This is a genomic window from Arthrobacter sp. lap29 (genome assembly GCF_032458965.1).
Taxonomy (GTDB): Bacteria; Actinomycetota; Actinomycetes; order Actinomycetales; family Micrococcaceae; genus Specibacter; species Specibacter psychrochitiniphilus.
Window position 1 is genome coordinate 460,715 of sequence record NZ_JAUCEK010000003.1, and the last position, 40,663, is coordinate 501,377.

The 40,663-nt window shown below is 60.2% G+C and carries 28 protein-coding genes and 1 tRNA gene (1 of these 29 only partly in view); 20 read left to right on the forward strand and 9 right to left on the reverse strand.

Translation table 11 applies throughout. The annotated features are described in order from the left end of the window. The 5 genes from RY113_RS07610 to RY113_RS07630 all read left to right on the forward strand — a co-directional run. A protein-coding gene (locus tag RY113_RS07610; RefSeq protein ID WP_110104988.1) for a bacterial proteasome activator family protein crosses the window boundary here: on the forward strand, positions 1-388 show its 3' portion. 281 nt of this gene lie to the left of the window's left edge; only the last 388 of its 669 coding nucleotides appear in the window; the start codon falls outside the window, past its left edge; its stop codon occupies positions 386-388. 1 nt (position 389) lies between these two features. After that, complete coding sequence (locus RY113_RS07615; RefSeq protein ID WP_110104987.1) at positions 390-935, forward strand: hypothetical protein; 546 nt, start codon at positions 390-392, stop codon at positions 933-935. Between the two features lie 155 nt (positions 936-1,090). Continuing rightward, positions 1,091-2,155, forward strand: coding sequence for an iron ABC transporter substrate-binding protein (locus tag RY113_RS07620; protein ID WP_315914091.1), 1,065 nt, complete (start codon positions 1,091-1,093; stop codon positions 2,153-2,155). Between the two features lie 5 nt (positions 2,156-2,160). Then, positions 2,161-3,759, forward strand: coding sequence for an ABC transporter permease (locus RY113_RS07625; protein WP_396334220.1), 1,599 nt, complete (start codon positions 2,161-2,163; stop codon positions 3,757-3,759). Continuing rightward, complete coding sequence (locus RY113_RS07630) at positions 3,756-4,961, forward strand: ABC transporter ATP-binding protein (protein WP_315914092.1); 1,206 nt, start codon at positions 3,756-3,758, stop codon at positions 4,959-4,961. The genes RY113_RS07625 and RY113_RS07630 overlap by 4 nt, the downstream gene beginning before the upstream one ends. Before the next feature lie 2 nt (positions 4,962-4,963). On the opposite strand, the gene RY113_RS07635 is transcribed toward RY113_RS07630, so the two are convergent. The 5 genes from RY113_RS07635 to tmk form a co-directional block, all read right to left on the reverse strand. Continuing rightward, positions 4,964-6,136, reverse strand: a complete 1,173-nt coding sequence (locus RY113_RS07635; protein ID WP_110104985.1) for a low temperature requirement protein A — start codon at positions 6,134-6,136, stop codon at positions 4,964-4,966. A 257-nt stretch (positions 6,137-6,393) separates the two neighbouring features. After that, positions 6,394-6,469 (reverse strand) — tRNA-Thr (locus tag RY113_RS07640). Between the two features lie 154 nt (positions 6,470-6,623). Next, positions 6,624-7,889: an alpha/beta hydrolase gene (locus RY113_RS07645; protein ID WP_315914093.1), complete on the reverse strand. Its 1,266-nt coding sequence runs from the start codon at positions 7,887-7,889 to the stop codon at positions 6,624-6,626. A 300-nt stretch (positions 7,890-8,189) separates the two neighbouring features. Then, a complete protein-coding gene (locus RY113_RS07650; RefSeq protein ID WP_315914094.1) occupies positions 8,190-9,359 on the reverse strand; it encodes a DNA polymerase III subunit delta' in 1,170 nt (389 codons plus the stop codon). Further along, positions 9,356-9,994 (reverse strand): dTMP kinase, encoded by a 639-nt coding sequence (tmk, locus tag RY113_RS07655; RefSeq protein WP_110105317.1) that lies wholly within the window; start codon positions 9,992-9,994, stop codon positions 9,356-9,358. Before tmk ends, RY113_RS07650 begins: the two co-directional genes overlap by 4 nt. A gap of 227 nt (positions 9,995-10,221) precedes the next feature. On the opposite strand from tmk, the gene RY113_RS07660 reads away from it, so the two are divergent. Both RY113_RS07660 and RY113_RS07665 read left to right on the forward strand, forming a co-directional pair. Continuing rightward, the gene (locus RY113_RS07660; protein ID WP_315914095.1) at positions 10,222-11,415 is read left to right on the forward strand and encodes a PLP-dependent transferase; all 1,194 of its coding nucleotides are present in this window, start codon (positions 10,222-10,224) and stop codon (positions 11,413-11,415) included. A 9-nt stretch (positions 11,416-11,424) separates the two neighbouring features. Then, on the forward strand, positions 11,425-11,784 hold the full coding sequence (locus tag RY113_RS07665) for a DUF2516 family protein (protein WP_245932051.1): 360 nt from the start codon (positions 11,425-11,427) through the stop codon (positions 11,782-11,784). A 132-nt stretch (positions 11,785-11,916) separates the two neighbouring features. Here RY113_RS07665 and RY113_RS07670 read toward each other — a convergent pair whose 3' ends face one another. After that, complete coding sequence (locus tag RY113_RS07670) at positions 11,917-12,762, reverse strand: class I SAM-dependent methyltransferase (protein ID WP_315914096.1); 846 nt, start codon at positions 12,760-12,762, stop codon at positions 11,917-11,919. Positions 12,763-13,002: 240 nt separating this feature from the next. Here RY113_RS07670 and RY113_RS07675 point away from each other — a divergent pair, with 240 nt between their 5' ends. After that, positions 13,003-13,749 carry a phosphoglyceromutase gene (locus tag RY113_RS07675; RefSeq protein WP_110104979.1) on the forward strand — a complete coding sequence of 249 codons (747 nt, stop codon included), beginning with the start codon at positions 13,003-13,005 and terminating at the stop codon, positions 13,747-13,749. A gap of 212 nt (positions 13,750-13,961) precedes the next feature. Here RY113_RS07675 and phoU read toward each other — a convergent pair whose 3' ends face one another. Continuing rightward, on the reverse strand, positions 13,962-14,624 hold the full coding sequence (gene phoU, locus RY113_RS07680; RefSeq protein ID WP_315914097.1) for a phosphate signaling complex protein PhoU: 663 nt from the start codon (positions 14,622-14,624) through the stop codon (positions 13,962-13,964). A 162-nt stretch (positions 14,625-14,786) separates the two neighbouring features. Here phoU and RY113_RS07685 point away from each other — a divergent pair, with 162 nt between their 5' ends. From RY113_RS07685 to RY113_RS07695, 3 genes are all read left to right on the forward strand, one after another. Next, entirely contained in the window at positions 14,787-16,109 is a 1,323-nt protein-coding gene (locus tag RY113_RS07685) for an ATP-binding protein (RefSeq protein ID WP_315914098.1), read from the forward strand. Between the two features lie 15 nt (positions 16,110-16,124). Further along, positions 16,125-16,805, forward strand: a complete 681-nt coding sequence (locus tag RY113_RS07690; protein ID WP_315914099.1) for a response regulator transcription factor — start codon at positions 16,125-16,127, stop codon at positions 16,803-16,805. A 166-nt stretch (positions 16,806-16,971) separates the two neighbouring features. Continuing rightward, positions 16,972-21,960 (forward strand): beta-galactosidase, encoded by a 4,989-nt coding sequence (locus tag RY113_RS07695; protein WP_315914100.1) that lies wholly within the window; start codon positions 16,972-16,974, stop codon positions 21,958-21,960. Positions 21,961-22,158: 198 nt separating this feature from the next. Here RY113_RS07695 and RY113_RS07700 read toward each other — a convergent pair whose 3' ends face one another. Continuing rightward, positions 22,159-22,737 (reverse strand): hypothetical protein, encoded by a 579-nt coding sequence (locus RY113_RS07700; RefSeq protein ID WP_315914101.1) that lies wholly within the window; start codon positions 22,735-22,737, stop codon positions 22,159-22,161. 276 nt (positions 22,738-23,013) lie between these two features. Here RY113_RS07700 and RY113_RS07705 point away from each other — a divergent pair, with 276 nt between their 5' ends. From RY113_RS07705 to glgX, 6 genes are all read left to right on the forward strand, one after another. Continuing rightward, positions 23,014-23,496 carry a CarD family transcriptional regulator gene (locus tag RY113_RS07705; RefSeq protein WP_062285384.1) on the forward strand — a complete coding sequence of 161 codons (483 nt, stop codon included), beginning with the start codon at positions 23,014-23,016 and terminating at the stop codon, positions 23,494-23,496. A gap of 123 nt (positions 23,497-23,619) precedes the next feature. Further along, positions 23,620-24,399, forward strand: a complete 780-nt coding sequence (gene ispD / locus RY113_RS07710; protein ID WP_315914102.1) for a 2-C-methyl-D-erythritol 4-phosphate cytidylyltransferase — start codon at positions 23,620-23,622, stop codon at positions 24,397-24,399. 4 nt (positions 24,400-24,403) lie between these two features. Beyond that, entirely contained in the window at positions 24,404-24,925 is a 522-nt protein-coding gene (gene ispF / locus RY113_RS07715) for a 2-C-methyl-D-erythritol 2,4-cyclodiphosphate synthase (protein WP_110104972.1), read from the forward strand. Beyond that, the gene (gene cysS, locus RY113_RS07720; protein ID WP_110104971.1) at positions 24,922-26,340 is read left to right on the forward strand and encodes a cysteine--tRNA ligase; all 1,419 of its coding nucleotides are present in this window, start codon (positions 24,922-24,924) and stop codon (positions 26,338-26,340) included. Before ispF ends, cysS begins: the two co-directional genes overlap by 4 nt. Positions 26,341-26,656: 316 nt before the next feature. Beyond that, on the forward strand, positions 26,657-27,652 hold the full coding sequence (gene rlmB, locus RY113_RS07725) for a 23S rRNA (guanosine(2251)-2'-O)-methyltransferase RlmB (RefSeq protein WP_315914103.1): 996 nt from the start codon (positions 26,657-26,659) through the stop codon (positions 27,650-27,652). Between the two features lie 2 nt (positions 27,653-27,654). Further along, positions 27,655-29,949 carry a glycogen debranching protein GlgX gene (glgX, locus tag RY113_RS07730; RefSeq protein WP_315914104.1) on the forward strand — a complete coding sequence of 765 codons (2,295 nt, stop codon included), beginning with the start codon at positions 27,655-27,657 and terminating at the stop codon, positions 29,947-29,949. 83 nt (positions 29,950-30,032) lie between these two features. Here glgX and glgP read toward each other — a convergent pair whose 3' ends face one another. Continuing rightward, the gene (gene glgP / locus RY113_RS07735) at positions 30,033-32,648 is read right to left on the reverse strand and encodes an alpha-glucan family phosphorylase (RefSeq protein WP_315914105.1); all 2,616 of its coding nucleotides are present in this window, start codon (positions 32,646-32,648) and stop codon (positions 30,033-30,035) included. Positions 32,649-32,907: 259 nt separating this feature from the next. On the opposite strand from glgP, the gene RY113_RS07740 reads away from it, so the two are divergent. Genes RY113_RS07740 through glgB form a run of 3 tightly spaced genes read left to right on the forward strand, consistent with a single transcriptional unit; the run spans position 32,908 to position 40,455 of the window. Then, on the forward strand, positions 32,908-34,962 hold the full coding sequence (locus RY113_RS07740) for an alpha-1,4-glucan--maltose-1-phosphate maltosyltransferase (protein ID WP_315914125.1): 2,055 nt from the start codon (positions 32,908-32,910) through the stop codon (positions 34,960-34,962). A gap of 4 nt (positions 34,963-34,966) precedes the next feature. Continuing rightward, a complete protein-coding gene (gene treS / locus RY113_RS07745; RefSeq protein WP_315914106.1) occupies positions 34,967-36,754 on the forward strand; it encodes a maltose alpha-D-glucosyltransferase in 1,788 nt (595 codons plus the stop codon). Beyond that, positions 36,754-40,455 carry a 1,4-alpha-glucan branching protein GlgB gene (glgB, locus tag RY113_RS07750; protein WP_315914107.1) on the forward strand — a complete coding sequence of 1,234 codons (3,702 nt, stop codon included), beginning with the start codon at positions 36,754-36,756 and terminating at the stop codon, positions 40,453-40,455. The genes treS and glgB overlap by 1 nt, the downstream gene beginning before the upstream one ends. Positions 40,456-40,663 lie beyond the last annotated feature (208 nt).

Sequence of the window (40,663 nt, forward strand, 5' to 3'; positions counted from 1 at the left end):
CCAAGCGTCCATTGCCGAGCTGGAAGATGGCATGGCCCCGGAACTCATCGCGGAACTGCACCGGCTGAGCCTGCCTTTTACGGACAACGTCACGCCATCTGACGCTGAGCTGCGCATTGCCCAAGCACAGCTGGTTGGCTGGCTGGAAGGGGTGTTCCACGGCATTCAGACCGCGCTGGCAGCCCAAGCCATGGCGAACCAGCAAACGGCTGCCCGCCTTGCCATGCACCAGCTGCCGCCGGGTACCATGATCGCCCCCGGTGTCATTGTGGGCGAGAACGGTGAGCCCCAGCGTGCACCAGCGGGCCGTGGCATGCCGGCCAGTGCCCGGCCGGAAGGCGCCGCTTTGGGAGGCCCCGACGCAGGCGGGCCGGGGCAGTACCTCTAGCATGCTCAAAGGACTCTTTGGTGCCTCCCGCCAGGCCAAGCGCGACGACGCCGAGCTCGGCAAAGGCGTCTGGCGCCGCGACCACGACCGCTTCCGGCGCGGGCTGGACCGTTTTCACCAAATGCTTGAAGGCTTAGAAGCCGCTGGTGCTGCCGGTGCCGCTGGTGCTGAAGGAGCTGCCAAAGCCAGTGGTCCGGCCAGCGGCCCTGCGCCATCCCCGGTGTGCTCCGAGGGCACGTATCAGGCCATGGTTATGGTGGCCAACAATCTTGCGGATTTGCTGCCCATAGTCCATGGGATCGTCATGGAAGCCCAGCGCACGGCTCCCAGTGATGGCATGGAAGTCCCGCTCGGCACTGGCGGCTACCTCAATGATGTGCACCGCGAGCTCTCCCGCTCCGGAAATGCCCTAGCGGCCGCTGCCGAGGCTCTTGCTCTGGTGCGGCTGGGTGTGGGGGAGGCGTCCGGCGTGGAACTTAAGGCGGCAATTGTGGCCCGTCACGTGGAGCGGGCCGGGGAGCTGTTGCACAAGCAGGCAACGTCCTAGCCATAGCTTCGGGAATCCTACGCGCTGTCCCTGAAGAAGTTATAAAAAATGTATGAGCTGCGTCATAATTGGGGTGAAGTGAGGATAGCCTGCCCTCTGGTGGATTACGATCGAGTTATCTAAGCTATTTATTTCAACCGCCGAAAGGCTGCCCTATGAAGACTTGGCCCACCCTGACCATGCTGCGCAAATCCGCCCTCACGGCCGTTGCGGGAGCATCCATCCTCGCCCTTGCCGCCTGCGGCGGCACCACGTCTCCGGCGCAAAGCAGCGGAGCAGCCGGTGGCGCGGATGATGCCATCACCGTGTACAACGCCCAGCACGAATCATTGACGCAGGCTTGGGTTGATCAGTTCACCCAGGAAACCGGTATCAAGGTCACGTTGCGTCAGGGCAGCGATCTTGAGCTCAGCAACCAGATCATCGCCGAGGGGGCCAAGTCCCCGGCTGATGTTTTCCTGACGGAGAACTCGCCCGCCATGACGCAGGTGGAAAACGCAGGGTTGTTCACTGACATCAGCAAGACCGTACAGGGTCAGGTTCCGGAGCAGTTCCGTCCCTCCACCAACAAGTGGACAGGAATTGCTGCCCGCAGCACCGTCTTTGCGTACGATAAAACAAAGCTCAGCGAGGCGCAGCTGCCCAAATCCATCATGGACTTAGCCGATCCTGCGTGGAAGGGTCGGTGGGCGGCATCGCCGTCTGGCGCTGACTTCCAGGCCATTGTCTCCGCCATGCTGGAGCTCAAGGGTGAGGACGCAACACTGTCCTGGTTGAAGTCCATGAAGGAAAACTTCAAGGCTTACAAGGGCAATAGCACCGCCATGAAGGCCGTCAACGCAGGAGAGGTTGAAGGCGCCGTCATCTACCACTACTACTGGTTTGGCGATCAGGCCAAGACCGGCGAGAACTCCAAGAACGTGGCTCTGCACTACTTCAAGAACGAAGATCCGGGCGCGTTTGTCTCCATCTCCGGTGGTGGCGTCCTCGCGTCCAGCAAGCACCAGGACAGTGCTCAGAAATTCTTGGAGTTCGTCACGGGCAAGGCCGGCCAAACGGTATTACAGACTGGCACCAGCTTCGAGTACCCGGTTGGCAGCGATGTCCCGGCCAACCCCAAGCTGATCCCGCTAGCAGATCTGCAGGCACCCAAGATCGACCCGGCGAAACTGAATTCTGCGAAGGTTAGCGATCTGATGACCCAGGCGGGTCTACTGTAGTTTCAATGGATTCTGCGCAAAGTACGACGCCGTCACCCACCTTGGGTGCCACGATCTCACCGAAGATGGCCAGGGGCCGGGGTTCACACCTGGGTCCCTGGCCCGTTGTTGTACTTTGTTTTGTGATCGCAGCATTTTCGTTACTACCGCTGGGCTTTGTTGTGGTTGCCACCGCCAACACTGGGTGGGATTCCATTGTTGCCCTAGTGTTCCGCCCACGGGTGGGCGAATTGGTAATAAACACCCTGTTGTTGGTGCTCATCACTGTGCCGCTGTGCGTTGTCATTGGTGTGGGCGGGGCCTGGTTGGTGGAACGTACCAGCCTGGCCGGACATAAGGCGTGGGCGGTGCTTCTGGCAGCGCCTTTGGCCATCCCCGCATTCGTCAATAGTTATGCCTGGGTCAGTGCCATTCCCTCGCTGGGAGGGATCTTTGGGGGTGTGCTGATCTCAGTACTGTCCTATTTCCCGTTGGTTTATATTCCTGTGGCAGCAGTGCTGAGCCGGCTTGATCCAGCGTTGGAACAGTCCGCAGCGTCTCTGGGACTTAGCCCCTGGAAAGTATTTTTCCGTGTGATCCTCCCACAGCTTCGGTTAGCCGCGGCGGGTGGGGCACTGTTGGTGTCCCTGCACTTGCTGGCCGAGTACGGCGCTTTCGCGATGATCGCCTTCGATACCTTCACCACCGCCATCTATGACCAGTTCCAATCAACCTTCAACGGTGCAGCTGCAAACATGCTTGCCAGCGTACTGGTCATATTTTGCCTCCTGCTGCTACTAGGAGAATCCAAGACGCGCGGCCGTGCCCGCTACGCGCGGGTGGGCGCAGGCGCGCAATCCACTCCGCACCGTGTGCCACTAGGGCGTTACCAAGGGCTGGGGCAATTGCTGCTGGCGGGTGTGACAGCGTTGGCTCTGGGCGTCCCCTTGTGGCATGTGGGACGGTGGCTGGTGGCTGGCGGAGCCGTTATTTGGCAGCGCCCCGATCTCCTACCAACATTGCTGCACACCCTGGGGTACGGTGCGATGGGCGCCTTGGTAACCATTGTGTTGGCCTTTCCGCTGGCATATTTGGTGGTCCGTCATCCCGGACCAATGAGTAAGATCTTGGAGGGTGCAAACTACATTTCCAGTTCCATGCCAGGGATTGTGGTGGCGCTGGCGCTGGTGACCATCACCGTCCACAACGTGCCTGCCATTTACCAAAGTTCTCTGGTGCTTGTGGGCGCCTACGCGCTGCTGTTCATGCCGCGGGCGTTGGTGAACCTGCGGGCAGGGCTGGCCCAGGCACCGTATGAACTCGATGAAGCCGCGCAAGCGTTGGGGAAACCGCCGCTGATCGCCTTCTTGCGGGTGACGCTACGCCTGGCAGCCCCGGCTGCCGCCGGCGGGGCCGCCCTGGTATTTCTTGGAATCGTCAATGAGCTGACAGCAACGCTGCTGTTGGCGCCCAACGGTACCCGCACATTGGCCACCCAATTCTGGTCATTGAGTAGCGAGATCGATTACGTGGGTGCTGCCCCGTATGCGTTATTGATGATCTTGCTTTCAGCACCCATGACGTATTTACTGTTCGTGCAATCCAAGAAGGCGGCCGGTCAATGACCACCCACCCCCACGGTTTCAACACTCCGCGCCCCAATGAATCCTCCGGTGCCCGTCTTGTGCGCGGCGGTCCTCCTCCGGGGACACCTGAAAGCTTGACTTTTGTTGATGCTGCCAGTGACGCTCCAGACCACTTGCAGATCACTAATCTGCGCAAGAACTTTGGCGGTGCGGAAGTCCTCAAAGGGGTCAATCTGGATGTTGCCCAGGGGCGCAGCACGGCCATTGTGGGACCTTCGGGCTCTGGCAAAACCACACTTCTTCGGCTCATTGCCGGCTTTGCCTCTCCCAGTGCGGGCCGGATAGCCTTGGGCGGGGAAGAAGTAGCCGGGCCATCCACCTGGCTTCCGGCCCATAAGCGAAGTGTTGGCTATGTGGCTCAGGATGGCGCGTTGTTCCCGCACTTGAGCGTGGGGGCAAATATAGCCTTCGGCCTGCCTTTGCGCGGCAAAGCGGCGGCGCTTCGGGTGGGGGAGTTGCTGGAGATGGTTTCCATGGACACCTCCTATGCAAAACGCCGGCCCCACCAGCTTTCCGGTGGGCAGCAACAGCGTGTCGCCTTGGCGCGTGCACTGGCCCGGCAGCCCCAGCTGATGCTCTTGGATGAGCCATTTAGTGCACTCGACGCGGGATTGCGCGTTGCTACCAGGCGCGCTGTCTCACAAACACTCAAACAGGCCGGGGTGACCACCATCCTCGTCACCCATGACCAATCAGAGGCCCTCAGTTTCGCCGATCAGGTGGCCGTGATGCGTGATGGCAAGTTGGCTCAAATTGGGAGCCCTTTTGTGGTGTACACCCGCCCCTCGGACAGGGCCACCGCAGAGTTTCTTGGCGACGCCGTCATCATTGAGGCATGGATGGAAGGTTCCTTGGCCTTGTGCTCGCTGGGAGGAATCCCAGTGCGCCGCCCACCGGTACAGGGCAAGGTTTATTTGATGTTGCGGCCCGAACAAATCCGCATTTCCAGCAATGGGCCCATCCGTGGACGCGTGGTGGACACCGATTACTTTGGCCCCGAAACCACTGTCCGAATACAGCTGGAACCTATTTTGGTGGACGCCGAACACCCTGCGGACCCCCACCAGCCTGTTGGTGGGGAGATTATCAACATCAGGCACTGGAACGCCATGCTGGCCCGTCCTGGTACCGAACTATCACTGAAAGTGGTGGGTGAGGGCGTGGTCTTTCCCTGGGACTAACGTCAGGTGTGCCGCAGCCGTGCGGTGATTTCAACATAGCCGGTGAGCGCCACCAGAAGGCCCGCCACCAGAGCAAGCACCACGGCGGCTGGCTGGGTTGCGCTAGCCGGAATTAGGCAAAGCGCAATCACCACGGTGGGGATGCTCCAGATCAGGACCGTGCGCGGAGGTTGTCCGTAGCGCAGCGAGGCGGCCGCGTTAGTGGCGTAAAAGAGAGCGATCCCGCCGCCCAAGGCGATGGTTGCGCCTAGCGGCAGCGGCTTGAACGGTTCCGGGATGGCGGTGGCAATGCCTGCGGCGAGTGAGGTCACCCCCAGAACCAGCACGAACGGCATGAACAGTGTGGTTTGCAGGATCCCGGTGAGATCGCCCCGTTCGCGCAGGTGTTCCAAGCCGCTGGACAGCGTGCCCATGCCGTATTGGAAGAAAGCCCAGCCAAGCAAGGCCACGATGATGAACCCCAAGGATGCCACGAGGCCGGTACTGGGGCTCCAATCGGTGGCTGCCTCGTTGACAATGCTAAACACCGATTCCCCCAGAACTATGATCACAAACAGGCCCAACCGTTCCCCTGCGTGCTCAATGTTGATGGCGGCCATGCTCCGGTTGGCCCCGATTCGGTTGCTGTTGGCCACCATGAGAATTTCAAGGGCTATCGAAACCGCCCAGAGGCTCACGGTGGCGGCCAGTGGCAAGAACGCTGCAATGAGCCACAGGGCCGCGGTTCCGCCGTTATAGACCCAGATCCGCCACGGCGAATCGGTGGAGAATGTGCGGTGCTGGTACAGCCACAGAATGAGTAGGACTATGCGCATGGCGGCGTTTGCCAGCGAGAAGGCCCATGCCCGCTCGCCAAAGGCTTCCGGGGCGGCTGCCGCCATAAGTGCTGCTGCGGCCATGGCAGCCAGCATGGCCACCCCAAGCACCCGGGCTGTCAGGCCGGGGAGCAGATTCACTACCGAGACAATGTTGGCCCACGCCCACCAGGCGGGGAAGAACAGCAGCACGTAGGTGCCAAATTCCGCCCAGCCGGGATCGCCGTGGATGCCGTGGGCCAGCTGTCCCACGAAGGCCACGAACACTAAATCGAAGAACAATTCCATCCAGTGAACCCGCCCGGGTTCACGCGCCGGCTGCCGGGGTGCGGTTGGGTGAGGTTGAGGTTTTCTGCTCATGGGCACATTTTATGCCCGGGGTTCCGGCCTGCTGGGTACGGGACTTTTCCCGGGCGTATCCTCATCCATCCGGGAGAAATGGTGGTTTAGGTATGTCCTTAGCGACCATTTCTCACGGATCGATTCTTACCGGCAGGCACTCGGACTCGGAGCGAAGGAATAGCGGTTGGCTCAAGCCATGGTTTACAGTCCAAACCCGGGATTTGTGGGGACACAACCAGAAAACCCCCGGATTCCTTAGAATCCGGGGGTTTTAGTGGAGCCTCCAAACAGAATCGAACTGTTGACCTTTTCATTACGAGTGAAACGCTCTACCAACTGAGCTATGGAGGCCTGTGCTGGTTTGGGCCCTTGCGGGATCAAGTACCGAACACAAGAAACTACTCTAATCGGTGCGGGCCGGATGTACAAAATCGGCGCTGCCGCCCGTCCCGCCGCCCGCCCCGCCGCCCGCTCTTCAGCCCGCGCCGGTGCCGGGCGGCAAAAGTTAGCAGCGCGTTCCCGCGTTCGGTACCTTGCCGTCCACAAAGTAGTCATCTACTACGGACGTCAGGCAGGCGTTGGCACGGCCGTAGGCGGTGTGGCCTTGGCCTTTCCACGTCACCAAGACCCCGGAATCCAGCTGCTTGGCCAACGCTTCTGCCCAGGTATAGGGAGTAGCAGGATCGCCCGTTGTGCCGACCACCAAGATGGGTCCGGCGCCTGCTGCGGTGATCGGGGCGGGCTTGCCCGTTGCGGGGTACGGCCAGGCCTTGCAGTTCAATCCGGAGTAGGCCAGCAGTTCGCCGAACGTGGGGGCAGCCTTCTTCAAAAGCTCTGCCTGTTCACGCATGTGTGTCAGATCCGAGTTCATGGGGTAGTCAAGACAGTTGACGGCGGCAAAGGCGGCGGCTGTGTTGGAATTGTACTTACCATCGGAGTCCCTATCCGCAGAGAAATCCGCCAGCATGAGCATGCCCGAGGCGTCACCGGCAAAGGCTTGTTTCAAGGCGCCCGTCAAAGGGGCCCACAAATCGGTGGAGTACATGCCAAAAGCAATGGCCCCGGTGAATTCGGTTCCCGTCACAACACGGCCCTCCGGGGTCTGTTGGGGCGTGGCGGTATAGACGTCGTTGAGCTCCCGAATTTGGGCCATTGCCTCATCCACAGTCCCGGATACGGGGCACTCGGTGCTGCTCAGACAATCCGCAACCCAGGCCCGCAGGGCGTTTTCAAAGCCAACAGCCTGTCCCATCGAGACCTGATCAATGTTTAGTGAGGGGTCCATGGCGCCGTCCAGGGAGAAGCGTCCCACTCGAGAAGGAAACAACCCGGCATAAGTAGCGCCCAATTTGGTGCCGTAGGAGAACCCCATGTAGTTCAGCTTTGTATCTCCCACCACGGCACGGAGGATATCCATGTCACGGGCTGCGCTGACGGTGTCCATGAGTTCCAGCACGGGCCCGGAGTTCTTGATGCACAGCTCTGCCTGCCGTTTTCCCTCAGCTTCTGCGTTGGCGAACCCGGCATCTGTGCTCAAGTCCCAGTCCAACTGCCGTGCCGCATCCATCTGTGCATCGTCCAGGCACCTGATCCCGGCAGACCGTTGCACACCTCGCGGGTCAAAACCCACCACGTCATAGGCTCCGCGCAGTTTGGCGGAAAAATAGGAACTGGCGCCGTTCTTGACCATGTCCACACCGGAGCCCCCAGGCCCGCCAGGGTTGATCAGCATGGCGCCTTGGCGCTTCCCGGAGGCGGGCAGACGGATCACAGATAATTTTATGGAGTCCTTCTTAGGGGCCCCATAATTCATTGGAACGTTTACCTCGGTGCATTGGAACCCCCCACTACATGAGGTCCAGGTCACCGTTTGGCCGTAAAAGGTCAACAGGTCCGCAGGCACTTCGCCCACGATTGACGAATCCGCGGAGCTGACCGAGGGTTGTTCTGGCGCCAGTACGGAGCAGGAGCTCAAGAGCAGCCCCAGAAGAGCCGCAGCGGCGGTGAGGGGCAGGCGGAGGCGGGGTCGCCGTCGTTGGTTTCCGGCAGGCATATGGGAGTCCTTCACGTTTTAGAGCAGGCTTACTGCCATGGCTTCAAGAGCCAGCAGCGGGGCAACATTGGTGGTGGTGAGCCGGTGGCGCACGGCATTGATGGCATCCATACGGGCAAGGGTGGCTTCCGCACGGGAGTTTTGGGCAAAGGCGAACAGGTCTCCCCTGAGACCTTCATTGACGAGTTCAACGCCTTGGGCCAGCGCGCCGTTCCCGCCGCGGGCGGCTAGCTGCAGAACCAGCACATCCCGGTAGAAAGAGAGCAGATCTGTCAGCGCCCGGTCCAAATGATCCGTCACCGAGCGCTTGGCGCGCCGCTTCTGGTCCTCTTCCAAGGCACGCACCTGGGCGCGCAAAGGAGGTGGCAGCGTCCCAGTCTCGGGGGCGCCGAGGTTGCGCAACAGCGTGGCTTTTTCGACGGCGTCGCGCTCTTCATTGGAGGAAGAGGCTTCTTCCTGGGCCAGCGCCAGCAGAGAAGCGGCCGCCATGACAGCCGTGGTGACGTCACGCAGATTCAGCGGCAGCCGGACCGTGGCATCGCGACGTTCACGGGCACCGGGATCTCTGGCGAGGCGCCGAGCAATCCCAATGTGGCTTTGCGCGGCGCGGGCGGAGATCAACGCAAGCGCAGGATCAATACCGTCGCGGCGCACCAGCAGCGCGGCCACATCCTCAACGGGGGGCAGGCGCAAGGTCAGGGTGCGGCAGCGGGACCGGATCGTCACAAGGACATCGGCCGGGCTCGGAGCGCACAGGATCCAGATGGTCCGCGGAGGCGGTTCCTCGATGGCCTTGAGCAAGACGTTCGTGGTGCGTTCGGCCATGCGGTCGGCGTCACCAACAATCATGACCCGCCACCGTGCGGAGGAGGGGCTGTCATAGGCCTTGCGGACCAGCGAGCGGGCTTCCTCAATGGTGATCGTGGTTTTCTCGGTGGCGATGAAGGTGACGTCGGCGTTGGTTCCGGCCATGGTGGTGTGGCAGGCCTTGCACACACCGCAGCCGCGGGCGTTGAGTTCGGACTGCTCACAGACCAGGGCGGCGGCAAAGGCCAGCGCCGCATTTGAGCGCCCTGAGCCCGGCGGGCCCGTCAAAAGCCACGCGTGCGTGGGGCTGCCAGACTGGGCGGCACGCCGCAGCTGCGAGACCACACTGTCCTGGCCCTGCAGATCAACCCAGACGCTCATGCCCGGGACCGTTTGTGCAACAGATCTTGCACATGCCGGGCCACAGATGCGGCAAGCTCATCCACGCTGCCACCGGCGGGAAGCACCACATAACGCTCGGGGCTGGCCGCGGCTAAGTCAAGAAAGGCGGTACGGATGGCGGCGTGGAAATGATCCGGTTCTGATTCCATCCGGTCTTCAGTAGCGTCACCGGCCGTGCGCCGTTCCCGCCCGGCAGTCGGGGAGACATCCAGCAGGACGGTCAGATCCGGCCACAGACCACCGGTAGCCCAATCGTTGAGATCCTTGATGGCTGCCGTGCCGAGTCCGCGCCCGGAACCCTGGTAAGCGATCGAGGAATCCGCATACCTGTCGCTGAGTACTATCTCTCCACGGGCCACAGCTGGAATGATGACTTGAGCCGCGTGTGCTGCCCGGGCTGCTGCGAAGATCAATGCCTCGGTCCGGGCATCGATTTCACCTTGGCCGTGATCCAGGACTAGGGAACGCAGCTTTTCGCCCACCGGGGTGCCGCCTGGCTCACGGGTGCGCAAAACTGTGTGTCCGGCGTGGGAGAGGGTCTTGGCTAACAATGCAGCCTGAGTGGATTTTCCAGCACCGTCGCCGCCCTCAAAAGCAATGAATAAGCCCGGCATCGGGGCAGCAGAATCAGTCACCCCACCAGCCTACCGGCCCAAGCTGAATGATTCCTTGCGGCACCGGAAGCTTATCCACAAGGACAGCGGCTCCAGCCGCCACGCCAGGGCGGTGGCCCGCCACCCGCCTGCTCGGTGCCAGCCGCCACGCCCACCACGCCAGGTGGCCCGCCCGGCTAATGTCACAATGTGCGCGAGCGTGACGCAGGCGGTCTAGTGTGGAAAGTATGACGCACCAGCCTGCCAGCCACCCCGAACACCTACGCCCCGACACCCTTGTTGTGGCGGCAGGGCGCCCCCCACGCGTTCACGACGCCCCCGTCAATCCGCCGATCATGCTCTCCTCTACCTATGTGGGAACCGGGACCGTTGTCGATGGCGATCGGGCGTACGGGCGCTATTCCAACCCCACCTGGGATCCGTTGGAGGAGGCACTGTCCCAGCTAGAAGGTGCCACGCTGCCGGCCCTCATTTTCAGTTCCGGTCTGGCTGCGGCTTCTGCCGCGCTTTCGCTGATCCCCACAGGCGGCACTCTCGTTATGCCCATCCACTCCTACCAGGGTGCGCTGGTCATGGCGCAGGAACAGGCTGCGAAGGGCTTGTTTACGTTGCGTACCGTGGACATCGCCAACAATGATGAGGTCATCGCGGCGTTGACGGGGGCGGGGGAGAAGGCAGCTGACATGCTGTGGCTGGAGAGCCCCACCAACCCCATGCTGGAAGTGGCTGATATGGAGTTGCTATGCCGTTCGGCCCAGGCGGTGGGGGCCATCATTGTCACCGATAACACCTTCTCCACTCCGCTGGTGCAAAAGCCTCTCGAGCTGGGCTCTGACATTGTTCTGCATTCAGTGACGAAGTACTTGGCCGGCCATTCTGATGTCATCCTCGGCGCCCTTGCCACCTCCCGCCCGGATCTGCGCGAGGCTCTGCTGCATCACCGTTCCATCCATGGAGCCATCGCCGGACCTTTTGAGGCGTGGTTGGCGCTGCGGGGCCTGCGGACTCTGGCGCTGCGGGTGGAACGTTCCCAGGCCAGCGCCCTTGAGCTGGCCCGCCGTCTGGACACGCATAGCGGCGTTGAGAAGGTTTTGTTCCCAGGTCTGGAGTCGGACCCGGGTCATGTCAGGGCCAAAGCACAAATGAGTGGTTTTGGTTCTGTTTTGTGCATTCAAGTGGCTGGGGGAGCAGAGGCCGCAACCGCCGTTGTGGAGGCGCTGGACTTGTGGACTCCCGCCACCTCGCTGGGCGGAGTTGAATCGCTCATTGAAAGGCGCCGGCGCCACGCCAATGAGCCGGATACTGTTCCCCAGAATCTCTTGCGCTTAAGCGTTGGTATTGAGAATGTGGAAGACCTCTGGGCCGATCTAGATCAGGCGCTGGACCAGCTCTCACAGCCAATATCCGGTGCGGGACTGTAAGCTGAGTCTGTGGTAAACATTATGCACTTTCTAGAGTTCCTCATCCTGGTGGCACTGGGACTGCTGGCCTTCGGCGTTCAAGTGTGGGCACTTGCCGATTGCTTGCGCACCCCGCCCAGTGACTTCGAACGCGTGTACAAGCGGACTAAGACGTTTTGGGCTGCCCTGACAGGCGGCGCTAGTTTCTTTGGGTTCCTGTACATCATTGGCCCCATCATGACCTTGACGGTGCCGCCGCTTGGCATGATGTTGCTGCTGACCTTGGGCGGCGCTACCGCTGCAGGGGTCTACTTGGCAGACGTGCGCCCGGCCCTCGTTGAGGTTCGCGCACGCAAGCGCGGCGGCCAAAACCGCGGCTCTTCCTGGTAATTGTTGTCCCTGTTAACCGTTGCCCTCAGGTACGTGCCCTTTAGCTAACCGCTGCCCTAGGCACGTGCCCGCTTTGGCAGGTGCCTGCGTAACCCTTAGCTGGGCTCAACCCTTGGCTATGCTCCACTGAACTTAGTAGGGATCCACTGCGGACCAGGCCACGGTCAGTTCACCCAAGCGCCACCGTGAGGGTGAACGCACCACTGGCCAGCCGTCGTCGTACATTTTTTGGCACATAGCCAGCCAACGCTGCCGGTTGCCGAAGGGCGCCAGCGCTGAGCCGGCCAGCCAATGCTTGTCCAGAGCCTGAAGGAATGTGTGGATCCGCTCGCCGGGCATGTTGTGGTGGATGAGGGCCTTGGGCAGGCGTTCGGCAACGTCGGACGGCAGTTCAAAACCACCAAAACGCAGCGAAATGGTGAGCGAGAGTGGGCCCGTGCTATCGAGTGCCACCCAGGTACTGCGCCTGCCAATCTCATCGCAGGTGCCATCCACAAAGATTCCCTGTGGGGCCAAGCGTGAGCAGACGGTGTCCCAGATCAGCCGGACATCTGCCTCATCATATTGACGCAGGACATTGAACGCCCGCACCATGGTGGCCTTGCCGGAGACCGGGATTTCAAAGCCGCCTACCCGGAAATCCAGGCCATCGTGCTCGAGTTTCTTCGCGATGCGAACGCGTTCTGGCTCAATTTCGATGCCCGTCACATGGGCCGCTGGGCACACGGCATGAATGCGCGAATACAGTTCAACAGCCGTTGCAGGGGAGCCGCCATATCCCAGGTCAACCACAAGAGGGTTGCTTTCGCATTTCAGCCGCCAGGCTTGGGGACCTGCCAGCCAGCGGTCAACACGGCGCAGCCGGTTCGGATTTGTGGTGCCACGGGTCGCATTGCCAAAGGGCTTGTTGCGTTGGCGAACTACGCGGTTTGAGGGGTCGACTGAAGAGTTTCCCACTCGCTGCGCACGTTGAACCACTTAAGAATTTTATTTTGTGCACAGCGGTGGAACCGCCGCTTTTGACCTTTTCGCCCTGTGTTGCCAGTCACAATCACGTGCCTGTTGCCGGCGCTCTCTTCGATACCCCAGTTTTTGGGTGGGTTCAACCAGTGCTTCAAAGGGGTGCTGGCGGATAGAGCAGAGATGACGAGCAACAGCCCAAAGTGCAAATCTGCGTAGTAATTCTGGCCCAACGAATACGCCCGGTAAGATGAAAGTATGACTTATACGTTGATTTTGCTTCGCCATGGCCACAGTGAGTGGAACGCCAAGAACCTGTTCACCGGCTGGGTGGATGTTGATTTGAATGATCAGGGCCGCACCGAGGCCGTACGCGGTGGTGAGATGCTGGTGGAGAAGAACCTTCTGCCGGATATTGTCTACACCTCGCGACTCAAGCGTGCCATCAACACCACGAATCTGGCCCTGGAAGCGGCCGATCGCGGCTGGATTGACGTCAAGCGTGACTGGCGTCTGAACGAACGTCACTACGGTGCGCTCCAGGGTAAGGATAAGGCCCAGACATTGGCCGAGTTTGGCGAAGAGCAGTTTATGGAATGGCGCCGCAGCTACGACACCGCGCCGCCTGCCTTGTCCGATGACAGTGAATTCTCCCAGGCTCACGATCCCCGATACGCGGATTTGGGTGAGGCCCTGCCGCGCACCGAGTGCCTCAAGGACGTCCTGATCCGTCTGCTGCCCTACTGGGAATCGGATATCAAGGAAGATCTCAAGGCCGGCAAGACTGTTCTGGTTACGGCCCACGGCAACTCGCTGCGCGCCTTGGTCAAGCACCTGGACGGCATCTCAGATGACGCCATCGCCTCGCTGAACATCCCCACGGGAATCCCGCTCGTCTACGAACTGGATGAGAACTTCGCCCCCATCACCCCCGGCGGCACGTACCTGGACCCCGAAGCCGCAGCTGCTGCTATCCAGGCTGTAGCGAACCAGGGCAAGAAGTAACACCTCTTAAACGCACGCGACTTTAATGCACCAGGGCGGGGCGGTACCTTTCACACGAAAGGTGCCGCCCCGCAGCCGTTCCCTACACACTCTCCACGCCCGGCCCTAGGGCGCGTGCCCCCATAAAAAATGCGCCCGCCTCCCACTAATGCGACCTGTAGACCGGGCGCATTAGTGGGAGGCGGGCGCGTAAGTTGCAGCGCGGCCGGAATTTAGACGGCCAAGAACTCTTCGGGCTGCCATTCGCCCGTCACCAGGTAGGAGACTTTGCGGGCCACTGACACTCCGTGATCGCCAAAACGTTCAAAATACCTGCTGGCCAGCGTGACATCGACAGTGGTGGCGGCGGTTTCCTGCCATTCAGGAGCGGCCATGGTGGCGAATACGGTTTTATGCAGCTTGTTGATCTGGGACTTAGCCGCAGAGATCTCGGCCACCAGTTCAAGATCCCGGCTCTCCAAGAGCTCCGTTACCTTCCCCGCAATGAAGATGTCCAGCCGGGCCAACTCGGCAAAAGTTTCCGTTAGAGATGCCGGGATCACTGGGTTAGGGAAGCGTAGCCGCGTCAATTGGGCAATGTGCCGGGCCAGATCGCCCATGCGTTCCAAAGATGCGCTCATACGCAGGGAGCCCACAATCATGCGGAGGTCACTGGCCACGGGGCCCTGCAAAGCAAGGACGTCAATGGCTCGTTCGTCGAGATCGTTTTGCAGAAAATCGATCCGGGCATCGGCGGCAATGACTTCTTGCGCGCTGGGAAGATCGGCCGTAGCGAAAGAGGCCGTTGCCTTCGCGATAGCTTCGAGAACTAGATCAGAGATCTCAATCAGGCCCTCACCAATTTGGTGGAGCTCGGCCTGGAATACTTTGCGCACAGATGCTTCCTTTCACGGGTAGCCCACAACGGGCCTGTCCTGCCCTCCAATATGTCACCTGCATATGAACGGTTGGGCACCTGAAGGTGAACGTTAGCTGAACGCACGGTTTAGGGGAGCCGGTTGGTGAAAATCCGTGTCATCAGCACATAGGCTTGAGCTGTGGATCCCTTGCTGGTAGGAGTGGTGGCCGGGCTTATTGGCTTGGCCCTGGGTGTGTTTGGCATGCTCGCATTTAGTCTGAGCGAACGTTCACGCCAACGCACTGTAGACATTGGTGAACCCCTGTTGCCAGACGGTTCCGCCGAGGTTCTTTCCGTGGTGGGCAAGGCCTACATTGTCATTGACACGGTCGACGGCGTTGTCCGCGCCAGCCCGGGTGCGTACGCCTTCGGCCTGGTGCGCGGCCATACGGTGGTCCATCACGAACTCATTGAACTTGCCCACCGGGTACGTCGCGACGGTGTTATTGAAGAACGTGACCTTATTTTGCCACGCGTCGTCCTACCTGGCGGAGCGGCTGCGCCAACGCCGCCCACCGAAGTCCCACCGACCACAGCAACCCACGCCACAGCAACCCACGCCACAGCAACCCACGCCACAGCAACCCACGCCACAGCGCCACCCGCTGACCTGTTCCCGGCGACTTCGGGTCAGGGCACCTTGGTGATCCAGGTGCGCGTTGCCCCTCTGGGTGAGGAGTACATCTTGCTGTTGGCGGATGACCGCACCGAAATTGCCCGAACGGAAGCCGTGCGCAACGATTTCGTGGCCAACGTTTCACACGAGCTGAAAACACCCGTGGGGGCCATCTCGCTTCTGGCTGAGGCGCTTGAATCGGCGCCGGAAGATCAAGCAACTGTCCGCCGTTTCGCCTCACGCATGATGACAGAATCTGCGCGGCTGGCCGCCCTGGTCCAGGACATCATCGAACTCTCGCGCGTGCAGGGCAAAGATGTGGTGCGGGTGGGCACCGAGGTGGATATCAACGGGGTTATTGCCGAGGCCGTGGACAGGACAAGGCTCCCCGCGCAGAGCCGGAACATCACCATCGCCGTGGGGCCCGGCCAGCCGGCGCAGGTCTATGGCGACCGCTCCCAGCTCGTGACCGCTCTGCGCAATCTGATTGATAATGCTGTGCGGTATTCCCCGGAAAATACGCAGGTCGGGATCGGGCTTTCGGTGACGGATGAGGTGGTCTCCGTCAGCATTTCCGATCAAGGTGACGGACTCAGCCCCACCGAGCAGGACCGCATTTTTGAGCGGTTTTACCGGGTTGACACTGCGCGTTCGCGCCATACTGGCGGTACTGGGCTGGGCCTGAGCATAGTCAAACACATCATCAGCAACCATGGTGGCGAGGTGACAGTGTGGTCGGCCCCGAAGCTGGGCTCCACGTTCACCGTGCGCCTGCCCCAACTTTCCAACCAAACGTCCGACGGCGGAACGCACCACCGCGCCGAGCGGCACCCAGGCTTGACCTAAAGGAGCGCACCGAGCGTGAGTAGAATATTGATCGTTGAAGACGAAGATTCCATTAGCGACCCGTTGTCATTCTTGTTGTCCAAGGAAGGCTATGAAGTTTCGGTAGCGGATAACGGGCTGGACGCCTTGGTGGAGTTTGAACGCAGCGGCGCCGATTTGGTTCTGTTGGATCTGCAATTACCGGGCATGAGTGGAACCGAGGTTTGCAAGCATTTGCGCCAGCGTTCAAGCGTCCCCATTATCATGCTGACCGCTAAGGATTCAGAGATTGACAAGGTGGTTGGCCTGGAGTTGGGGGCCGATGACTATGTCACCAAGCCCTACTCCTCCCGTGAACTGATTGCCCGGATTCGGGCGGTTCTGCGCCGTCAGGCCGAGCCGGAGGAGCTCATGGACTCCGCGGTCCAGGCAGGACCGGTACGCATGGATGTGGACCGGCATGTTGTGAGTGTGCGTGGGGAATCGGTGAGTTTTCCGTTGAAAGAATTTGAACTGTTGGAAATGCTCCTGCGCAACGCGGGGAAGGTGCTTACCCGTGGCCAGCTGATCGATCGCGTGTGGGGATCGGACTATGTTGGGGACACCAAGACTCTTGACGTGCATGTGAAGAGGCTGCGCAGCAAAATTGAAACGGATCCAGCCGTGCCCCTGCACCTAGTGACGGTGCGTGGGCTGGGTTACAAATTCGAACCCTAAAGCACGCCTGATCCTGGCCAATTCGTCAAAAAGTGTGGGGAAAACTGTGTCATATGTGCGTATAAGTTGAATTTTGATTGCCTCGGTGTGGTGTGCGTCATATGCTGTGATGGATAACAATCCGGGCGGCCCTGACGGTTGCCTCTAGGTTCAAGGGAATCAAACTATGACTGCGTACTCCTCTAGAGCGCCTGGGCGCTCCCGAAGGCTCAAGGCGGCTGCCATTATGGCTACGGCGGCGCTGGGCCTCATGAGCATTTCCTCTCCAGCGCTGGCCGAGGGCTCCAACGTCACAGTGGAGAGTGTTGCAACCTCAGCTATGAGTGGCGAGAAGGTCATCTTCCCGGGCAATGACGGCAAATCACACACCGTCACCTTTGATTCCAAGTCCTTCATGGTTGACGGGGAACGCCTCAACGTCTGGAGCGGGGAGTTCCACCACTGGCGTCTGCCCGGCACGGACGACTGGCGCGACATGTTCCAGAAGATGCGCGCCAGCGGCTTCAACGCCGTCTCCCTCTACTTTTTCTGGGGACTGCACTCCACTGAATCCGGCAAGTTTGACTTCACCGGCATCAAAGACATTGACCTCTTGCTGACCATGGCGGAGGAAGAGGGCCTCTATGTCATTGCCCGCCCCGGCCCCTACGTCAACGCCGAAATCTCCATGGGCGGATTGCCAGCCTACCTGACCAAAAGTGGTGCGGGATCCTTGCGCAGCACCGATCCGGAAGCGCTGCGCGAGTCCCTGAGCTGGATTCACGCTTTTAATCAGATCGCCGTTAAACACCAGGTAACCGACGGTGGCGGCTCAATCGTCACATACCAAGCTGAAAACGAGCTTTTGAACGAAGGTGGTAACCGCCCCGCCTTCATGAAAGAACTCGTCAAGGGCATCAAGGCAGACGGCATCACCGTCCCGGTGTTCCACAACGACTGGGGCTTCAACGGTGCCTACGTCCCGGGCAGTACGAGTGCCGGTGGCAACGTGGGCCTAGACTATTACGCCTTCGACCAGTACCCACTGGGCTTCACTTGTTCCAACGCCCGGGGTCAGATCCCCGACATGGAAGACCGTTTCCGTGCTCGCACCGAAACGAGCCCCATGTTCATTGCGGAGGGTCAGGGCGGAGCCTTCACTCCGTGGGGCGCCAACTTCAACACTGACAAATGCGCCGATTTTGTTGATTCAGCGTTCACCCGCCAGTACGGGATTAACAACCTGAACAACGGTATCAACATGTTCAATTACTACATGCAGTACGGTGGCACCAACTGGGGCTGGACTGGATCCCCGTCTTCTGGATTCACTTCCTATGACTACGGTGCTGCCATCAATGAGGATCGCCAGCTCACCCCCAAGGCATCCGTGCAGAAGGAACTGGGTTACTTCCAGAAGGACTTCACCCCGATCTCGAATATGGTTCCGCAGCCCGGCGCCCCCGTCACAATCGATGGCGGTACCGGAAACATCAAGTCGTACCAGCGCATTGCCACCGAGAGCCTGGAGAGTGATTCCGTCTCCGGCAACGGAGCCCGCTACCTGGGCTTCCGTCAGGGTGATAGCAACAGCACAACGGAACTGAACTACTCCATTCCCTTGACTCTTTCCCCGCGTGAAGAGGTTGTGGCCGCCAGCTACACCGTTGATGACAGGGACCCCTCCATCACCTATGCAGGCACGTGGGGCAAGTCCAACGGTGAAGGCTGGGCCGCAGGAAACTACAAGGGCACCGAAACCTTCAGCGAGAAGACGGGTGATTCCGTCTCCTACACGTTCACCGGGGCAGGTATCCGCGTCATTTCCGCCCAGTCCATCAACCACGGTTACGGCGATGTTTACATTGACGGTGTCAAGGTGGGTCAGACAAACACCTACCGCGGCCAGAATGCCAACTTCCAGTACGTAGCTTTCCAGAAGGACGGGCTGGACCCGAACGTTCCACACACCATCAAGATTGTGGTCACCGGGCAGAAGGACGCTGCAAGCCAAGGTGCCAACGTCACCATCGACGCCTTTGATGTCATTCCGGCAGCAACAGCACCGGAAGCTCCCGCCGCCCCGATCACCAAGAAGGTCGACGACGTCGATCCCGCCATCGTCTACTCCAAGACTGGAACCGTTTCCGACTGGAGCCATGACACCGGCAAAAATTGGACCGCTAATGACTATATGGGCACCGAAAGCAACAGCGCCAAGACCGGCGCGTACTATGAGTACAAGTTCACGGCCGCCGAGGTGAAGCTGATTTCCGCCACAGCCTACAACCACGCCATTGGTGACGTCTTCATCGACGGTGTCAAGGTGGGCCAGACCAACACGTACCAAGTCGCCGTTGCCAGCACCCCCGGCCAGACTGCGTTTGAGAAAAAGGGTCTGGATCCCACGGTTGAGCACACCATCAAGGTGGTCAACTCGGGTGTGAAGGGCGCGCCCGCCGCGGTGGGGACGTTCATCTCCATCGACGCCATTGAAACCTCCACCCCGGCCGCAACCACCCCGGAGACGCCGGCGGATTCCATCACCTTTGCCCGTGTCCCGCAGAAGGCTGGCACTTTCTTGAAGCTCCACGGCCGTGATGCGAACATGGTCATCGCCGATTACGCCTTCGACGGCCAGAAAATGCTTTACAGCACCTCCGAGTTGTTCACGAAGATGCCCGTGGCCAACGGTACCCTGCTGGCGCTCAACGGAGCCAAGGGCGACGACGGCGAAACTGTCCTGCAGTACGCCTCAGAACCCACTGTGACCACGCTGGCTGGCACCGCCGTCGAATCCGTATGGAATGGCGCCACAAAGCAGTTGCGCTTGAACTACATTCATGGCACCAACACCTCGTTCAAGATCACAGGTGGCGGCGCCCCGACCCTGACTGTTGTCACCACGGACCGCTCGGCCACGGCCCAGCAGTGGAGCATTGAGGGAATCGTCAAGGGCGGCACCTCGAACAAGACCGTCATGGTCACAGGTGTTGACCTGCTCCGTTCAGCAGAGTTCGACGGCGACACCGTGCACCTGGTCGGCGATACCAAGGCTGCACGCGCCATCAACATTTACGTTCCGGCAGGAATCACCAAGGCCACCTGGAACGGTGTTGCACTGACCGCCACGGTGGGTGCTAATGGTCAGCTTGTTACAAACCTTGCCGGTCCGGGTGCCGCTGTCCTGCCAGCACTGAGCAATTGGAAGGTTTCCGGGGAGAACCCGGAGTCCGCCAAGGATTTCGATGATGGCGCATGGCAGGTAGCCAACGCCACGTCCTCACCAAACAACCGCCAGGGCCCCGGCACCAACCAGGGCAAGGTCCTTGATACGGCATTTTATGGCTTCTACGAAGGTGACACCTGGTACCGGGCACACTTCACCGCATCCTCGGCGGCCACCAGCATCCAGCTGCGCGGTCAGGGCGGATCTGCGGCTAACATGCTGGTCTGGGTCAATGGCACCTTCGCCGGATCCGCAGCAGCAGATGGCAGCATGAAGACAATCACGGTTCCGGCCGGGGTCATCAAAAATGGTGAAAAGACTGTGGTTTCGGCAGTGGTCCGTAACCACGGCCAGAACCTTGACTGGTCTGATGATGGACTGTCCCGTCAGAACCGTGGCCTCTTTGATGCCATTTTGCCCAACACCGGTGCTGTGACGTGGAAGCTGCAAGGCGCCAAGGACAAAGCCGCCCCGGTCGATACCGACAGGACCATGTACAACACCGGTGGTCTTTACGGTGAGCGTGCTGGCTGGTACCTGCCCGGATACCCGGACAGCGAATGGGCTGATGCCACCTCGTTCAAGCCAGCTAAGGCCGGCGTGACCTGGTACCGCACCAACTTTAAGCTGGCTGTGCCGGCAGGAACTGATACAGCCCTTGGCTTGAAGATCAACGATGCCAAATTCGAGAATGGACGCCAGTCCTTCGCTCGCGCCGTCATCTACGTCAACGGTTGGAACACGGGAACCTGGGTTGGCAATGTGGGCCCGCAGAGCACCTTCACCATCCCCAGCGGGTTCTTGAACAAGAACGGGGACAACACCCTGGCCATTGTGCTCAGTACCGAGCGCGATGCCCAAGGCCCGGACTCCTTCACCTTGGTAGACCGTGGCACCAGCCTCGGCGGGGTCACGACCAAGCTGAACACGGCACCGGACTACACCCTTCCGGCGGTCACCGCTGCCGCAGCCAAGTCAACGCTCGACGTCGGAGCATCGGCGCTCATCAGCGGCACCTCCGCATTGGCGGCCATCGGTGACGGAGCTTTGACTAACGCTGTTGTCGGCTTTGGTGATGGCAGTGCAGACGTGAGCGTCCCCGTTGTTGGCGGTCAGTACACTGCGGCGCACACCTTTACGCAGGCAGGCGACTATTCGGCGAAGGTGACCATCAAGGACGCCATCTCCGGCTCCGTTTTGGGCAGCAAAACAGTGGCGATCAAGGTTGAGGGCACCGTGGAACCCACGGTATCGGCAAGCCCGAGTGCCTCAGCTACACCGAGTGCCTCAGCTACACCGAGTGCCTCGGCTACGCCGAGTGCAAGTCCGAGTGCCTCAGCTACGCCGAGTGAAAGCGCAACACCGAGTGCCTCAGCTACGCCGAGTGAAAGCGCAACACCGAGTGCCTCAGCTACGCCGAGTGAGAGTGCAACAGCCTCTGTCAGCCCCACGGCTAGCCAGGGCCCGTCGCAGGAACCGGCAACTCCGGGGATTGAACTCAGTGCGGGCACTGTTGCCGCCGGTGGTGCGCTCGTCATTACCGGTGAGAGCTTCTTGCCCGGTAGCAGCGCAACGTTCACGCTGCGTTCCGAGCCGTTGGTGTTGGGGACAGCCAAAGCCGATAAAAACGGTACCGTGCGCCTGAGCGTAACGCTGCCTGCGAATGTTCCGGCGGGTACGCACCGGATCATCATTGACGGTATTGGTCTTGATGGTGAGCCGCAGCAGGTCAGTGCACCGTTGATCATCACAGCCTCCACTGACAGCACCCCTGCAACGGATGCTTCAACGGATGCATCGGATGCCACCACGGCGGCCGTCACTGGTGGGGATGACCTAGCCAGCACGGGTGCCAGCAACGTCTGGATCGGAGGCTTGGCAGCATTGCTGCTGGCTGCCGGTGCAACGGTGTTCCTGCTCAACCGCCGCAGGAGCGCAACACACTAAGCTGTAGAAACTGAGGGCGGGTGCCAGAATATTTTCTGGCACCCGCCCTCAGTGTTTAATTCTCAATGTTTAAGGCCTCGGGGATGTCCAAAGCCTATGGTGTTTACTGCCAGGTGAGCACAAAAAAGTGGGGCCAGTTGTCTTGGACAACTGGCCCCACTGGTACCGCTTGTAGACAGCCGCAGACGAGCGGTGCTGTTACGGGGTTGCCGTAGCTGTTGCCGTGGCTTCTAGCGTGGCTTCTGGTGTGGCTTCCATGGTGGCCGGAACACTGGCGGCCGGTGTGGGAACAAGTTTCTTGTACTCAGCTAAGGAGCCGTCCAGAACAGGCACGTTCAAAGCAGCCGTTTCAGAGCCGGCACCTGACTGGCGCAGTTCAATGGACTCAATGCTGCCCGGCGGCTGGGCCATAGTGCTCAGGATTGCCTGATCGGACTTGCTGTTGAGCACCAGGGGAACGCCGGGCTGGACAGTGATTTCTGTCTGGGAGCCCTGAGCGCCACTGATGGTCAGGACCATCTGCGAATCAGCGTGGTTGTAGAAAGTGCCTATAACGCGGCCTGGATCCCCTGCTGCTTCAGAGACGATCAGGACGTTGCGCAGTTCCAGCTGGCCCATATCCAATTGCACACCATCAGTGACGGTGACCTCCATGGCGGTGCTTTGCTGGTTGATGGCACTGCAACCGGTGAAGGCCATGGCGCCAATGCCGATGGCGGCAATCAGGCTAAAGCGTTGCGCTCGTTTGGTACTGCGAATGCCGGCAGCGATTCTCACGTCAGTAACTCCTCATGGAAAAGACAAAATATCTTTGTTCAGCTTATCCGCAAACAGGCCAAATGCACGCTTCCGGCAATGAGTGCCGGAGAAGCCGGAACAGGAGGTAGATTCCTGCCTGCACTTTGAGGATCAGGAGTCAAGGGCTGGAGAATTCTCCAATTGTTGGAACAATTGCGCCGCTGGCGTAGCTCCGATTGCCCCTGACCTGCGGAAACTCAAGGGAGCGGGAAGTTAACCGTGGTAAACTAGAAGCATTGGAAAGGGAGAATCCACATGCTTTTTGAGGTCGGCGAGACAGTAGTTTACCCACACCATGGTGCGGCAAAGATCGAAGAGATCAAGATGCGCACTATCCGGGGTGAAGAGAAAATGTATCTCAAGCTCAAGGTTGCGCAGGGGGATCTGACCATTGAGGTCCCTGCGGAAAACGTTGACCTTGTTGGTGTTCGTGATGTTGTCGGCAAGGAAGGCCTTGCGCACGTTTTTGAAGTACTTCGTGCGGAGTTTACGGAGGAGCCCACTAACTGGTCCCGCCGTTACAAGGCCAACTTGGAGAAGCTTGCCTCCGGTGATGTCATCAAGGTTGCCGAGGTCGTGCGTGATCTCTGGCGCCGGGACCATGACCGCGGCTTGTCAGCTGGGGAGAAGCGCATGCTTGCGAAGGCACGCCAGATCCTGATTTCGGAGCTTGCTTTGGCCGAAAAAACTGACGAAGACAAGGCTGCTGAAGTTCTGGACGAGGTCTTGGCCTCGTAACAGTTGCCTGCACAGCAAAACACAAGAAAACCCCCGCACCCTTCGGTGTGGGGGTTTTTTTGCGATGTGGGGCAAATCGTGGCACAAAGCCCAAGTAGAGGCCGCCCGGACTATTCTAGGGATATGAATGAGGTTGAAGAAGGTTCTTGCGCCGTAGTGATTGTTGCCGCCGGATCCGGGCAGCGCCTGGGCTTCGGCGTTCCCAAGGCCCGGGTGCCATTGGCCGGGCAACCCATGCTGCTCCTTGCCATCCGTGGCGTGATCAAGACCGGTGTTGCAGCCCAGATCTGTGTTGCCATTCCCGCTGATGACCCGGAGCTGGCAGTTATTTGTGCAAGCGCAGCACAAGAGGCTCAGGCCGCCGGAGTTCTTTTCAGCGTAGTTGACGGCGGGGCCGAACGTTCTGACTCGGTCGCAGCCGCCCTGGCAGTTGTTGCCCAGGGCGTTGAAACCGTCATGATCCATGATGCTGCCCGGCCTCTGACGCCGTCTGGCGTTTTTCATCGGGTGGCAGGGGCACTGCGTGACGGAGCGAAGGCAGTCATCCCGGCCTTGGCCGTGGTTGACACCATCAAAACTGTGGAGCCGGCACAGCTGCCAGCCACGGGGGCCGGGGTTGAAAAAGTTGTTGGCACGCCAGCACGGCAGGTATTGCGGGCAGTTCAAACACCCCAAGGATTCAAATTGGCCACTCTGCGCCAAGCCCATGCCCACGCGCTGACGCTCACCCCGTCTGAGCTGGCGGCCATCACGGACGACGCCATGATGGTGGAAGCCCTTGGCGAGGAGGTGTTTGTTGTGCAAGGTTCAACGCACAGCCTCAAGATCACCTCCCCCACGGACCTGTTGTTGGCCGAAGCGCTCTTGGAAGGGCCGCTGCGCCCGCGCTGGATTGAAGGCTGAACCCATGAAGCTACCCCGTACTGGTATTGGCGTTGATACGCACGCGTTTGCCCCCGATGATGCGCCCGCACCCCTGTGGCTGGCGGGACTGCTCTGGGAGGGAGAACGCGGACTTAGCGGCCATTCCGACGGCGACGCCGTTGCTCACGCAGCAGCCGACGCCCTGTTTTCAGCGGCCGGAGTTGGCGATCTCGGCGCCCATTTTGGTACCGACCGCCCCGAATATGCGGGAGCATCTGGGGTGAAATTGCTCGGTGAAGCCGCCCGGATTGTACGGGAAGCGGGTTTTGAGATTGGCAATATCGCCGTGCAGTTCATTGGCAACAGGCCTAAGTTCAGCCCGCGCCGTGCGCAGGCACAAGAAGTGCTCAGCGCCGCTGCCGGAGCACCAGTGTCGGTGAGCGCAACCACGTCGGACGGCTTGGGTTTCCCGGGTCGCAACGAAGGCATCACCGCAATTGCCACCGCCTTGGTTATGGAACGCGAGCACCAGGGCCTCGATGGACGCGGTAGCCTAGAGCCGTGACCCTGAGATTCCATGACTCCGCCACTGCCACCGTCCGCGACTTCGTCCCGCTCCAGAAGGGCAAGGCGTCGCTGTACTACTGCGGTGCCACCGTTCAGGGCGAGCCGCACATTGGCCACGTCCGCTCCGCACTGGCCTTTGACCAGCTGACCCGGTGGCTGCAGACCAGCGGCTACGAGGTCACCGTGGTGCGCAATGTGACGGATATTGATGACAAGATCCTGGTCAAGGCTGCCGAAAATAACGAGCCGTGGTGGGCCCTCGCCTACCGTTTTGAGCAGGCCTTCGAGAACGCTTATGACTCACTGGGCATCCTCAAGCCCACCTACGAGCCCCGCGCCACCGGCCACATCCCGGAGATGCACGCGCTCATCCAGACCCTGATCGAGCGTGGCCACGCCTACCCCGCCCTGGATGATTCCGGCGATGTGTACTTCGACGTGCGCTCCTGGAAGGCGTACGGATCCTTGACGCACCAGAACATTGATGACATGCAGGCCGCGCCTGACGCCGATCCCCGGGGCAAGCGCGATCCTCGCGACTTTGCGCTGTGGAAGGGTCATAAAGACGGCGATCCGGAGACTGCCAAGTGGGAGTCACCGTGGGGCGCCGGCCGGCCCGGCTGGCACCTGGAATGCTCGGCCATGGTCACCAAATACCTCGGCACCGAGTTTGATATTCATGGCGGCGGCTTGGATCTGCGCTTCCCGCACCACGAAAACGAGATGGCCCAGTCACAAGCTGCCGGCCACGGCTTCGCCAACTTCTGGATGCACAACGGCATGGTCACCTATCAGGGTGAAAAAATGTCCAAGTCCATCGGCAACACCATTAACCCTCGTGAAATGCTGGAACTCGCCCGGCCGCTAGTGGTGCGCTACTACTTGGGCCAGGCACACTACCGCTCCGTGTTGGACTACCGGCCCACATCGCTCGCCGAGGCCGGCGCCGCCGTCGAACGCATTGAGACGTTCATCGAGGCAGCACGCAAACAGCTGTTTCCCGGCAATGGCTTCGGCTATATTGGCACCCGCCCGGAGGCGTTCGCTGCCGCCATGGACGACGACTTGAACGTTCCTGCGGCGCTGGCAGTACTGCACGAAACAGTAAGGGCAGGCAACACGGCACTGGCTGCTGGCGATGCAGACCGCGTGCAGGAAGCGTTCCTGGCCGTCTTGGGCATGGCCGACGCCTTGGGCATGAACCCCCTGGATGAAAAATGGGCCACTGCAGCGGGATCACCCGCAGCGCTAGGTGCCTTGGACGTGCTCGTCAAGGCCCAGCTCGAGGCGCGGGCACTGGCCCGGGCGGAGAAGAACTGGGCCGAGTCGGATAAGATCCGGGATTTGCTGGCAGCAGCGGGCGTCGTCGTGGCAGACACAGCGGCCGGAGCCACCTGGTCCCTGCAAAAGTAGAGGCTCCCTCACCTTCGGTGGGTTTTGCCCAGGCGCTCCCTCACCTTGGGTGCATGGCGGCCGGTTTACCGTTCGGCACTTGCAGAACCGTCGGGTAAAAACGGCCCGAATGTAACCGAGCGTCGGGTTGGGGTGGGTGAGACTGCGCACTTTTTCCTGTCTGTCGCGCTGTCGATTTGCGTTGAGGCCGTAAGCTATTAGCTACGGGTCTGTTGTTTCCCGTTACGAGGCGTGCCAAAAATGTGCCCGCTGAGAGATTTGTTTGACGAACTTCGGGGCCAGCACAGGGCGCCGCACCAATCGTAAGGGTTTTACCATGGCCAACAATCCCCGTTCCGGCGCCGTCCGCAAGCTCAAGAAGGGCCCCATCAAGGGCACGGGTGGGCTCGGTCGCAAGGCACTCGAGGGCAAGGGCCCGACCCCTAAGGCTGCAGAGCGCACCTATCACAAGGCCTACAAGAACGCGGAGCTGGCCGACCGCTCCGCTGCCAAGCGCGCCGGCACCAGTAACTCCCCGCGCCGCAACAGCGGCCCCAAGGGTAAGGCTACCGAAGAGCTCGTGACGGGCCGTAACTCGGTGCTTGAGGCGCTGCGTGCGGAAATCCCGGCGAAGGCGCTCTATGTCGCCGTCCGCGTTGACATGGACGAGCGTGTGCGCGAATCCATCAAGCTGGCCACCGAGCGCGGTATCCCGCTGCTGGAAGCGCACAAGCCTGAGCTGGACCGCCTCACCGAAGATGCCATCCACCAAGGCCTGGTTTTGCAGATCCCGCCCTACGAGTATGAAGATGCCGTGGACAAGGCTAGTGAAATTCTTGCCAAGTGGAAGAAGGGGCACATTGCCAACGCCCCGCTCATCGTGGCCCTTGACGGCATCACTGATACCCGCAACCTCGGTGCCATCATCCGCAGCGTCTCAGCCTTCTCAGGCCACTCCGTCATCATTCCGGAACGTCGCAGCGCCGGTGTGACCGCCGCTGCATGGAAGACCAGCGCCGGTGCCGCCGTGCGCGTGCCGGTTGCCAAGGCACCCAACTTGAACCGTGCCATTGGTGCGTTCCAGAAGATGGGCTTCTTTGTTCTGGGGCTTGACGGCGACGGCGACGTTTCGCTGCCGGCACTCGGTTTGGCGCAGGAGCCTGTGTGCATTGTGGTGGGCTCCGAAGGTAAGGGTTTGTCTCGCCTGGTTCGGGAAAATTGCGATCAGATTGTCTCCATCCCGATTGACTCGGCCATGGAATCCCTCAACGCCTCCATGGCGGTGGGAATCACCTTGTACGAGATCTCGAAGCTGCGCTCGGCTAAAAGCTAATTATGGCCATCACCGTCATTGAAGCCATCAGTACCCTGGGCGCGGCCTTGTCACGCCATTTCCCCTTGGGCGTCAGCCACATTCCCCGGGAGCATGGGCAGGCTGCGGCCAATGTGGCGGTGTATTCCCCGGCTTACCGCGATGTGGTGTTGTGCTTACAGCCTCCCGGTGGTCACTGGAAGGCTGTGCTGCTCCCTGATAAGACCGACGGCGTCCACCACGGCTTAGTGGAGAACATGCCTGCCGGCACCCGCTACGGTTTTTACGCCGATTTGGGTGCCACGCAGGAGGAAATGCTCCTCATTGATCCGGAAGCTGTTCAGCTCTTGCTGGATCCTTATGGGCAGTACATTGATGAGCATGTTGGCGTGGATGGCGTCACTCGTTACTTATCAGTGCGCATGGACCAGGAGTTTGACTGGGGCACTGTCAAGCGGCCTAACACGCCGTGGCGGGAAACAGTGTTTTATGAGGCGCATGTGCGCGGTCAGACCATGTTGCATCCGGATATTCCCGAAGAAATCCGCGGCAGCTACGCTGGCATGGCCCACCCAGCCATGATTGAGCACCTGGTGGGTCTCGGTGTGACGGCCGTGGAGCTTTTGCCGGTCCATTTTCACATTGATGAGCCGCATCTTCACGGCACTGGGATGAGTAACTACTGGGGTTACAACACCTTGGGGTTTTTTGCCCCACATGTTGGATATGCCAGTGCGGGGGCGCAGGCGGGTGGACCGCAGGCCGTGCAGGCCGAGCTGAAGGGCATGATCAAACTTCTGCACATGGCAGGCATTGAAGTGATCCTTGACGTGGTCTACAACCACACGGCCGAGGGTGGCCCGGGCGGGCCAAGCTACAGCTGGCGGGGCTTGGCGGAAGAGCAGTACTACCGTATGCGCGACGGACACTACTTCGACACCACCGGGTGTGGCAACACCTTGAACTTCAGCAATCCGCACGTTATTAAGATGGCGATGGATTCTCTGCGTTTCTGGGTTGAGGAGTTCCATATTGACGGATTCCGTTTTGATCTGGCAGTTTCATTGGCACGCAACGGCGAGCACGAATTCAACAACCAACATCCGTTCCTGCTGGCAGCAGCCACAGACGGGGTGCTGTCCTCCACGAAACTGATCTCGGAGCCATGGGATGTTGGTTACGGAGGCTGGCAGACGGGACAGTTCCCCACAGGCTGGGCTGACTGGAATGACTCTTTCCGTGACAGCGTCCGGGAAGTGTGGCTGACTGACCGCGCTGCAATGCTGGCTGGATACCATCACAATGGGCTGGCAAAATTTGGTGATGCCCTGGGTGGATCGGCGGAACTTTTTGCGCCGTCGGGCCGCAGCCGCTTGGCCTCGGTCAACTTGATCACGGCCCACGACGGCTTCACCCTGGCCGATCTGACGGCTTATAACCACAAGCACAACGAGGACAACCAGGAAGATAGCCGCGACGGCACCAATAATAATCGCAGCTGGAACCACGGTGTTGAAGGCATCACGAACAATCCGCACACCCAGGCCCAGCGCGCCCGGAGCAGCCGGAACTTGATGGCCACCATGCTGTTGGCGTTGGGTGTTCCCATGATCACTGCGGGCGACGAGCTTGGCCGCAGCCAAGGCGGAAACAACAACGTCTACTGTCAGGACAATGAAATTTCCTGGGTTGACTGGACCATGGATGAAGATGCCAAGACCATGCTCGCCGCCACCCGGTATCTATTGCAGATCCGCAAGGAATTTCTGGCCGCCCAGCCCAGCAGCTACCCTACTCGTGGCGGGCAGTCGTTCATCCACTGGTTTGGTGCTGACGGCCAGCCCATGAGCGCCGAGCGTTGGGGCAATCCGCACGAAAGGGTCCTCACCATGTTGATGGGGTCCCCCGATGGTGCGGTTGACGGACTGGTTGTCTTTAATACCGGCATCACCGATGAGGACGTGGTGCTACCTGCAAACCCGCGTTTCACCAATCAGGACAGTGCCAATCAGGACAGTGCCAATCGGGACAGTCCCAATCAGGACAGTGCCAATTCGGACAGCACCAACCCGGATAGCGCTCATCTCGACAGTGCTAATCTTGGCACCGCCAATCCGGACGGTACCAACCCTGACGTGGGCACCGTCGTATCGCTGCCCTATAGGCTGATCATGAGTACGGAGTCACCAACTGTCTCGCGCGACGGCGGACCCACCTTCCGCCAGTCCCGTTCGGTACCGCCGGTTCAGGCAGGAGACGCCGTACGAGCCAACGCCAACACGGTTCTGCTCTTCCGCAACGACCTCATCGTCCAGTAGCAGCCCGCTTGGCGGGCTGGCTGAGACCACGCCCGGCGGGCTGGCAGAAACACCAAGCCCGCCGCGCTGCTAGAGACCCGCCCCTACGCCGTAGTGATGAGCCCCAGCTCGGCGGGGTTAGCCAGTGCCGGATGGTGGGGCAGGACTTGGACGCCGTAACCGAAGTCACCGGAACGGTCTATCAGCAAATCAGCGGAGAACTGGTACTTGCCGCCCCCGTTGTCCTGGACGGATTCAAGGGCCAGATCCGCAGTGTTGTTCAGCTCATCTGAATCTCCTGCTGTGCCATACACAACGTTGACCTGAACATCGGCCGGGCTCAGTGAACCCAACGTGATGTGGGCGCGGACTTGCAAGGTTTCACCAATTTGTGGTTCGTCAGTGAGCCCGTGGGATTCCACATGGTCAATATGAATCTCCTGCCATGCTGGCCTAACCCGCTCAATCCAGGCCGCCAGCTCCCGCACGGAAGCATAGTTCTCTGCCCGGGCTGCCCGCCCGGCCTCAGCTGCCGGTTGGTACAAACGCTGAACGTATTCGGCCACCATGCGGTTCGCTGAGACGGCGGGTCCCAGATGAGCCAGGGTGTGCTTGATCATGGAGATCCAATGTGCGGGAAGTGCGCTCTGGTGCGGTTGTGACGCTCCGGCAGCTCCTGCTGCGGCAGCCACCACTTCACCGTAAAAGCGCGGCGCAACCTGGGTTTCCAACAATTCGTACAGCGCTGACGCCTCAATGTCGTCCCGTTCGGAATCCCCGGCCCCGGTATTTGCCGTCGGGATCGCCCAGCCGTTTTCGCCGTCGTACATCTCATCCCACCAGCCATCCATGACGGAGAGGTTCAAGGAACCGTTGATGGCGGCCTTCATGCCGGAGGTGCCGCACGCCTCGAGGGGGCGCAGCGGGTTGTTCAGCCAGACGTCGCAGCCGGGGAAGAGCGTGCGTGCCATGGCGATGTCGTAGTTGGGCAGGAACACAATCCGGTGCCGCACCTCGGGGTCGTCGGTGAATTGGACCAGATCCTGGATCATTTTCTTGCCGGCGTCGTCCGCTGGGTGCGACTTTCCGGCAATGATGATCTGGATCGGATGCACTGGATGCAACAAGAGCGCCTTCAGCCGGGCGGGGTCCCGCAACATCAGTGTCAGTCGCTTATAGGTGGGCACGCGCCGGGCGAAACCGATCGTCAGCACGTCCGGGTCCAGGGCGGCATCCGTCCAGGCCAGCTGCGCATCGGCTGCGCCGCGCTTCTTCCACGAGGAGCGCAGCCGGCGTCGGGCGTCCTTCACCAAAGCCAACCGCAGGCGGCGGCGCATGGCCCACACTTCCTCGTCGCTCACCTCGTACACCTTGGACCAGTCAGGCCCGTCAAGGACCTCGGCGCCAAAACGTTCCCGTGCCAGCTCGGCCAGCGCCGGGTCAACCCACGTGGGCACGTGCACACCGTTCGTGACGGAGGTGATGGGCACATCGGCCGTATCAAAACCCGGCCACATACCGGAAAACATGCCGCGCGAGACCACACCGTGCAGCTTCGCCACACCATTCGCGCGTTGAGCTAGGCGCAGACCCATGACGGCCATGTTGAACATTTCACCATCGCCGCCGTCGTAATTTTCCGCGCCCAGGGCCAAAATATCCGCAACGGGAACGCCGGGAGCCAAGGGCCCGGCGAAGAAGTCTTCGATCATGCTGCGGGGGAAGCGGTCAATGCCGGCAGGAACGGGGGTGTGGGTGGTGAAAACGGTCGAGGCACGGCCGGCAGCCAAGGCCTCGCCCCACGTGAGCGGCTCGCGTGTGAGGGCTGGGTCCATGAGCTCGCGGATGCGCTCGATCCCCAAGAATCCTGCATGTCCCTCATTCGTATGGAACACCTCAGGTGCTGCGGCCCCGCTCAGCCGGGCGTGCACACGCAACGCTTTCACCCCGCCCATGCCCAGCAGAAGTTCTTGTGTGAGCCGGTGTTCCCCGCCGCCACCGTACAGCCGGTCGGTGACACCGCGGGCGGCGTCGTCGTTCTCGGCCACGTTGGAATCGAGCATTAGCAGGGGTACCCGGCCAACGTCTGCACGCCACACGTGAGCCCGCAATACCCGGTTCTCCGGCAGGGGAAGCTGAATTTGGACAGGGGTGCCGTCCTCCTCGCGCATCAGTGTCAGCGGAAGGGCATCGGGGTCCAGCAGAGGGTAGCTTTCCTGCTGCCAGGCGTCCCGGGACAGGGACTGCTTGAAGTAACCGGCCTGGTAGAGAAGTCCGACGCCGATCAGCGGCACCCCTAGGTCCGATGCGGATTTTAGATGGTCACCAGCTAAGATACCCAGTCCGCCGGAATACTGTGGCAAGACCTCGGTGATACCAAATTCGGGGGAGAAGTAAGCAATGCATTCAGGTGTTCCAGCGCCGAGTTCCTGGTACCAGCGGGGCTCTGTCAGGTAGCTTTCAAGACTTTCCTGCGCCTGTGCCACACGCGCCACCACGTCAGGGTTAGCTGCCAAATCCGCCAACTGCTCACGGGAGAGTGAGGCGAGCATGGCCAACGGATTGTGACGGGATTTTTCCCAAAGTTCCGGGTTAAACGATTCGAACAGGGCACGCGTGGGCACATGCCAGGACCAGCGGAGGTTGGTGGCCAGCCGGGTTAAGGCAGAAATTTGTGCGGGAACGAGTGTGCGGACAGTAAATCTGCGGATTGCCTTCATGCCGGTCACACTAGCCCAACCCTGCCGGGGCCGAAGAGTAAATGTGAGTAATTGGCGCCGTGTTACGTCCGCCAGCACCCTCGCCGTCAAGTGTTCTGCCGAATCAGTGCTCGTGTGACGGCCATCTGGCCAAAATGGCGGGGGACCTTAGCAATCCGGGCCGCGAGTCGCTAACGTTCATTTTGTGAGTATTTCCAAGCCTTCGCGTAATGTGCCCGTCGCCTCCTCGGGCCCCGCCCTCTCAAAATCAGGCAAAGGGGTGCCTGCTGCTGCGCCTTCCAGCGCGCCCGCTGATCCACGGCAGGGCTTGCGCTTTGGCCGAATTCCCATCACGAATGTCCAGCCCGTCTTAGAAGCTGGCAGCTTCAGCGCCAAGGCCATTCGCGGTGCTGATGTGCAGGTCAGCGCAGTGATTTTCCGTGAAGGGCATGACGCCTTGGGTGCCACCGCAATTCTCTTGGCGCCGGATAAAAGCGAGGCACAGCGCACCGCCATGAAACCCGGGGCTAAGGGCTCGGATAGCTGGCATGGGGTACTGACGCCCGCCTTCGAAGGTGCGTGGAGCTTTGCCATCGAAGGCTGGACCGATAACTACGCCACGTGGGCGCACAACGCGCAGGTCAAGATCAATGCCGAGGTTGATGTCGAGGTCATGCTGGCAGAAGGGGCGCTGCTACTGAGTACCGCTGCCAAAGACGCTAAGGCCACTGCTCCTGAGGCCGCCAAAGTTTTCAAGGCGGCGGCGCGGACATTGGCAGATTCTTCCCTCAACACCAATGACCGTCTGGCTGGCGGAACGGGCAGGGAGGTCCGTGCCGCTGTGGCACATTTCCCGCTGCGGGATCACGTGACGCGCAGCGCCGAATATCCGCTGATGGTTGAGAGGGATGCCGCCGGGCGTGGCGCGTGGTACGAATTTTTCCCGCGTTCAGAGGGTGCCCGCCGCAATCCTGACACGGGGGAGTGGACCAGTGGGAATTTCCGCACTGCCGCGCATCGCTTGCCAGCGGTGGCAGCCATGGGATTCGACGTTGTGTACCTGCCGCCCATCCACCCCATCGGCACCATCAACCGCAAGGGACCCAACAACTCGCTCGTGGCGGCACCGGCGGATCCGGGTTCTCCGTGGGCCATTGGCTCGGCAGCCGGCGGGCATGACGCCATCCACCCGGACTTGGGCACGGAAGCAGATTTTGCCGCCTTTGTTGCAGCCGCGGAAGAGCTGGAGCTGGAAGTTGCGCTCGATCTTGCCTTGCAATGCGCCCCTGATCATCCTTGGGCCACCGAGCATCCGCAATGGTTCACCACGCGGGTGGACGGGACCATTGCCTACGCGGAGAATCCGCCCAAGAAGTACCAGGATATTTACCCCCTGAACTTTGATAATGATCCGGCAGGGCTCAGCGCAGAAATTTTGCGGATTGTGCGGCTGTGGATTGAGCGGGGTGTACGGATTTTCCGGGTTGATAACCCGCACACCAAGCCCGTCTGGTTCTGGGAATGGCTCATTGGCACCATCAATGCAGAGAGGCCCGACGTCGTTTTCCTCGCCGAGGCCTTCACCCGCCCGGCCATGATGGCAGCATTGGGCCGGGCTGGTTTCCAGCAGTCGTACAGCTACTTCACCTGGCGCAACACCAAGGAGGAGCTGGAGGAATACTTGGTCCATGTGAGCCACGAATCGGCAGGCTACTTCCGCCCCAACTTCTTTGTGAACACCCCGGATATTCTCACTGAGTACCTGCAGTTCGGTGGGCCCGCAGCGTTCAAGATCCGTGCAATCCTGGCCGCCATGTCCAGCCCCTTGTGGGGCATGTATGCCGGCTATGAGCTGTATGAGCATGTGGCACGCCCCGGCTCCGAAGAAAACATTAATAACGAGAAATATGAGTACAAGGACCGGGACTTTGCCGCTGCGCAGGCGAATGGTAAGTCACTGGCACCGTTTGTGAGCCGCCTAAATGAGATTCGGCGTGCACACCCGGCTTTGCTAGATTTGCAGAATCTGAGCCTGCACGAGAGCTCGGATGACGCCACCTTGGTGTTTAGCAAGCACAAAAACATTGCCGCCACGGCCACCGAGCCGGCACGTAAGGACACCATCATTGTGGTCATCAACGTGGACCCGCACAGCATGCGTGAGGGCCAAGTGACCCTCGATCTTGATGCGCTGGAATTGGATGGACTGTCCCCGGACGGCACGTTCTTGGTGAACGATCTGCTCACCGGGGCCACCTGGAATTGGGGCAAAAAGAACTACTTCCGCCTCGACGCGCACATGGAACCGGCACATATTCTGCACGTTAGGAGATAACGCTATGGCTTTTGGCTTCAACAACAGCGCACCACACTTCAACCTGAACGCCCCCGGTGTCTCACACGATCCGCACTGGTACCGAAAGGCTGTTTTCTACGAAGTACTTGTGCAGAGCTTTGCCGATTCCAACGGTGACGGGACGGGAGATTTTGACGGTCTGATTTCACGGCTGGACTATCTACAGTGGCTGGGTATCGACTGCCTCTGGCTACCGCCGTTCTTTGATTCGCCCCTGTTGGACGGTGGTTATGACGTCCGTGATTTCACGGCTGTCATGGAGACGTACGGCACCATGTCCAACTTCAAGTCGCTGGTGACCCAAGTGCACGAACGCGGCATGCGGATCATCATTGACCTGCCCCTGAATCACACCTCTGACCAGCACCCCTGGTTCAAGGCGTCCAGAGAGGATCCGGAGGGGCCCTACGGTGATTTTTACATGTGGAGTGACACCACCGATCTCTACAAAGACGCACGTATCATCTTCGTAGATACGGAAGAGTCCAACTGGGGCTTTGACCCCATCCGCCGCCAGTATTTTTGGCACCGGTTTTTCAGTCACCAGCCGGATCTGAATTTCAAGAACCCTGCCGTGTGCGAGGCCATTTTTGACGTGGTGCGGTTTTGGCTGGCTCAGGGAATCGATGGTTTCCGGGCGGATGCAATTCCCTACCTGTTTGCCGAAGATGGCACCAACTGCGAGAACCTGCCGGCAACGCACCAGTTCCTGGTGGACCTGCGGGCCATGGTGGACAGGGAGTTTCCCGGCCGGATCATCATCGCCGAGGCAAACCAGATGCCCCATGAGGTGGTGGACTACTTCGGCACGCCCGAGGAACCCGAATGCCATATGGCCTTCCACTTCCCCATCATGCCGCGGCTGTACTATGCGCTGCGGGATCAGAAGGCCGCACCGATCATTGAAACCATGGCCAACACTCCTGACATCCCGTTTGGTGCCCAGTGGGGGACGTTCCTGCGCAACCATGACGAGCTCACCCTGGAGATGGTGACACCTAGCGAGCGTGAAGCCATGCTCGGCTGGTACGCCCCTGACTCGCGCATGCAGGCCAACGTCGGCATCAGGCGGCGGCTGGCGCCCCTGCTGGACAACTCCAGGGCAGAGATGGAACTGATCAACGCCCTGCTGCTGGCCCTTCCCGGAAGTCCGTTTCTGTACTACGGGGACGAGATCGGCATGGGGGATAACATCTGGCTCGATGACAGGGACGCCTCCCGCACGCCGATGCAGTGGAACCCTGACCGGAATGCGGGCTTTTCCAGCGCGGATCCGGGCAAGCTGTTCCTGCCGGTTGTGCAGTCGCTCGTGTACCACTACAACCACGTGAACGTGGAGGCGCAGGTGGCGCACTTTAGTTCCTTCCTGCATTGGAACAAACAAATTCTTGGCGTCCGTAAGGTCCACCCAGCCTTTGGCCTGGGCCGTTACGAATCCCTCACCACGTCCAACGAGTCGGTGCTAGCCTTCCTGCGAGTGCTGCCAGTGGGCAACGAGGAGGGGGAGCAGCCTGAAACTATCTTGTGCATTTACAACCTGTCTCAGCACCCCGCCTGCGCCACGGTGAGCGCACCCAAGCTGGCCAACCGCGGATTGCGTGACGTGTTTGGCGGCGATATTTTCCCCGGAATTGACGACGGCGGCCAACTCACCGTGACGCTGGGCTCGTACGACTTCTTTTGGCTCAGGGTGCGCTCACAAGCGTCCAACGCCTTGTCCGTGCATACCCAATCAATGCCGGTCATTGACGGCACGGATCTAGGCTACTGATGGCCGCGTCACTGCTTGACCTGCTGGGAACATGGTTGCCCCACCAACGTTGGTACCCCCGTAAGGATGTAGACGGGGAACAGATGGTCATTGAGTCAGAGCTGGAATTACCGTCTTTGACCCCTGGCGTCTCCTTTAGGGTGGTATTTGTGCGGGTTGGGCCAGCGGACTCCGAGGTGGCGCCAAGCGAGCACCTTTCCCCAGCCCAGCACCACGCCAGCAGTGGCTTCCTACTGCAAGTGCCCTTGAGTTTTCACCACACATCTGGTTTTAGCTCAGCTGTGTCAGAACAGCTCTGTGACGCTGAGGTGCCTGGTGTTGAGATTGGCCACGTGGCAGGTGCACGCGTGTACGACGCACTCACTGATCCGGCCTTTCTGCGAGCGTGGCTGGAACTGCTGGGCGGATCGGCTAAGTCTGGCACGTTGGGGGCAGGAACTTCCGGGATGGGAGTGCGCGGCTGGAGTGATGACCGGCTCGCCCATCTTCTGGGCACCAACTCCGTCTCCCGTAGCGGCGTATCTCACGTCAGGGTGGTGGGGACCGAGCAGTCAAACACGTCCGTCATCTTTGAGCTGGCGGGAGAGCCCCTCATTGCCAAGTTCTTCAGGGTTCTGCAACAGGGCGTGCACCCTGAACAGGAAATCGGCAGGGCCCTTGCCGGTCTGACTGGACGCAGTGCCGTCCCGCAGGTTCCTGCGCTGAGGCTTTCGGTGGAGAACGTGCGCAATGACACTACGTTGTTTGTGGTGCATGACTTTGTGCCAGGCGCCGTGGATGGATGGACCTTCGCTTTGGCCGCTGCCGCCGAGGGTGCGGATTTTTCCGAGCAAGCCCAGACCATGGGTGAGGCCTTGGCCGAGGTTCACCGCGGACTGGCGGAAAGTATGGGTGCGCACAGCCAGAATTCGGCGGGCGTCACTGAGTTTATCGGCGGGCTTTCGGCGCGGTTGCGCGCTGGCTGGGGGCTTGCTGGCTCCGCCGTGGGAGCTTACTCTGGCCAGTTCCAGGATGTTTTGGCACAGCTGGATCAAATAAACCAGCTTCCGCCACTGCAGCGCATCCACGGCGACTTGCACTTAGGTCAACTGCTTCACCAGGAAGTACTCGGTGCGGGGCAATGGCATGTTTTGGACTTCGAGGGGGAGCCGTTGCGTCCGCTTGCTGATCGCGGCCAAGCGGATGTGGTGTTGCGGGATGTGGTGGGCATGTTGCGGTCCTTCGAATACGCCGGTGCGCAAGCCGCGAGTACCGCAGAGACCTCCCAGCTTGCAGCAGCAGCATGGGCCAAGAGTGCCTCCGCCGCGTTCATTGCGGGCTACGAGAGTAGATCTGGCACAACAACTGGCCAGAATTCTGCGCTTTTCACGGCATTGTGGCTAGACAAAGCTCTTTATGAGGTTGTGTATGAATTACAAAACCGGCCCACTTGGGTTTGGGTGCCGGTAAATGCCGTGCGGGAACTGTTTGAATCAAGGGAAAGTGGTGTGGACGTGGGACTTAATGAACTCGCCCCGATGGCAGTAGATGCAGATGTTTTGGCCAGAATTTCTGAAGGCACGTACTACGCGCCACACTCAGTGCTAGGTGGCCATCTGGGCAGCGAGGGTTTTGCAACCATCCGCACCTTGCGCCACTTGGCACAGTCAGCCCACGTGGTCACAAGTGCCGAGAGCTACCCCATGAGCCACGAACAAGGAGGCATCTGGGTGGCGGTGGTTCCCGTGGATGATTCAGGGAGGGTCCCTGATTATCGCCTGGATGTACAGTACGCGGACGGCGTGCACCGTTGCGATGACCCCTACCGCTACATGCCAACAGTGGGCGAGCTGGATATGCACCTGATTGGGGAGGGCCGGCACGAGACGCTGTGGACAGTCCTCGGCGCACACGTGAAGCGTTACCACTCGGAACTAGGTGAGGTTTCCGGCGTCAGCTTCGCCGTCTGGGTTCCCGGTGTGCAGGCTGTGCGCGTCATTGGTGAGTTCAATAGCTGGGATGGCCGTGCCCATGCCATGCGGAGCCTGGGCAGCAGCGGTATTTGGGAGCTGTTCATCCCCGATGTTGCGGCGGGGGAGTGCTACAAGTTTGAGATCCTCACCGAGGCCGGAGCGTGGCTGCAAAAAGCTGACCCCATGGCCTATGGCACCGAAGTGCCACCGCTGACGGCGTCGTGCGTGGTGGAGTCCACGTACGCATTCCAAGACGGCGATTGGATGGCGCAGCGGGCTAAAACCGATCCGCACAACGCCCCCATGAGCGTCTATGAGGTTCATCTTGGATCATGGCGGCCAGGGCTGAGCTATGTGGAACTGGCTAAGGAACTCGTTGAGTATGTGCAGTGGCTAGGCTTCACCCATGTTGAGCTCATGCCCGTAGCCGAGCACCCCTTTGGCGGTTCCTGGGGATACCAGGTCACCTCCTACTTCGCTCCAACCTCGCGGTTTGGCCACCCGGACCAGTTCCGGCATCTTGTGGATGCCCTGCACCAGGCCGGGATCGGCGTCATCATGGACTGGGTGCCGGCTCACTTCCCCAAGGATGAATGGGCGCTGGCCAAATTCAACGGTGGCCCGCAGTACGAGCACGCGGATCCTCGCCTAGGTGAGCATCCTGACTGGGGTACGCTGATTTTTGACTTTGGCCGCAACGAGGTTCGCAACTTCCTCGTAGCCAACGCACTCTACTGGTTTGAAGAATTCCACATTGACGGACTGCGTGTGGACGCCGTTGCCTCCATGTTGTATTTGGATTATTCCCGCGACGACGGGGCATGGAGCCCCAACCGCTTTGGTGGCCGGGAAAATCTGGAAGCCATCAGTTTCTTGCAGGAAATGAATGCAACTGCCTACCGCCGCAATCCCGGTATTGTCACTATTGCTGAGGAGTCCACGGCGTTCCCAGGAGTTACGGCACCCACTAGCGGAGGCGGACTGGGATTTGGCATCAAGTGGAACATGGGTTGGATGCATGATTCGCTGACCTATATGGCGGAAGACCCCATCAACCGCGGCTGGCATCACAACCAGATCACTTTTTCGCTGGCGTACGCGTTTACGGAAAGCTTCCTGCTGCCCATCAGCCATGACGAGGTGGTCCACGGCAAGGGATCCCTGCTGCGTAAGATGCCAGGAGATCGATGGCAGCAATTGGCAAACCTTCGGGCCTACTTGGCATTCCAATGGGCTCATCCGGGTAAGCAGCTGATCTTTATGGGAACGGAGTTCGGCCAGGAAGCAGAGTGGAGTGAACAGCACGGACTTGACTGGTGGCTGGCAGAGAACCCTGCCCACAGTGGGATCCAAGAGTTGGTCAAGGATCTAAACGCCAGTTATGTGAACACCCCGGCACTGTATGAGCTGGACAACGTTGCTGATGGCTTCAGCTGGCTCAACGGTGGAGATACGGAAAATAACGTTCTTTCCTTTATCCGATGGGACAAAGCAGGTAATCCGCTGGCGTGCATCATCAACTTCGCTGGCGTTGCGTATGAAGGCTACCGCGTGGGCCTACCCTCAGCCGGGGTGTGGAGAGAATCCCTTAACACGGATCTTTCCATCTATGGTGGCTCCGATGTCCGCAATGTTGGGGATTTGCAGGCAGAGGAACTGCCCTGGGATGGAAGGGATGCCTCTCTTCGTTTACGAGTTCCACCGCTAAGTGCCGTGTATCTACTTCCGGCAGAGCCCTCTGGCCTCTAGGAACTTGGCTCTCGAAGTTCACCTGCCCGTCGTTTTGTGTTCACGGCGGGCAGGTGCTAATGTTAGTACTCCGCTGAACGAATGGTTCAGATCCGGACTAGACCAAACCACGTGGCCTCGAAAATAGGCCTAATGGTGCGTGTTCAAATGAAAGTTTGAATTCAGTCGAAATCAAGGATTTGACATACATAAATTCATGCGGGTAAGG

Excerpts from the sequence above, each read along its gene's own strand:
- RY113_RS07705 (WP_062285384.1), top strand. The coding sequence starts at position 23,014 with ATGCTTTTTGAGGTCGGCGAGACAGTAGTTTACCCACACCATGGTGCG.
- RY113_RS07625 (WP_396334220.1), top strand. The coding sequence starts at position 2,161 with ATGGATTCTGCGCAAAGTACGACGCCGTCACCCACCTTGGGTGCCACG.
- glgX (WP_315914104.1), top strand. The coding sequence starts at position 27,655 with ATGGCCATCACCGTCATTGAAGCCATCAGTACCCTGGGCGCGGCCTTG.
- RY113_RS07615 (WP_110104987.1), top strand. The coding sequence starts at position 390 with ATGCTCAAAGGACTCTTTGGTGCCTCCCGCCAGGCCAAGCGCGACGAC.
- RY113_RS07660 (WP_315914095.1), top strand. The coding sequence starts at position 10,222 with ATGACGCACCAGCCTGCCAGCCACCCCGAACACCTACGCCCCGACACC.
- RY113_RS07635 (WP_110104985.1), bottom strand. The coding sequence starts at position 6,136 with ATGAGCAGAAAACCTCAACCTCACCCAACCGCACCCCGGCAGCCGGCG.
- glgP (WP_315914105.1), bottom strand. The coding sequence starts at position 32,648 with ATGAAGGCAATCCGCAGATTTACTGTCCGCACACTCGTTCCCGCACAA.
- tmk (WP_110105317.1), bottom strand. The coding sequence starts at position 9,994 with ATGCCGGGCTTATTCATTGCTTTTGAGGGCGGCGACGGTGCTGGAAAA.
- rlmB (WP_315914103.1), top strand. The coding sequence starts at position 26,657 with ATGGCCAACAATCCCCGTTCCGGCGCCGTCCGCAAGCTCAAGAAGGGC.
- RY113_RS07650 (WP_315914094.1), bottom strand. The coding sequence starts at position 9,359 with ATGAGCGTCTGGGTTGATCTGCAGGGCCAGGACAGTGTGGTCTCGCAG.
- RY113_RS07630 (WP_315914092.1), top strand. The coding sequence starts at position 3,756 with ATGACCACCCACCCCCACGGTTTCAACACTCCGCGCCCCAATGAATCC.
- RY113_RS07675 (WP_110104979.1), top strand. The coding sequence starts at position 13,003 with ATGACTTATACGTTGATTTTGCTTCGCCATGGCCACAGTGAGTGGAAC.
- treS (WP_315914106.1), top strand. The coding sequence starts at position 34,967 with ATGGCTTTTGGCTTCAACAACAGCGCACCACACTTCAACCTGAACGCC.
- ispF (WP_110104972.1), top strand. The coding sequence starts at position 24,404 with ATGAAGCTACCCCGTACTGGTATTGGCGTTGATACGCACGCGTTTGCC.
- RY113_RS07620 (WP_315914091.1), top strand. The coding sequence starts at position 1,091 with ATGAAGACTTGGCCCACCCTGACCATGCTGCGCAAATCCGCCCTCACG.
- ispD (WP_315914102.1), top strand. The coding sequence starts at position 23,620 with ATGAATGAGGTTGAAGAAGGTTCTTGCGCCGTAGTGATTGTTGCCGCC.
- glgB (WP_315914107.1), top strand. The coding sequence starts at position 36,754 with ATGGCCGCGTCACTGCTTGACCTGCTGGGAACATGGTTGCCCCACCAA.
- RY113_RS07695 (WP_315914100.1), top strand. The coding sequence starts at position 16,972 with ATGACTGCGTACTCCTCTAGAGCGCCTGGGCGCTCCCGAAGGCTCAAG.